Annotated in this window: 51 protein-coding genes and 1 riboswitch (1 of these 52 only partly in view); of the genes, 22 read left to right on the top strand and 29 right to left on the bottom strand. The window is 72.1% G+C overall.

What is annotated here, in order from left to right:
* Positions 1-379, bottom strand: partial view of a DeoR/GlpR family DNA-binding transcription regulator gene (locus FJ657_RS06200; RefSeq protein ID WP_141162843.1) — the start only. 443 nt of this gene lie to the left of the window's left edge; 379 of the gene's 822 nt are visible here — the first part of the coding sequence; the start codon lies at positions 377-379; the stop codon falls past the left edge of the window.
* An 83-nt stretch (positions 380-462) separates the two neighbouring features.
* On the opposite strand from FJ657_RS06200, the gene galT reads away from it, so the two are divergent.
* The 3 genes from galT (at position 463) to FJ657_RS06185 (ending at position 3649) form a co-directional block, all read left to right on the top strand.
* Entirely contained in the window at positions 463-1608 is a 1146-nt protein-coding gene (galT, locus tag FJ657_RS06195) for a galactose-1-phosphate uridylyltransferase (RefSeq protein WP_255447190.1), read from the top strand.
* 57 nt (positions 1609-1665) lie between these two features.
* Complete coding sequence (galK, locus tag FJ657_RS06190) at positions 1666-2826, top strand: galactokinase (RefSeq protein WP_141162842.1); 1161 nt, start codon at positions 1666-1668, stop codon at positions 2824-2826.
* An 88-nt stretch (positions 2827-2914) separates the two neighbouring features.
* A complete protein-coding gene (locus FJ657_RS06185) occupies positions 2915-3649 on the top strand; it encodes a hypothetical protein (protein ID WP_141162841.1) in 735 nt (244 codons plus the stop codon).
* A gap of 103 nt (positions 3650-3752) precedes the next feature.
* On the opposite strand, the gene FJ657_RS06180 is transcribed toward FJ657_RS06185, so the two are convergent.
* Positions 3753-4640 carry a bifunctional methylenetetrahydrofolate dehydrogenase/methenyltetrahydrofolate cyclohydrolase gene (locus FJ657_RS06180; RefSeq protein WP_141162840.1) on the bottom strand — a complete coding sequence of 296 codons (888 nt, stop codon included), beginning with the start codon at positions 4638-4640 and terminating at the stop codon, positions 3753-3755.
* Positions 4641-4644: 4 nt separating this feature from the next.
* Positions 4645-5931 carry a serine hydroxymethyltransferase gene (gene glyA / locus FJ657_RS06175; RefSeq protein ID WP_141162839.1) on the bottom strand — a complete coding sequence of 429 codons (1287 nt, stop codon included), beginning with the start codon at positions 5929-5931 and terminating at the stop codon, positions 4645-4647.
* A gap of 27 nt (positions 5932-5958) precedes the next feature.
* Positions 5959-6065: riboswitch (ZMP/ZTP riboswitch) on the bottom strand.
* Between the two features lie 175 nt (positions 6066-6240).
* Here glyA and FJ657_RS06170 point away from each other — a divergent pair.
* From FJ657_RS06170 to FJ657_RS06160, 4 genes are all read left to right on the top strand, one after another.
* Positions 6241-6819 carry a hypothetical protein gene (locus FJ657_RS06170; protein WP_141162838.1) on the top strand — a complete coding sequence of 193 codons (579 nt, stop codon included), beginning with the start codon at positions 6241-6243 and terminating at the stop codon, positions 6817-6819.
* A gap of 1 nt (position 6820) precedes the next feature.
* Complete coding sequence (locus tag FJ657_RS17340; RefSeq protein WP_255447189.1) at positions 6821-6949, top strand: hypothetical protein; 129 nt, start codon at positions 6821-6823, stop codon at positions 6947-6949.
* Between the two features lie 129 nt (positions 6950-7078).
* The gene (locus FJ657_RS06165) at positions 7079-8683 is read left to right on the top strand and encodes a helix-turn-helix domain-containing protein (RefSeq protein WP_439653933.1); all 1605 of its coding nucleotides are present in this window, start codon (positions 7079-7081) and stop codon (positions 8681-8683) included.
* Positions 8684-8793: 110 nt separating this feature from the next.
* The gene (locus FJ657_RS06160) at positions 8794-12603 is read left to right on the top strand and encodes a GH92 family glycosyl hydrolase (RefSeq protein ID WP_141162837.1); all 3810 of its coding nucleotides are present in this window, start codon (positions 8794-8796) and stop codon (positions 12601-12603) included.
* 143 nt (positions 12604-12746) lie between these two features.
* On the opposite strand, the gene FJ657_RS06155 is transcribed toward FJ657_RS06160, so the two are convergent.
* Both FJ657_RS06155 and ligA read right to left on the bottom strand, forming a co-directional pair.
* The gene (locus FJ657_RS06155) at positions 12747-14141 is read right to left on the bottom strand and encodes an alpha/beta hydrolase (RefSeq protein ID WP_141162836.1); all 1395 of its coding nucleotides are present in this window, start codon (positions 14139-14141) and stop codon (positions 12747-12749) included.
* Positions 14142-14450: 309 nt separating this feature from the next.
* Positions 14451-16871, bottom strand: coding sequence for an NAD-dependent DNA ligase LigA (gene ligA / locus FJ657_RS06150; protein ID WP_255447296.1), 2421 nt, complete (start codon positions 16869-16871; stop codon positions 14451-14453).
* A 123-nt stretch (positions 16872-16994) separates the two neighbouring features.
* Here ligA and FJ657_RS17335 point away from each other — a divergent pair, with 123 nt between their 5' ends.
* The 5 genes from FJ657_RS17335 (at position 16995) to FJ657_RS06130 (ending at position 19779) form a co-directional block, all read left to right on the top strand.
* The gene (locus FJ657_RS17335) at positions 16995-17480 is read left to right on the top strand and encodes an SDR family NAD(P)-dependent oxidoreductase (RefSeq protein ID WP_255447188.1); all 486 of its coding nucleotides are present in this window, start codon (positions 16995-16997) and stop codon (positions 17478-17480) included.
* A gap of 61 nt (positions 17481-17541) precedes the next feature.
* Positions 17542-17859, top strand: coding sequence for a Rossmann-fold NAD(P)-binding domain-containing protein (locus FJ657_RS17330; protein ID WP_255447187.1), 318 nt, complete (start codon positions 17542-17544; stop codon positions 17857-17859).
* Positions 17860-17982: 123 nt separating this feature from the next.
* Positions 17983-18528: an SRPBCC domain-containing protein gene (locus tag FJ657_RS06140; protein ID WP_141162834.1), complete on the top strand. Its 546-nt coding sequence runs from the start codon at positions 17983-17985 to the stop codon at positions 18526-18528.
* Positions 18525-18839 (top strand): ArsR/SmtB family transcription factor, encoded by a 315-nt coding sequence (locus FJ657_RS06135; RefSeq protein WP_141162833.1) that lies wholly within the window; start codon positions 18525-18527, stop codon positions 18837-18839. The genes FJ657_RS06140 and FJ657_RS06135 overlap by 4 nt, the downstream gene beginning before the upstream one ends.
* Positions 18840-18870: 31 nt before the next feature.
* On the top strand, positions 18871-19779 hold the full coding sequence (locus FJ657_RS06130; RefSeq protein WP_141162832.1) for a serine hydrolase domain-containing protein: 909 nt from the start codon (positions 18871-18873) through the stop codon (positions 19777-19779).
* 40 nt (positions 19780-19819) lie between these two features.
* On the opposite strand, the gene mnmA is transcribed toward FJ657_RS06130, so the two are convergent.
* Together mnmA and FJ657_RS06120 are read right to left on the bottom strand one after the other, a co-directional pair.
* Positions 19820-20983, bottom strand: coding sequence for a tRNA 2-thiouridine(34) synthase MnmA (gene mnmA, locus FJ657_RS06125; RefSeq protein ID WP_141162831.1), 1164 nt, complete (start codon positions 20981-20983; stop codon positions 19820-19822).
* Positions 20984-21023: 40 nt separating this feature from the next.
* Positions 21024-22265, bottom strand: coding sequence for a cysteine desulfurase family protein (locus tag FJ657_RS06120; protein WP_141162830.1), 1242 nt, complete (start codon positions 22263-22265; stop codon positions 21024-21026).
* 87 nt (positions 22266-22352) lie between these two features.
* Between FJ657_RS06120 and glgX the strand changes: the two genes are divergently transcribed.
* The 5 genes from glgX to FJ657_RS06095 are packed head-to-tail and all read left to right on the top strand — an operon-like array spanning position 22353 to position 26485.
* On the top strand, positions 22353-24416 hold the full coding sequence (gene glgX / locus FJ657_RS06115) for a glycogen debranching protein GlgX (protein WP_141162829.1): 2064 nt from the start codon (positions 22353-22355) through the stop codon (positions 24414-24416).
* A 59-nt stretch (positions 24417-24475) separates the two neighbouring features.
* Positions 24476-24754 carry a hypothetical protein gene (locus tag FJ657_RS06110; protein ID WP_141162828.1) on the top strand — a complete coding sequence of 93 codons (279 nt, stop codon included), beginning with the start codon at positions 24476-24478 and terminating at the stop codon, positions 24752-24754.
* 26 nt (positions 24755-24780) lie between these two features.
* On the top strand, positions 24781-25527 hold the full coding sequence (locus FJ657_RS06105) for a DUF2510 domain-containing protein (protein WP_141162827.1): 747 nt from the start codon (positions 24781-24783) through the stop codon (positions 25525-25527).
* On the top strand, positions 25524-25991 hold the full coding sequence (gene ybaK / locus FJ657_RS06100) for a Cys-tRNA(Pro) deacylase (RefSeq protein ID WP_141162826.1): 468 nt from the start codon (positions 25524-25526) through the stop codon (positions 25989-25991). Before FJ657_RS06105 ends, ybaK begins: the two co-directional genes overlap by 4 nt.
* A gap of 14 nt (positions 25992-26005) precedes the next feature.
* Positions 26006-26485, top strand: a complete 480-nt coding sequence (locus FJ657_RS06095; RefSeq protein ID WP_141162825.1) for a DUF2510 domain-containing protein — start codon at positions 26006-26008, stop codon at positions 26483-26485.
* A gap of 48 nt (positions 26486-26533) precedes the next feature.
* Here the strand turns inward: FJ657_RS06095 and glgP are convergent, their stop codons facing one another.
* From glgP to FJ657_RS06065, 6 genes are all read right to left on the bottom strand, one after another.
* Positions 26534-29107: an alpha-glucan family phosphorylase gene (gene glgP / locus FJ657_RS06090; protein WP_141162824.1), complete on the bottom strand. Its 2574-nt coding sequence runs from the start codon at positions 29105-29107 to the stop codon at positions 26534-26536.
* Between the two features lie 74 nt (positions 29108-29181).
* Positions 29182-29823, bottom strand: coding sequence for a signal peptidase I (locus tag FJ657_RS06085; protein ID WP_141162823.1), 642 nt, complete (start codon positions 29821-29823; stop codon positions 29182-29184).
* A complete protein-coding gene (locus FJ657_RS06080) occupies positions 29820-30746 on the bottom strand; it encodes a hypothetical protein (RefSeq protein ID WP_141162822.1) in 927 nt (308 codons plus the stop codon). The genes FJ657_RS06085 and FJ657_RS06080 overlap by 4 nt, the downstream gene beginning before the upstream one ends.
* Positions 30737-32131 (bottom strand): RICIN domain-containing protein, encoded by a 1395-nt coding sequence (locus FJ657_RS06075; RefSeq protein WP_141162821.1) that lies wholly within the window; start codon positions 32129-32131, stop codon positions 30737-30739. Before FJ657_RS06075 ends, FJ657_RS06080 begins: the two co-directional genes overlap by 10 nt.
* Positions 32131-32928 carry a M73 family metallopeptidase gene (locus FJ657_RS06070; protein ID WP_141162820.1) on the bottom strand — a complete coding sequence of 266 codons (798 nt, stop codon included), beginning with the start codon at positions 32926-32928 and terminating at the stop codon, positions 32131-32133. Before FJ657_RS06070 ends, FJ657_RS06075 begins: the two co-directional genes overlap by 1 nt.
* A gap of 160 nt (positions 32929-33088) precedes the next feature.
* The gene (locus FJ657_RS06065) at positions 33089-33691 is read right to left on the bottom strand and encodes an alternate-type signal peptide domain-containing protein (protein WP_141162819.1); all 603 of its coding nucleotides are present in this window, start codon (positions 33689-33691) and stop codon (positions 33089-33091) included.
* A gap of 653 nt (positions 33692-34344) precedes the next feature.
* Here FJ657_RS06065 and FJ657_RS06060 point away from each other — a divergent pair.
* Both FJ657_RS06060 and glgB read left to right on the top strand, forming a co-directional pair.
* The gene (locus tag FJ657_RS06060) at positions 34345-36291 is read left to right on the top strand and encodes an alpha-1,4-glucan--maltose-1-phosphate maltosyltransferase (protein ID WP_255447295.1); all 1947 of its coding nucleotides are present in this window, start codon (positions 34345-34347) and stop codon (positions 36289-36291) included.
* Positions 36291-38624, top strand: a complete 2334-nt coding sequence (gene glgB, locus FJ657_RS06055; protein ID WP_141162817.1) for a 1,4-alpha-glucan branching protein GlgB — start codon at positions 36291-36293, stop codon at positions 38622-38624. The genes FJ657_RS06060 and glgB overlap by 1 nt, the downstream gene beginning before the upstream one ends.
* 139 nt (positions 38625-38763) lie before the next feature.
* On the opposite strand, the gene FJ657_RS06050 is transcribed toward glgB, so the two are convergent.
* Together FJ657_RS06050 and FJ657_RS06045 are read right to left on the bottom strand one after the other, a co-directional pair.
* Positions 38764-39693 (bottom strand): co-chaperone YbbN, encoded by a 930-nt coding sequence (locus FJ657_RS06050; RefSeq protein ID WP_141162816.1) that lies wholly within the window; start codon positions 39691-39693, stop codon positions 38764-38766.
* Positions 39690-41462, bottom strand: coding sequence for a DUF8094 domain-containing protein (locus FJ657_RS06045; protein ID WP_141162815.1), 1773 nt, complete (start codon positions 41460-41462; stop codon positions 39690-39692). Before FJ657_RS06045 ends, FJ657_RS06050 begins: the two co-directional genes overlap by 4 nt.
* Before the next feature lie 331 nt (positions 41463-41793).
* On the opposite strand from FJ657_RS06045, the gene FJ657_RS06040 reads away from it, so the two are divergent.
* Together FJ657_RS06040 and FJ657_RS06035 are read left to right on the top strand one after the other, a co-directional pair.
* On the top strand, positions 41794-45000 hold the full coding sequence (locus FJ657_RS06040) for a coiled-coil domain-containing protein (protein ID WP_141162814.1): 3207 nt from the start codon (positions 41794-41796) through the stop codon (positions 44998-45000).
* Between the two features lie 104 nt (positions 45001-45104).
* Positions 45105-46148 carry an AI-2E family transporter gene (locus FJ657_RS06035; RefSeq protein ID WP_141162813.1) on the top strand — a complete coding sequence of 348 codons (1044 nt, stop codon included), beginning with the start codon at positions 45105-45107 and terminating at the stop codon, positions 46146-46148.
* Between the two features lie 22 nt (positions 46149-46170).
* Here the strand turns inward: FJ657_RS06035 and FJ657_RS06030 are convergent, their stop codons facing one another.
* From FJ657_RS06030 to rpsB, 13 genes are all read right to left on the bottom strand, one after another.
* Positions 46171-46476 carry a rhodanese-like domain-containing protein gene (locus tag FJ657_RS06030; protein ID WP_141162812.1) on the bottom strand — a complete coding sequence of 102 codons (306 nt, stop codon included), beginning with the start codon at positions 46474-46476 and terminating at the stop codon, positions 46171-46173.
* An 86-nt stretch (positions 46477-46562) separates the two neighbouring features.
* Positions 46563-47294, bottom strand: a complete 732-nt coding sequence (locus FJ657_RS06025) for an alpha/beta hydrolase (RefSeq protein WP_141162811.1) — start codon at positions 47292-47294, stop codon at positions 46563-46565.
* A complete protein-coding gene (locus tag FJ657_RS06020; protein WP_141162810.1) occupies positions 47291-47587 on the bottom strand; it encodes an Rv1322 family protein in 297 nt (98 codons plus the stop codon). The genes FJ657_RS06025 and FJ657_RS06020 overlap by 4 nt, the downstream gene beginning before the upstream one ends.
* A gap of 59 nt (positions 47588-47646) precedes the next feature.
* The gene (locus tag FJ657_RS06015) at positions 47647-48297 is read right to left on the bottom strand and encodes an aggregation-promoting factor C-terminal-like domain-containing protein (RefSeq protein WP_255447186.1); all 651 of its coding nucleotides are present in this window, start codon (positions 48295-48297) and stop codon (positions 47647-47649) included.
* A 73-nt stretch (positions 48298-48370) separates the two neighbouring features.
* Positions 48371-48916 (bottom strand): DivIVA domain-containing protein, encoded by a 546-nt coding sequence (locus FJ657_RS06010; protein ID WP_141162809.1) that lies wholly within the window; start codon positions 48914-48916, stop codon positions 48371-48373.
* A gap of 107 nt (positions 48917-49023) precedes the next feature.
* A complete protein-coding gene (locus FJ657_RS06005; RefSeq protein WP_255447185.1) occupies positions 49024-50025 on the bottom strand; it encodes a phosphatidate cytidylyltransferase in 1002 nt (333 codons plus the stop codon).
* A gap of 2 nt (positions 50026-50027) precedes the next feature.
* Entirely contained in the window at positions 50028-50582 is a 555-nt protein-coding gene (gene frr / locus FJ657_RS06000; protein ID WP_141162808.1) for a ribosome recycling factor, read from the bottom strand.
* Positions 50583-50628: 46 nt separating this feature from the next.
* Positions 50629-51027 (bottom strand): hypothetical protein, encoded by a 399-nt coding sequence (locus FJ657_RS05995; protein ID WP_141162807.1) that lies wholly within the window; start codon positions 51025-51027, stop codon positions 50629-50631.
* Between the two features lie 11 nt (positions 51028-51038).
* Positions 51039-51767, bottom strand: coding sequence for a UMP kinase (pyrH, locus tag FJ657_RS05990; RefSeq protein ID WP_141162806.1), 729 nt, complete (start codon positions 51765-51767; stop codon positions 51039-51041).
* Between the two features lie 128 nt (positions 51768-51895).
* Positions 51896-52600 carry a DUF6882 domain-containing protein gene (locus FJ657_RS05985; protein WP_141162805.1) on the bottom strand — a complete coding sequence of 235 codons (705 nt, stop codon included), beginning with the start codon at positions 52598-52600 and terminating at the stop codon, positions 51896-51898.
* Between the two features lie 39 nt (positions 52601-52639).
* A complete protein-coding gene (locus FJ657_RS05980; protein ID WP_141162804.1) occupies positions 52640-53449 on the bottom strand; it encodes a hypothetical protein in 810 nt (269 codons plus the stop codon).
* Positions 53450-53556: 107 nt separating this feature from the next.
* Positions 53557-54384: a translation elongation factor Ts gene (tsf, locus tag FJ657_RS05975; protein ID WP_141162803.1), complete on the bottom strand. Its 828-nt coding sequence runs from the start codon at positions 54382-54384 to the stop codon at positions 53557-53559.
* Between the two features lie 47 nt (positions 54385-54431).
* A complete protein-coding gene (gene rpsB / locus FJ657_RS05970; RefSeq protein ID WP_141162802.1) occupies positions 54432-55454 on the bottom strand; it encodes a 30S ribosomal protein S2 in 1023 nt (340 codons plus the stop codon).
* 378 nt (positions 55455-55832) lie between these two features.
* Here rpsB and FJ657_RS05965 point away from each other — a divergent pair, with 378 nt between their 5' ends.
* A complete protein-coding gene (locus FJ657_RS05965) occupies positions 55833-56381 on the top strand; it encodes a M23 family metallopeptidase (protein ID WP_141162801.1) in 549 nt (182 codons plus the stop codon).
* Positions 56382-56652: 271 nt separating this feature from the next.
* Here the strand turns inward: FJ657_RS05965 and FJ657_RS05960 are convergent, their stop codons facing one another.
* Positions 56653-57573 carry a tyrosine recombinase XerC gene (locus FJ657_RS05960; protein WP_141162800.1) on the bottom strand — a complete coding sequence of 307 codons (921 nt, stop codon included), beginning with the start codon at positions 57571-57573 and terminating at the stop codon, positions 56653-56655.
* Positions 57574-57671: the final 98 nt, after the last annotated feature.

Raw genomic sequence — 57671 nt, 5'->3', positions numbered from 1 at the left:
CGGTGCGCTCGACGAGCGCCTCGGCCACCGCGAGCGTCGTCGAGCCGACGTCGAGCAGCACGCTCGTGCCCGGGGCGACCAGGGCCGCGGCGCGACGCGCGATCGCGCGCTTCACGGCGCTCTGGCGCTCGCTCGAGAGCTCCATCGACGACTCCCGGTGCTCGGGTACCGGAGGCATCGCTCCCCCGTGCACGCGCCGCAGCAGCCCGTCCGCGGCGAGCGCCTCGAGGTCGCCGCGCAGCGTCACGGTGCTGACGCCGAGCTCGACGGCGGCGTCGGCGACGCGCACGAATCCGCGCTCGGCGACGAGGGCGGTGAGCTGCTCGCGCCGCGCCGCCACCGGGCGCGCGGCGGGGTCGATCCGATCGGAGGCGGCCATGATCGTCCTCTCGTCGCCGGTCGGAGTCCGACGCTTTCGATACCTGTCGAAAATGAAAGTCGTGCTTTCGATATCGTAATACGGTGACCGCTGCCGGTATCGCCATCCACCCCACGCGCCTCGCCGACGGCCGCGAGCTCATCTACTTCGACGACGCCGACACGACCCTCGGGTCCGAACGCCGCCTCGACACCCGCACGATCGATCCGCGCCCCGAGACGGCCACCATGCGCCTCGACGTGCTGACCGGCGAGTGGGTGTCGATCGCGGCGGCCCGGCAGAATCGTGTCGTCAACCCGAGTGCGGCGCTCGACCCGCTCGCGCCGCAGAGCGACGACAACCCCAGCGAGATCCCCGACCTCTACGACGTCGCCGTGTTCGAGAACCGCTCCCCCTCATTCGGACCCGCACTCGCCGGCGACTCGACCGACCCGGTCGATGCGCCGGTCGCCGCCGACGCGCCCGAGGGCCTCGCCGATCTGGCGACGCTCGACTACGGCCGCACCCGCACCTCGGTCGGCCGCTGCGAGGTCGTGTGCTTCAGCCCCGAGGCCGAGGGCTCGTTCGGAACCCAGACGCCGAGCCGCGCGCGCACGGTGATCGAGGCGTGGGCGCACCGCACCGCCGCGCTCTCGGCGCTGCCCGGCGTCGAGCAGGTGTTCCCCTTCGAGAACCGCGGCGCCGCGATCGGCGTGACGCTCCCCCATCCGCACGGGCAGATCTACTCCTACCCCTACATCACCCCGCGCACGCAGCGCCTGCTCGCCTCGCTCGAGCAGCTCGGACCGGACATGTTCGACCGCATCCTCGACAGCGAACGCGAGTCTTCCCGGGTGCTGCTGACGGGCGAGCACTGGACCGCCTTCGTGCCCTTCGCCGCCCGCTGGCCCCTCGAGGTCCACCTCCTGCCGCACCGGCACGTGCCCGACTTCGCCGCGACGAGCTCGGCCGAGCGTGACGAGCTCGCGCACGTCTACCTGCGCCTGCTGCGCGGCCTCGACGCGATCTACGGCGACCCGACGCCCTACATCGCCGCCTGGCACCAGGCGCCGGTGAATGTCGCTCGCGACTCCGCCCGCCTGCACCTGCAGCTGACCTCGCCGCGACGCGGCCGCGACAAGCTCAAGTACACGGCGGGATCGGAAGCCGCTATGGGAGCCTGGATCGGCGACATCCGCCCCGAGGCCGCCGCCGAGACCATCCGCGCGGCGATCCCCGCCGGCGTCTGACCGCCTCTCCCGCCTCATCCCTGCTTCACGCACCCGTTCGAAACGCGAGACCACCGCATGACCGACATCCGCGACGACGTCGCCGACGCCTTCTTCGCCTTCACGGGCCGCGAGCCCGACGGCATCTGGTCGGCGCCGGGCCGCGTGAACCTGATCGGCGAGCACACCGACTACAACGAGGGCTTCGTCTTCCCCTTCGCGATCGACCGCCGCACCGTGATCGCTCTCGGCGTGCGCGACGACCGCAAGCTGCGCATCGCCTCCGCCTTCAGCGAAGAGCTCGCCGAGCACGACCTCGACGACCTCGCTCCGGACGCGCTCAGCGGCTGGTCGGCCTACCCGCTCGGCGTCGCCTGGGCGCTCGGCGAGTTCGGCGCCGACCTCGCGGCCGTGCCCGGCGTCGACATCTTCATCGAGTCGGATGTGCCGGTCGGCGCGGGCCTCTCGTCGTCGGCGGCGATCGAGTCGGCCGTCGCCGTCGCCCTCAACGACGTGTGGCAGCTCGGCCTCGACCTCGAGACGCTCGCGAAGGTCGGCCAGAAGGCCGAGAACGACGCCGTCGGCGCCCCGACCGGGATCATGGACCAGTCGGCGTCCCTGCTGGGCCAGACCGACTCCGGCGTGTTCCTCGACTGCCGCAGTCTCGACGCCGAGGTCATCCGGCTGGGCTTCGCCGAGGCGGGCCTCGCGATCGTCGTCATCGACACCCACGTCGAGCACGAGCACGCCTCCGGCGGCTACCGCGAGCGCCGCGCCTCGTGCGAGAAGGGCGCCCGCGAGCTGGGGGTCGGCTCGCTGCGGGAGCTCGACGAGGATGATCTCCCCCGCGCCCAGCAGACCCTCGACGACGAGACCTTCCGCCGGGTGCGGCACATCGTCACCGAGAACCAGCGCGTTCTCGACACCGTGCGCACCCTGCGCGAGGCGGGACCGCGCGCGATCGGCGACCTGCTCGACGCCTCGCACCGATCCATGCGCGACGACTTCGAGATCTCGGTGCCCGAGCTCGACCTCGCCGTCGAGGTCGCCCAGTCGAACGGCGCGGTGGGCGCGCGGATGACGGGCGGCGGCTTCGGCGGATCCGCCATCGCGCTCGTGCCGCTCGAGTCGGTCTCGCTGCTGCAGGTCGCGATCGACGGAGCCTTCGCCGAGCACGCGTTCACGGCGCCGACGACCTTCGTCGTGCGCCCGTCGATCGGAGCTCAGCGAGACCGCTGAGATCCATTCCGCCCACGGAATGCAGTCGATATCCGACCGTGATCGGAGCCTCTCGCGTCGATCATTCCGGCCGCGCGACGATGTCCACATGACGATCTCTCGGCCGGTGCTGATCACCGGTGCCGCCCTCTCTCTCCTCCTGCTCGCAGGCTGCGCCGCGAGCCCGTCCGCGGCCCCGTCCGACAGCGCGAAGACCAGCCGCAGCGCCTCCGCGAGCGGGAGCGCTTCGCCGAGCGCCGATCCGAACGAGCTCTTCCGCATCACCGCGGTGCTCGTGACGCCGGACGGCGCACACGTCGAATTCACCGAGACCGCCACGTCACCGACCACGGCGACCGCCGCCGACACGAAGCTCCTCGCGACTGCCGAGTGCGGCGACCAGCTCGCGGCGACCGCGGACCCCGTCTACGTGCACATCACCGCGACCTCTCGCGTGGTCTCCGGAACGGCGCCGGATCCCCATCGCGATGCCGTCGCTCTGCACGGAGGCCAGACCACCGGCGCCGCAACGCTCTCCCCGACGGCCTTCGGCGGATCGTGGACCCACGGTCAGGCGTACTGCGCCGACGGCTCGATCGCGATGCCGGGCACGGCGACCGGAGTCACGGTATACCCCGGCGCCGCGCAGCCGACCGATGCGGGCGGATGGGCCTCGGGCAGCTGGGGGTTCGTGGGGGCTCGCGACGCCGAGAGCGACGACGTGGTCATGTACACGGTGGCGTCGTGCACGGTCGACCTCGGCCCGGCCGCTCCCGCCGACCTGGGACCGACGTGGACGACGCCCGACACGCAGGATGGCTGCACGTTCGGCGCGTCGGTCTGACGGAGATGATAGCGCCGAGCGCGGGGTTCCGTTCCCGCGGCGGGGCGACGACACCCCGCGCTGGGAACGGAACCCCGCGCTCGACGGTTCTCGGCTTCGGCGGCTAGGCCAGACCGGCGGCGCGCTCGGCGGCCAGCACCACGTTCTGCATCAGCATGGCGCGGGTCATCGGACCCACGCCGCCCGGGTTCGGCGAGAGCCAGCCGGCGACCTCGGCGACGCCCGGGTCGATGTCGCCCGCGAGCTTCGCCTTGCCCGACTCGGTGACGCCGACGCGGGTGACGCCGACATCCAGCACGGCGGCGCCCGGCTTGATCCAGTCGGCCTTCACGAGGTGAGGCTGACCGACGGCGGCGACCACGACATCCGCGCGACGCACCTCGGCGGCCAGGTCGGCCGTGCGCGAGTGCGTGAGCGTGACGGTCGCGTCGATGCCCTTGCGGGTCAGCAGCAGCCCGAGCGGGCGGCCGACGGTCAGACCGCGGCCGATCACGACGACGTGCTTGCCCGAGAGCGGCACGTCGTAACGGCGCAGCAGCTCGACGACGCCGGCCGGCGTGCAGGGCAGCGGGGTCGAGAGCTCGCCCTCGACGCCGAGCACCAGCTCGCCCAGGTTCGCCGGGTGCAGCCCGTCGACATCCTTGGCCGGGTCGACCGCGGTGATCGCCGCGTGCTCGTCCATGCCCTTCGGCAGCGGCAGCTGCACCAGATAGCCGGTCACGGCGGGGTCGGCGTTGAGGCGCTGGATCTCGGCGTGCACCCCGGCCTCGGTCGCGTCGGCGGGCAGGTCGACGCGGATCGACTCCACGCCGATCTCGGCCGAGTCGCGGTGCTTGCCGCTGACGTAGCTGACCGATGCGCCGTCCGCGCCGACGAGCAGGGTGCCGAGACCCGGCACGACTCCCCGCTCGCGCAGCACGTCGACACGCTGCTTCAGCTCGGCCTTGATCGCCGCGGCGGTGGCGACGCCATCCAGACGGATCGCGGTCATGCGCTCAGCTCCAGGTGGTGGGCGAGCTGAGGCCCGGGTAGAGCGGGAACTTCCCCGCCAGCTCCGTCACACGCGCGCGCAGGGCCGGGATGTCGGCATCCTGCTGCAGAGCCAGGGCGATGATGTCGGCCACCTCGGTGAATTCGGCGTCGCCGAAGCCGCGGGTCGCGAGCGCCGGAGTGCCGATGCGCACACCCGAGGTCACCATCGGCGGGCGCGGGTCGTTCGGCACCGAGTTCTTGTTCACGGTTATGCCGACCTCGTGCAGACGGTTCTCGGCCTCCTGGCCCGAGAACTCCGAGGTGCGCAGGTCGACGAGCACGAGGTGCACGTCGGTGCCGCCGGTGAGCACGTCGACGCCGGCCGCCTTCGCGTCGGGCTGGGTGAGGCGCTCGGCGAGGATCGCGGCGCCGCGCACGGTGCGCTCCTGGCGTTCCTTGAACTCGGGCTCCGCCGCGAGCTTGAACGCGGTCGCCTTCGCGGCGATCACGTGCATGAGCGGGCCGCCCTGCTGTCCGGGGAAGACGTTCGAGTTCATCTTCTTCGCGATGTCGGCGTCGTTGGTCAGGATGAAGCCCGAGCGGGGACCGCCGATGGTCTTGTGCACGGTCGACGACACGATGTGCGCGTGCGGCACCGGCGACGGGTGCAGGCCGGCGGCGACGAGGCCGGCGAAGTGGGCCATGTCGACCCAGAGCTTCGCGCCGACCTCGTCGGCGATCGCCCGGAACGCCGCGAAGTCGAGCTGACGGCTGTACGCCGACCAGCCCGCGATGATGACCTGCGGCTTCACCTCGAGCGCGCGCTGGCGCACCACATCCATGTCGATGCGCTCGGTCTCGGGGTCGAGGCCGTAGGCGTGCGCCTCGTAGAGCTTGCCCGAGAAGTTGAGCTTCATGCCGTGAGTCAGGTGGCCGCCGTGGGCCAGCTCGAGACCGAGGATGCGGTCGCCGGGCTGGGCGATCGCCGACAGCACCGCGACGTTGGCCGAGGCGCCCGAGTGGGGCTGCACGTTGGCGAACTCGGCGCCGAACAGCGCCTTGGCGCGGTCGATGGCGAGCTGCTCGACGATGTCGACGAACTCGCATCCGCCGTAGTAGCGGCGGCCGGGGTAGCCCTCGGCGTACTTGTTGGTCAGGACCGAGCCCTGCGCCTCGAGCACCGCGCGGGGAACGAAGTTCTCGCTCGCGATCATCTCGAGGGTGGTGCGCTGGCGGTCGAGCTCCAGCTCGAGCGCGCGGGCGACCTCGGGGTCGACGTCGGACAGGGGGGCGTTGAACGTGTCGGACACGGGGCTCCTCAACTGAAACGGGGTGTCGGTCACGGCCCAGGCGTACGGCCGTCCTGCTCGCCTGAGCGGCAGATCCCTTGAGTCAGTCGCTCCCTGATGGTGAGCCCATCCGAACGCCAGTCGCGACGCCGCGAGTCTACCGCCAGCGCCCGACTCCTCAACCCAGCGCGGGCCGCCCGGGGACGACTGGACCGCCCTTTCCGGACCGCCCCGATGGGACCGGCGGATGAGCGGGGATCAGCCGAGCGGATGACGCCGTTCAGACCCCGCGCCGACGTGCCCGCGCGGGGCGACGTCTGTGATGGACCCATGACCCCGCAGAGCCCTCGCCCGTCCCGCACCGATCGCCGCGCCGGCGCCCGCGGCAGCATCCGCCGCCGCGCCGCCCTCGTGACCGGTGCCGCCGCGCTGGCCGCCGCATCCCTGCTGCTGACCGGCTGCTCGGCCGTCATGGACAGCGTGCACAAGGTGCACAGCGAGTCCTTCGACGATCACGCCGAGGCGGAGAAGGGATGGGTCGGGGTGCAGCTGCCCGAGTGGATCCCCGCGAAGGCGACCGACATCCGCAACGTCGCCACGGACGACGAGACGAACGCCGTGATCGCGGCGAAGGGCGGCGACCTGCCGTCGTGGTGCCTCGAGATGCCGCGTCAGGGTCTGCCCTTCGACACGCGCTTCGGCAAGGTCGGGCTGCCCGACCGCGTGCACCGCTGCGGCGATTACGAGGTCGTCGATCAGGACGGCGAGTGGATCGGCTGGTACAGCGCCCGCGAGCCGGGCACCAAGCCCTCCGCCGGCGCCGTCTCGGTGAGCCAGCTGTCGGGCTCGCCGTCGCCGAGCAGCTCCGCCGGCGGATCCTTCGACGCCGGGTCCGGAGAGGACGACTGACATGACCCGCTTCCTCGCGCAGCTGCGCCGCGCCGATCTGCAGAACTCGCCCGAGGCGATGCTCGTGCCGCTGGCGCTCGGCATCGTCGTGATCGTCGCGACCGCCGTCGCGCATGCGATCGGAGGGTGAGTCTCTCACCGCCCGGTCCGTTCGCCGACCCCGGCGCGAATCTCATATCTGAGACAAGAATCTGAGTGCAGGCCCGGAGATCGCGCGGATGAGCCGGTCGATATCTCACATGCGAGTTACGATCGCGCTGTGACCGACACCACCACGCTCACCCCGTCCGACTCCCCCGCCCTTGATCCCACCCCCACCGGGTCGATCGCCGTCACCCCGTCCGCGCCCCTGCGCGAAGTCGGCGCCCTCATCCGCGGCGCACGCCAGGGTCGGGGCCTCACCCAGGCGCAGCTCGCCGAGCGCGTCGGCACCAGCCAGAGCGCCGTCAACCGCATCGAGCAAGGCGGCCAGAACCTCAGCCTCGAGCTGCTCGCCCGCATCAGCAACGCCCTCGACCAGCAGCTCGTCTCGATCGGCGGCGCCCCGCAGCGCTCGCACCTGCGCGTGCAGGGCGGCCGCAAGCTCAGCGGGTCGATCGCCGTCAATTCGAGCAAGAACGGCGCCGTCGCCCTGCTCTGCGCCTCGCTGCTCAACCGCGGCGTCACCCGCCTGCACAAGGTCGCGCGCATCGTCGAGGTCGACCGCATCATCGACGTGCTGCGCAGCCTCGGCGCGAGCGTCACCTGGAGCGCCGACGGCGAGACCCTCGAGATCATCACCCCCGCCGAGCTGCGCCTCGACGCGATCGACGCCGACGCCGCCCGCCGCACTCGCAGCGTGCTCATGTTCCTCGGGCCGCTGTCGGGCCGCTTCGACAGCTTCCGCCTGCCCTACGCCGGCGGCTGCGACCTCGGCACCCGCACGGTCGAACCGCACCTCATCGCGCTGCGCCCCTTCGGCGTCGGCGTGGATGCGCAGGCCGGCTGGTACGACGTGAAGGTCGCCCGCGACGGCCGCACGACCCGCTCGATCGTGCTCACCGAGCGCGGCGACACGGTCACCGAGAACGCGATCCTCGCCGCCGCCGCGCACGAGGGCGAGACCGTCATCCGCAACGCGAGCCCCAACTACATGGTGCAGGACCTCTGCTTCTACCTCGAGCTGCTCGGCATCCGCATCGAGGGGATCGGCACGACGACCCTGCGCATCACCGGCCAGAGCGAGATCCGCGCGGATGTCGACTACTGGCCGAGCGAGGATCCGGTGGAGGCGATGAGCCTGCTCACGGCCGGCATCGTCACCGACTCGACCCTCACCGTCACGCACGCGCCGATCGAGTTCCTCGAGATCGAGCTCGCCACGCTCGCCGAGATGGGTCTCGTCTTCGACGTGAGCGACGAGTACCCGGCCGCGAACGGCCGCACCCGCCTGGTCGACATCACCGTGCATCCCTCGCAGCTGCGCGCGCCGATCGACAAGATCCACGCGATGCCGTTCCCGGGCCTCAACATCGACAACCTGCCGTTCTTCGTGATCATCGCCGCGATGGCCGAAGGCACGACGCTCGTGCACGACTGGGTCTACGAGGGGCGCGCGATCCACCTGCTCGACCTCACCCGCCTGGGTGCGAGCGTGACGCTGCGCGACCCGCACCGTCTCGACGTCAGCGGTCCGGCGCACCTCTCCGGCGCCGAGGTCAGCTGCCCGCCGGCGCTGCGCCCCGCGGTCGTGATCCTGCTCGCGATGCTCGCGGCGAAGGGGGAGAGCGTGCTGCGCAACGTCGACATCATCGCCCGCGGCTACGAGGGGCTGCAGGAGCGCCTCGTGTCGCTCGGCGCCTCGATCGAGACGTTCCGCGACTGAGGCGGGCCGGTCCGTCCCTTCCATCGGGGGACGGACCGTGTCCCCCTTTCGGGGGTGACAGCGCTGTCAATCTGTGATCTGATGACGGGATCCTCAACTAGCCACCTTCGATGGAGCAGGTCGTGCAGGCATCCACCCCGTCATCCCCCACCACCCGCGTCGCGCGCACCGCGCTGGCCGGCGGCGTCGCGCTCGCACTGGCCGCTGCCGGCGTGCTCGTCGGCACCGCCCCCGCGTCGGCCGCGACGCCGCTGACCACCGACCCGGCCGCGACCGTCGACCCGTTCATCGGTTCGGCGAACGCGGGCAACACCTTCCCCGGCGCGGTCGCCCCCTTCGGCATGCTCGCCTGGAGCCCCGACCAGAGCACCAAGCGCAGCGACGGCACGATGCGCACGCCGAGCCCGAGCGGTTACGAGTACGGGGCGAACACCGTGCGCGGCTTCTCGCTCACCCACGTGAGCGGCGCCGGCTGCGCCGGGCTCAGCGGCGACATCCCCTTCCTGCCGATCACCCAGCAGGTGACGACCTCGCCGTCGGCCGCCGACGCCGCCGGCACCCCGATGACGACGACGTTCTCGCACGCTCGCGAGAGCGCGTCGCCCGGCAGCTACAGCGTCGACCTCGACAACGGCGTCGGCGTGAAGCTCGCCGCCACCACGCGCACCGGCTCGGGCACCTTCAACTACCCGAAAGGCTCCCCCGCGACGATGCTCGTGCGCACCTCCGACTCGCTCGTCGGGTCGAGCGACGCCGACATCCAGATCGACGCGAAGCACCGCCGCATCACCGGCTCGGTCACGAGCGGCAACTTCTGCGGCGGCTTCACCGGCGACGGCATCCTGCAGAAGAGCTACTACACGGTGCACTTCGTGGCCGAGTTCGACACCGACTTCACCACGACCGGCACCTGGCAGGATGCGGCGCTCACCCCCGGCGCGACGAGCGCGGAGGGCGGCACCACCTACCCTGGCGGCTACCCGCCGGCCGGCAAGGGCTCCGGCGGCTACGTCAGCTTCGACACCGCGAAGAGCCGCACGGTGAACATGCGCGTCGGCATCAGCTACGTCGACCTCGCGGGCGCGAAGAAGAACCTCGCAACCGAGAACCCGGTCGGCACCACGCGCGCCCAGGTCGCGAAGCAGACCAAGACCGCCTGGAACACCGAGCTGAACCGCATCCGCACCGGCGGCGGCACCGCGGCCGAGCGCACGACCTTCTATACGGCGCTCTACCACTCGCTGCTGCACCCCTCGATCGCGAACGACGTGACCGGCCGGTACACGGGCATGGACCTGGCGACGCACAAGCTGACCAAGGGCCAGCAGGCGCAGTACCAGACCTTCTCGGGCTGGGACGTCTACCGCTCGCAGGTGCAGCTCGTCACGCTGCTCGACGCGAAGCGCGGCAGCGACGTCGCCCAGTCGCTGAAGAACCAGGCCGACCAGAACGGCGGCGTCTGGGATCGCTGGACCCACAACTCCGGCACGACCCACGTCATGGTCGGCGACCCCTCGGCCGCCGCGCTCGCCGGCATCGTCGCCTTCGGCGGCACCGACTTCGACCTCAAGGGCTCTTACGCTTCGCTCGCGCAGGCCGCCCGAGTTCCCACGAAGGACGACCTCTCGCGCGCCGGCTGGAACATCGCCGTCGTCGGTCAGCGCCCCTCGCTCGACCAGTTCCTCAAGTACGGCTATTACCCCGAGGGCTGCAACGCCTGGGGATGCCCGAACGAGACCCTCGAGATGGGCGCCGCCGACGCCGGTCTCGCGCAGCTCGCCCAGCACCTGGGTCTGACGAAGGACTACACCGAGTTCACGACGCGCTCGCAGTCGTGGCAGAACCAGTTCAACCCGCAGGCGACCGACCACGGCGGCTACATCCAGGGCCGCAACGCCGACGGATCGTGGAAGTCGGGCTTCGACCCGGCCTCCTCCGACGGCTTCGTCGAGGGCACCGCGGCGCAGTACACGTGGATGGTGCAGCACGACCCGGCCGGTCTGTTCGCCGCGATGGGCGGCAACGAGGCCGCCGCGCAGCGCCTCGACGGCTTCTTCCGCGAGGTCGGCGACGAGAACGACAACGGCGTCCCGAACGAGTGGACGCTCGCGGGCGGCTCGTGGGACACCAACCTGCACGCCAACGTCGACAACGAGCCCTCGATCGGCACCCCGTGGCTCTACGACTACGCGGGCCAGCCGTGGAAGACGCAGCAGACCGTGCGCGAGACCATCCGCCAGCTCTGGATCGACACCAAGGACGGCCAGCCGAACGGCCCCGACGGCATCCCCGGCAACGACGACCTCGGTCAGATGTCGTCGTGGCTCGTCTTCGCCGCGATGGGCATCTACCCGCAGAACCCCTCGCGGGCGGAGCTCGCGACGGCCACGCCGCTGTTCCCGGAGATCGTGCTGCACCGCGCGAACGGTCCGGTGCTGCACCTCTCCTCCCCCGGCGCGGGTCTCGACAAGCCCTACATTCAGACGATGAAGGTCGACGGCAAGAAGACCTCGAAGGTCTACCTGGATGCGGCGGCGATCACCCGCGACACCCAGGTCGACTACACGCTGTCGGCCACACCGAACACAACGCGCGGCACCGCCGCCGCCGACGCCCCGCCGTCGGTGCGCGACGGCGAGCGCTCGCACCTCGCCTCGATCGTGCCCTCGAACCTGTCGGCGGCGCCGGGCGGCACGACCGATCCGGTGAAGGTGCACGTGCAGCGCATCGACCAGTCCGATTCCTCGCCCGTGACCTGGGGCATCGCCGGCGCCGAGGGCATCAGCGCGAGCCCCGCATCCGGCACCATCGCCCTCGACGTCACGGGGGCCGGGGATGCCGCGGTCACGCTGCGCGCCGCCGCCGACACCGCGGTCGGCGACCACACGGTCACCGTCACGGTGAAGGCCGGCACGCAGACGCTCGCGACGCAGAAGGTGACCGTCACGGTCGCCGCGCAGGTCAGCGACCTCGCCGGCAGCGGCTTCGAGACGGGGCAGCCGCAGGCGCCCGCCAGCCAGGTCGTGGCGAACGACGGCGTCGGCGGCTACTGCTGCGGTCTGACCGGACCGGAGAGCAAGGTGCAGACCGGCGACCCGCACACCGGCATCGCGTCGGTCGTCTACTCGGGCCGCGGCACGAAGGAGGGCGCGACCGCGTCGAACCTGCTGCTCGACCTGTCGGCCTCGAAGACGGCCGTGCAGAAGGGCGACACCCTCTCCTACTGGGTGCGTCCCCAGCAGGACGGCGGGCCGTTCAGCGACTACGTGCAGGATGCGAGCGCCGACGTGGCGGTCGACGTGCGCTTCACCGACGGCACGCTGCTCAGCGCCGAGGCCCCGACCGCATCCAATGGCGCGGCCCTGACCGCGGCCGCCCAGGGGAAGGCGCTCAAGGTCGACACCTGGAACCGCGTCACCGCCGAGCTGCCCGACTCCGTCGTCGGCAAGACGGTGGATGCGCTGCTGCTGTCGTTCGCACCGCACAGCCACGGCGGCGACGCCGACAAGGTCGGCTACCTGCGCGGCTGGGTCGACGACGTCGCCCTGCAGCGCCCGGTGCCGCCGGTCACGGCGACTCCGTCGACGGGTCTCGCGGCCACGGCCGGCGCGGTGTTCGAGGGCGTGCTCGCGACCGTCGCCCACGGTGACGCCACCGCGGCCTCGTCGTACACGGCGACGATCGACTGGGGCGATGGGTCGAAGCCGGTCGCCGGAACGGTCGCTCCGCTCGGTGTCGGCTCGGATGGCGCGCCGACCTACGGCGTCTCGGGATCGCACACCTTCGCGAAGCCCGGCGTCGCGACCGCGACGATCACGGTCGAGGATGCGGACGGCGTGCGCACGACCGCCTCCGTGCCGATCAGCGTGAGCGCCCCGGCGGCCGCGCGCGCGACCACGCGAGCGGGAACGCAGGGCTAGCCGCCCCTGAGCCGCTGATCATCGGCCGCGGGCCGACGTGCCGCCCCAGCCGCACGTCGGACCGCGGCCGATCCGCGTCAGCCGCCCGGCGCCGTCGGGCCGCGATCGCGTTCGGGACGGGCGAGCGGAGTCACGCTCGCGCGTCAGCCGATGACGCGGGCGCCCTCGCCGATGCCGACGAGCGCGAGGTTGCGCAGGGATTCGCCGCCGACAGTGAAGTAGTCGTTGTGACTGACGGCCGCGGTGAGGTCGGCTCCGGTGAGCGGGTCGCGCGCGCCGTCGACGCCGAGTTGCGTCGCGCCGAACGACGCCTGCCGCGGCTGGTTGCCGAACACGCCCGCATCGCCGATCGGATCCCACGGCGCCGCGCCGACCCAGACGCCGTCGCGCACGGCGAGGTCGCGCACGGTCGCGACGGGGCCGCCGGGCGAGCCGACCATCGCCAGCGAGTCGACCGTCACGTCGTCTTCGCTGAGCGACAGCATCGCGGCGGTCGTGCCGTAGCTGTGCGCGAGCACCGAGACGTAGGGGTGGTCGTCGCGCGCCGCCGCGAGGCCGCGCAACGAGGCCGTGAGCGCCTTCTGCCCGGCACGCGCGTTGTCCATGGCGGCGACGTTGACGAGCGTCGGCGTCTCGTAGCCGATCCACGACACGACCGCGCTCGTCTCGTCGCCGCGGCCGAGCCGCTCCAGCCACTCCGTCTGCTGCGCCTGCATATCGGCGGCGGTCGTGGTCCACGGCACGATGCGCGCATCCACGCCGTAGAACATTCCGGGAACCAGGAAGCTGACGTCGTCGGCGGTCTGCAGGTCGCCCACCACGATGACGGCCGTGCCGTCGCCGCTCGGATCGAGCGACACGAGCTGCCGCTTCTCTCCGTCGGCGGTCGGCGTGAGCGCCTCGCGCACCTGCTCGAGCATGTGCAGGCGCGTCGTCAGCTCGGCGGCCTTCGCACGCCCCACTCCGTTCTGCAGGCGGGTGCGGATGTCGCCGGTCACCTCGTCGAGGTAGCGCTTGTTCGCCGTGCTGCGCTGCGTGTACGGCACCCCCTCGAGCCCGCCCACGAGCTGCGGCGCCTCGGCGAGGAGCGAGCGGTGCGCGTCGCTGCTCGAATCGCGCCACCATGCGGCGACGGCGGTGGCGGGCGGCGGCGAGCTGAGCAGGCGGGGCACGAGCTTGGGGTTGTCGCCGAGCACGGTGGCGAGGTCGTCGCGGCCGAGCAGCGAGAGCTGGGCGAGCAGGGTCGTGCCGCGCAGGGTGGGGATGCGCTCGAGGGCATCCTGCGCGAGCTTCTGCGCCGGCTGCGGGCCGATGAAGGGCGCCGGCGCGAGACCGGCGGGCAGCGCAGCCGGGTCGACGGCGGCGGCCGGTGCGATCCCGGCTCGACCGCCGGAGGCGAAGCCGGCATCCGCGACGAGCGCACGGTCGAGGGGCGCGACGGCGACGATCGCCGTCGGGTTCACCGGCACGCCGACGGCCTCGACGACGGCTCCCAGCGTCGTCGAGGTGACGAGTACCGCTGTGACGTCGAACAGCACGGCAGGGGTGTCCCCTCGGGTAAGCACCGCCGGGGATCGGTCCCAGTCACCCCGGTGGCGAGGCTCTCAGGATACGCATCTGTTTGCCCCCATCAGGGGGGAGTTCACGAAAAAGTAACGCGCGAGAGGCATTGAAACGCAAAATGACCCCCGTCCGGGGGTCGACGACGCAAGGATCGTGACACGGACGGGGGCCAACACCACGGCGCGTCGCACTTTCGAACTCGTTAACGGACGTGAAGCACCGTCACGTCGACGCCGCGTGCGATCGCCGATCGGCCGGCCCCGAGCACGCGAGCGGCCGGCTGCTCAGTCGTCGGCGTCGGCGTCCGCGCCGAGCTCGGCGTCCGAGCTCTCCCCCGTGTCGTCCCCCGCGACCGGGTCGCCGATCGCGGCGGGTCCGCCCTCGACGAGCAGCGCGAACTGCGCGGCGTCGATGATGCGCACGCCGAGGTCTTCGGCCTTCTGCAGTTTCGAGCCGGCGCCGGGTCCGGCGGCCACGTAGTCCGTCTTCTTGCTGACGCTGGATGCGGCCTTGCCGCCGGCCTGGATGATCGCCTCCTGCGCGCCCTCGCGAGTGAAGCCCTCGAGCGATCCGGTCGCGACGACCGTGAGGCCGGCGAGCGGCCCGCCCTCCGCGGCCGCGGCACCCGGGCCGGGGTGTCCGGGCGTCGCCCACTGCACGCCGTCGGCGGCCCAGGTCTCGACGATCTCGCGGTGCCAGTCGACCTCGAACCAGTCGAGCAGGGCGTCCGCGATGATGCCGCCGACGCCGTCCACCGCCGCGAGCTCCTCGCGCGATGCCGCGCGGATCGCGTCGAGCGAGCCGAAGTACTGCGCGAGCGCGCGCGCCGCGACGGGCCCGACGTGCCGGATGCTGAGACTCACCAGCAGCCGCCAGAGGTCTTTCGTCTTCGCCTTCTCGAGCTCGGCGAGCAGCGTGTTCGCCGCCTCCGAGGGGTGGATGACGCGGAAGTCCTTCTTGAGTCCGGCCTTGCGACGCTCGGCCGCATCCATCCCCTCCGCCTCGGGCGGGTATTCGAGACTCACCTTCTGGAAGGGCGTGCGGGTGCGCAGGGTGCCGTCGTCCTCGGTCTTCTGCAGCCCGGTCTCCGCGTCGCGCACGACGACCTGGATGCCGATGATGTCGTCGATCGTGAGCCCGAACAGCCGGGCTTCGGTCACGAGCGGCGGGGTCTCGGGAACGTCCGGCTGGGTGAGCGCGGCGGCGCCGACCTCGCCGAGCCCTTCGATGTCGAGCGCGCCGCGCGAGCCGATGTGCTCGACCCGGCCGCGCACCTGCGCCGGGCAGGCCTCCGCGTTGGGGCAGCGCAGGTCGACGTCGCCCTCCTTGGCGGGCGCGAGCTTCGTGCCGCACTCCGGGCAGTTCTCGGGCATGACGAACTCGCGCTCGCTGCCGTCGCGCAGCTCGGCCACGGGCCCGAGCACCTCGGGGATCACGTCGCCGGCCTTGCGCAGCACGACGGTGTCGCCGATCAGCACGCGCTTGACCTTCACGACGTCCTGGTTGTGCAGGGTCGCCTGGCGCACCTCGCTGCCGGCGACGCGCACCTTCTGCATGACGGCGTACGGCGTCGCGCGCCCGGTGCGGCCGACGCTGACGACGATGTCGAGCAGCTTGGTGTTGACCTCCTCGGGCGGGTACTTGTAGGCGATCGCCCAGCGCGGCGCGCGGCTGGTGGCGCCGAGCTCCTCGTGCAGGGCGAGCTCGTCGACCTTCACGACGACGCCGTCGATCTCGTGCTCGACGCTGTGCCGGTTCTCGCCGAAGCGGCGGATGTAGGCGGCGGCGCCCGCGGCATCCGCCGTCACCTCGAAGTAGGGGCTCGTCGGCAGCCCCCAGCCCTTCAGCAGCGTGTACACCTCGGACTGCGCGGCGACGGGCGGGTTCGGCCAGGCGCCGATGCCGTGCACGTAGAGCGAGAGCTCGTGGATGCGGGCGAGCCCGGCCTCGAGCTCCATGCCGTCCTTCTTGTCGAGCTGCTGGCGCAGGCCGCCGCTCGCGGCGTTGCGCGGGTTGGCGAGCGCCGGGAAGCGGCGGGCGGCGGCGAGCGTCGCCTTCTCCTCGTCGAAGGCGGAGCCCTGCTTCGCGCGGGCCTCGTCGACGACCCGATCGCGCAGGCTCGCCAGCAGGACGTTGAGGCGCTCGAAGGCCTCGACGGCGAGGAAGATCTCGCCGCGCACCTCGACGAGCTCGGGATGCCCCTCCCCCTCGAGCCGCTGCGGGATGCCGGGGATGCGCAGCACGGTCGGCGTCACATCCTCGCCGGTCACGCCGTCGCCGCGGGTGGCCGCGCTGACCAGGCGACCCCGCTCGTAGCGGAGGTTGATCGCGAGGCCGTCGATCTTGAGCTCGCAGAGGAAGTCGACGCGACGGCCGGCGTCGCGCTCGACCTTGGCGGCCCAGTCGAGGAACTCCTCTTCGCTGAAGACGTTGTCGAGGCTCAGCATGCGCTCGGCGTGCACGACCGGGTCGAAGAGCGACGAGACGCGCCCGCCGACGGTCTGCGTGGGGCTGTCCTGGCTCTGCAGCTCGGGGAAGAGCCGCTCGAGCTCTTCGAGGCGGTGGATCAGGCGGTCGTACTCCTCGTCGCTCGCCTCGGGGGTGTCGCGCTGGTAGTACGCCTCGCGCAGCTCGACGATGCGGTTCGTCAGCTCGTCGGCCTCGCGCTTGGCGGCGCTGAGATCCGCCCGCGTCGCCGCGGGCACCTGCTCGGGAGAAGAGTCGTTCGCGCTGCGTCCTCGTGCCACGAGGTCAGCCTACGGCGGGGGTACGACACCCGAAGGGCGAGCGCGCGGGACCGATCACGCCGCGAGTGACAGCATGAGCGCATGACCGACGCCGACGCCCTCGCGAACCCCCGCACCGTCCTCATCACCGGCACCTCCAGCGGGATCGGACTGCACACCGCGATCGGCGCGGCCCGAACCGGATGGCGCGTGGTCGCCACGCTCCGCGACGCCAACCGCGACCGGGCGCTGCGCACCGCGGCCGACGAGGCCGGGGTCGAGCTCGACGTCCGTGCCCTCGACGTGACGCATCCGACCGCCGCGCAGGAGCTCGTCGATCGCGTCGTCGCCGATCACGGATCGCTGGATGCCGTGGTCAACAACGCGGGAACCGGCAAGGTCGGCACGACCGAGACACTGCCGATCTCGGAGTTCCAGGACGCACTCGAGACGAACTTCCTCAGCGTCGTGCGGGTCACGCAGGCGGCGCTGCCGCACCTGCGCGCGGCTCGCGGCCGCGTGCTCACCGTCACGAGCGTCGGCGGCGTCGTCGGACAGCCCTTCGACGACGCCTACTGCGCGGCGTAGTTTCGCGACCGAGGGCTTCCTCGAGAGCCTGCAGCCGGTCTCCGCGACGCTGGGCGTCGGCGTGGCCGTGATCGAGCCGGCCGCGGTGGGCAGCGCCTTCGTGGCCAACGCGGGAGTCGACCGGGATGCGCTGCTCGCCGACGCCGACGCCGGCGCCTACGCCCCGGCGCTCTCGGCCTACCTGGAGCGCACCGCGGGAGCCTTCGCCGCAGCGCAGTCGCCCGAAGATGCGGCTCAGGTGATCGTGGGCTCCCTGGATGCCGAGCAGCTGCCGTTCCGCATCCAGACCAGCGAGGCCGCCCGGCGCTTCGTCGCGACCAAGCTGGCCGACATCGACGGCTCGACCGTCACCGGCTTCACGCGCACCTGGGTGAGCTGAGTCGGCGAACGCGCTCAGGCGCCGGCACATATGTGCAACCCGAGGGTTGCATTAAGCACCGGGAACGCGCATCCTTCTCTTGCAATCAATCGGTTGCAGTTCGGAATCCGAAGGAGCAGGATCATGAGCATGACCGTCAACGAGCCCGCCGCGATCGACCACGACGCCTTCGCGGTGCGGCGCAGCATCCGCATCGACGCGAGCCCTGAGCGGGTGTGGGCCGCCGTGACCGAGCCCGAGCACATCAGCCGCTGGTTCAGCGAGAGCACCGAGCTCGACCGGCTCGAGACCGGCGGCTCCGGGCGTCTCATCTGGACGGACTACGGCGCATTCCCCTTCGAGATCGTCGAGGTCGATGCGCCGCACACGATCGCCTACCGCTGGAGCAATGAGCCCGCCCTGCTCGACACCGCGCGCCCCGACCCGGTGCGCTCGACGGTGTTCCGGTTCACGATCGAGTCCGACGGCGAGGGACCCGAGGCGGGCACCGTGCTGACCGTCGTCGAGACCGGCTTCGCGGCGCTGAGCGATCCCGCCGCGGCGCTGGAAAGCAACCGGGGCGGATGGACGCACGAGCTCGACGAGCTGGTCGCCTACCTCGAGGGTGCCGAGCGCCTCGAGCGCGCCGAGCCCGCCGGCGACGACGCCGCCACCGCGGAGCGCGCATGACCGAGCAGCTCGTGGCCGTCTTCGCCGCGCTCGGCGACGACACCCGCTGGAGCATCCTGCTCGCGCTCGGCGAGGGCGACGCCTCAGCGTCCGCGCTCGCCGAGCGGCTGCCGGTGACCCGGCAGGCGATCGCGAAGCACCTCGCCGTGCTGGAGCAGGTCGGCGTGGTGGACTCACATCGCGTCGGCCGCGAGCTGCGCTGGAGCGTGCTCGGCTCCCGGCTCGGCGACACGGCGCGCGAGCTCGACCGCATCGGCGCCGAGTGGGATCGCCGCCTGGCCGCGATCAAGCGGATCGCCGAGGGCCTGTAGCCGTGTCGGCGGCGTCGGCGAGACTGGCCGCATGAGCGCAGCCGAGAGGGTCCGCGACCGCTTCGTGACCGCCGTCGATGCCGACCGGCTCGGCGCCTACGGCGTGCACATCCTGCTCGGCGCCGACGACGCGGCCGGGCACCGGTGGCGCAGCGACGACCGGGTCAATCTGTACTCGGTGTCGAAGGGCGTGAGCGCCCTCGCCGCGGGCATCGCCGTCGATGAGGGACTGCTGACGCTCGACACCCGCGTGCCGGAGCTGCTGGGAGGCCTCGAGCTCGGCGTCGGCGTCGAGGGCGTCACGCTGCGCCACCTGCTGACGATGTCGAGCGGCATCGACTTCGAGTGGTTCGGCGACCAGCCGGTGCCCGGCGCCGACCTGGCGCAGGCCATGCTCGGCCGACCGAGTCGCGGCCCCGGCTCCGTCTTCCAGTACTCGGACGCCAGCACCTACGTCGCGATGCGGATGCTCGGGGCGGTCGTCGGCGACGTGCGCGACTGGCTGCTCCCCCGTCTGTTCGACCCTCTCGGGATCGACAACCCGCAGTGGCACCGCTGCCCGCTCGGCGGGATCGTCGCCGGGTCCGGGCTCGAACTGCGCACCGAGGAGCTCGCAAGCATCGGCCGGGTGCTGCGCGACGGCGGGCTGTGGCGCGACGGCGGCAGCGAGCGGCGCATCGTGTCGGATTCGTGGATCGACGGGATGCACTCAGGCTGGGTCGAGACCGGGGCCCCGGCGCCGTTCGCGCGCTACGCGATCGCGGGGTGGGACGAGCGCGGCTCGACCTGGCGCCTCGACGGACGCTACGGGCAGTACGTCGTCGTCGACGCCGAGCGGGATGCGGTGGTCACGATCACCGCCCACGAGGAGACGGACGACCACCGGCTCGTCGACGCCGCGCTCGGGGCGCTCGACGCGGAGCTCGGCGCACCGGTCTGACCCGCCTGACCGGGAATGCGGCCGTCGGAGCGGATCGGGCTCAGACGGGAACCGGCAGCGCCGCCGGAAGCGGCGCCGCGCTCACCGTGCGGTCGATCGTGACCTGACCGAGCACGCGGGTGCCGACGTAGACGACGGCGCTCTGCCCGGGCGCGACGCCGTCGAGCGCCGCCTCGGGGCGGATGACCAGCTCGCGCGCACCGGCCGCAGCGGCCGAGCCGGCGTCGACACCCGCATCCACGACCCGCGCCATCGCCGGCACCGGCTCGCCGTGAGCGCGCACCTGCACCTGGCAGGCGAAGCCGGCCTCGGCATCCACCGGCGGCTGTCCGGCCCAGCTGAAGCGGGCGCCCGCCAGCTCGGCGACCGCGAGGGCCTCCTTCGGCCCCACGACGACCTGGTTCGACGACGGACGCACCTCCAGCACGAAACGCGGCCGACCGTCGGGGGCGGGAACGCCGAGGTTGAGGCCCTTGCGCTGACCCACCGTGAAAGCATGAGCGCCCGCGTGCGTGCCCACCTTCGCGCCCGACTGGTCGAGGATCTCGCCCGGCTCGGCGCCCATCTTGTCGGCCAGCCAGCCGCGGGTGTCGCCGTCGGGGATGAAGCAGATGTCGTAGCTGTCGGGCTTCGCCGCGACCGTGAGTCCGCGGGCGGCGGCCTCGGCGCGCACCTCGTCCTTCGAGGGGGTCGCGCCGAGCGGGAACACGGCGTGGTCCAGCTGCGCGGCGGTCAGCACCCCGAGCACGTAGCTCTGGTCTTTCGCCCAGGCGGCCGCGCGGTGCAGCTCGCGGTGGCCCGCGGCATCCTCGCGGATCTCGGCGTAGTGCCCCGTCGCGACGGCGTCGAAGCCGAGGGCGAGCGCCTTCTCGAGCACGGCGGCGAATTTGATGCGCTCGTTGCAGCGCAGGCACGGATTCGGGGTGCGGCCCGCGGCGTACTCGCTGATGAAATCGTCGACCACGTCGTCGGCGAAGCGCTCGCTGAAATCCCAGACGTAGAAGGGGATGCCGAGCAGGTTCGCCGCGCGGCGCGCGTCGAGCGCATCCTCGACCGTGCAGCAGCCGCGGCTGCCGGTGCGCAGGGTGCCGCGGTTGCGGCTGAGGGCGAGGTGCACGCCGACCACGTCGTGACCGGCCTCGACGAGGCGCGCGGCCGCCACGGCGCTGTCGACGCCGCCGCTCATCGCCGCGAGGATCCTCATGACTCCAGGGTAAGCGCGACCCGCCCGGACCGCTGGCCGCTCAGCGGCCGAGCGAGGGGATGCGCCGCGCCAGGCCGGCGGAGCGGGCGCGATCGACGACGCCCGGCAGCACCGCGAGCAGCGCGTCGATCTCGTCGGCGGTCGTGTCGGGGCCGAGCGTGAAGCGCAGCGCGCCGCGGGCGGTCGCGGGGTCGACGCCCATGCCGAGCAGCACGTGCGAGGGCTCCGGCACTCCGGCCTGGCAGGCGGATCCGGTCGAGACGGAGAAGCCCTCGAGGTCGAGCAGCATCAGCAGCGAGTCGCCCTCGCAGCCGTCGAAGGTGAAGTGGGCGTTGCCGGGCAGGCGGACGACGGATGCCGAGCCGGGTGCGGTCCCCGTCGGCGCCGGCCCGCGCAGCACCGCCCTGGGCACGTTGGCGAGCACGCCGGCGATCAGACGGTCGCGCAGTGCGGCGAGGCGCGCGGCGTGCTCCGCAAGCTGCTCCGCGGCGAGCGCCGCCGCCGTTCCGAAGCCGGCCGCGCCGGCGGCGTCCTGCGTGCCGGAGCGTCCGCGCTGCTGGCCGCCGCCGTGCAGCAGCGCCTCGACATCCCAGCCGCGCGCGAGCACGAGCGCGCCGACGCCGACCGGCCCGCCGATCTTGTGCGCCGAGACGCTGATCGCGGCGGCGCCGGTGCGGTGCGCATCCACCTCGACCTGGCCGTAGGCGGCGATCGCATCGAGGTGCACCGGAACGCCGACCGCGGTCGCGAGCGCGACGATCTCGTCGACCGGCTGCAGGGCGCCCACCTCGTTGTTGGCCCACAGCGCGGTCACGAGCGCGACGTCGCCGCCGTCGCCGAGGGCGCGGGCGAGGTCGTCGAGGCGGACGCGCCCGGTCGCGTCGAGCTCGACCCAGCAGAGCTCGGCGCCCTCGTGCCGCTCGAGCCACTCGACCGAGTCGATCGTCGCGTGGTGCTCGCCGCGCGGCACGACGATGCGCGGGCGGGGCAACGCTGCCGCAGCGCCAGCGCCAGCGCCTCCCCCGGCGTTCCGCGCCCAGAACAGCCCCTTGATGCCGAGATTGACCGCCTCGGTGCCCCCCGAGGTGAACACGATCTCCATCGGATCCGCGCCGAGCGAGGCCGCGACCCGCTCGCGTCCCTCCTCGAGCACCTCGCGCGCGCGCTGCCCGTCGGCGTGGATCGACGAGGGGTTGCCGACGGTGCGCAGCGCCGCCGCGTAGGCGTCGAGAACCGCCGGCCGCAGCGGCGAGGTCGCGGCGTGGTCGAGGTAGACCGTCATGCCGTCCTCCGTACTGGGGCCCCGCGCACCCGTTCTGGGGCCGCGCTGTGACACGGGCGTAACGTGCGCCGCTTTATCGTAGATCGCATGCCCTCCCCCGATCTGCTCCGCGATCTCGGCGTGCGCAGCGGGCCCGACGGCGGCACTCTGCGCGTGTGGAGCGCCAACGCCACCGCGATGGATCTGCTGCTCTTCGACGAGCGCGACCCGGCGTGGACGACCGCGACGATCCGGATGACACGCGACGCCGACGGCGACGGCGGCGACGTCTGGAGCGCGACGAGCCCCGAACTGCGCCCCGGCGCCCGCTACGGTCTGCGCGTGCGCGGGCCGAAGGGGCAGCGCTTCTCGCCCGACACCGTGCTGATCGATCCCTACGCGCGCGGCCTCGCCCGCACCGGCACGGGCGAATGGCGCGGCTACGTGCAGGACGACGCCTTCGACTGGGGCGGTGTCGCCAAGCCGCGCGTGCCGCTCGACCACACGGTCATCTACGAGGCGCACGTGAAGGGCCTCACGAAGCTCAACCCCGACATCCCCGAGCAGCTGCGCGGCACCTACGCCGGCCTCGCGCATCCCTCGACAATCGACTACCTCAAGGATCTCGGCGTCACGACGGTCGAGCTGCTGCCGGTGCAGCAGTTCGTGAGCGAGCAGCGGCTCACGAAGATGGGCCTCGCGAACTACTGGGGCTACAACACCCTCAACTTCTTCACCCCGCACGCGGCGTACGCCTCGCGCGAGGCGCAGCATGGCGGCACCGGCGCGGTGCTGCGCGAGTTCAAGGGCATGGTGCGGCTGCTGCACGAGGCCGGACTCGAAGTCGTGCTGGATGTCGTCTACAACCACACGGCCGAGGAGGGCCCGCGCGGTCCGGTGACGAGTCTGCGGGGGATCGACGACCGCAGCTACTACCGCCAGACCGCCGACGGCGATTACATCGACACGACCGGATGCGGCAACACGGTCGACTACTCGAAGCCGGCCGCCCAGCGGCTCGTGCTCGACTCGCTGCGCTACTGGAGCGAGGAGGTGCAGGTCGACGGCTTCCGCTTCGACCTGATGGCCACGCTCGGGCGCGACGAGAACGCCGAGTTCCAGCGCGAGCACCCGCTGCTGCGCGCAATCCTCGACGATCCGGCCCTGCGCGACCAGAAGATGATCGCCGAGCCGTGGGATGTCGGCATGGGCGGCTGGCAGGTCGGCAACTTCCCCGACGGCTACTCCGAGTGGAACGACGGCTACCGCGACCGCATCCGCACCTTCTGGCTCACCGACGTCGCGCACGCCCGCGCGCACGGCACCGCCCAGCACGGCATCGGCTCGCTGGCCGGCCGCATCGCCGGCTCGAACCACGTCTTCTCGTCGCAGCGCGGGCCCCTCGCCTCGATCGACTTCGTGACCGCCCACGACGGCTTCACGGCCGCCGACGTCGTCGCCTTCGACACGAAGCACAACCTCGGCAACGGCGAGGAGAACCGCGACGGCTCGAGCGACAACCACTCCTACAACCACGGCGTCGAGGGTCCGACGCGCGACCGCACGGTGCTCGCCGCCCGGCGCAAGGCGATCCGCAATCTGCTCGGAACCCTGCTGCTCAGCGCCGGGGTGCCGATGATCACGGCCGGCGACGAGTGGGGCCGCAGCCAGAACGGCAACAACAACGCCTACTGTCACGACGGCCCGCTCACCTGGATGCACTGGGAGCGCGACGACTGGCAGGAGGAGCTGCTGCAGGTGACGCGCACGCTCACCCGCTTGCGGCGCGAGAACCCGGCGCTGCGCCCCGTGCGCTTCGGCCGCTTCGGCGAGACCGTGCCGAGCGCGACGCAGATGGACTGGTACAACACCGCCGGCGAGGCGATGTCGCGCGAGAACTGGGATGACCCGAGCCAGCGCACCCTGCAGTACCTCGCGGCGTCGACGCCCGAGTTCGAGGAGTTCAACCGCATCCTGCTGATCGTGCACGGCGTCGAGGCGCCGGTGGAGGTGACGCTGCCGGCGCACGAGGGCGTCGGCGGCTACACGCTGCTCTGGGATTCGTCGCACGACGACATCTCGGGCCTCGCCGCCGACCACGTGCCGGGCGAGCAGCTCACGGTCGGACCGACCTCGATGCTGCTGCTGCGCGCGCATCCGCCGACCGTCTGAGCTCGTCGCCTCGGCCGCGGGGAGCGGACCTGTGTGCACTCGCTTGTAGGCTCGGCGGCATGTCCGCGCGCGAGCTGCCCGACTCGAACGGCACCGCCGTCGCGGGCTTCGTGCTCGCGCTGGTGAGCATCGCGGTCTGGGTCATCGCGCCCGTCGCGCTCATCATCGCCCTGCGCGGCCTGCGCCGCGCGAACCTGCTCGTCGCCGCGGGACGTGCGGCGATCGCGCGCCGGAGCCTCGCCCTGACCGGCGTCGCGCTCGCCGGGTGCCTCAGCGGGCTGCTCGTGCTGGTTCTGCTCGCGGCGGGTCTGACGGCGGCGCTGAGCGCGAGTCGCTGACGCCGCGCCGGCTCTAGTCTGTGCTCATGCCCGACAGCTCCGATTCGCCAGGCTGGTACCCGGATCCCGAGCGCCGGGGCGGCCAGCGCTGGTGGAACGGCGCGGGCTGGTCGGATGCGCGGCGCGATGCACCGGCACCCGGTTCGTCGGCGGCGTTCCGGCCGACCACGGCGCCTCCGGCGATCCCGAGCTCGTCGGCCGGCCCGCCGACGCTGGGCGCCGCGCCATCGGGCACTCCCGGCACTCCTGCGGGATACCCGCCGACGACCGCCGCGAGCGGGGCGCCGGGCTGGACCTCGGGCGGCGCCGTCACCGGCTACGGGGCCTACGGCGCCCCGCCGACTCCGCCGACGGCGCCCGCCCCCGGTGTCAACCTCGTTCTCACGCCCGCCGGCGGCGCGCCGAGCCCGGTCAACCCCTACGAGCCGAATCCATACGCCGCGGCTCCCTCCCCGACGGGTGGCGCCCCCGGCTCGCCCGGGGCCCCGGTTCAGTACTACGGCGCCGCGAACGCCCGCCGCCGCACCAACGGCTACGCGATCGCCGGCTTCGTCGTCAGCGTGCTCGGGCTCTCGAGCGGATTCGGCGGCGTCATCGGCGTCGCCCTCTCGATCGCCGCACTGCGGCGGGCGAACCGGATGATCCGCGAGAACGCGCCGGCCGGCGCCTACCGCGGCCTCGCGATCGCGGGCATCGCCATCGGCTCGATCGGCGTCGTGATCGCGATCGGCACCCTCGTCGCCCGGATCGTCGTCGCGGTGGACGGCGGATGAGCACCCCGGCGATCCGCGCGCTCACCGCGGCCGGCATCCCCTTCACCGAGCGGGCCTACGAGCACGACCCGCGTGTGGCGTCGTTCGGACTCGAAGCCGCCGAGGCGCTCGGGGTCGAGCCCGATCGCGTGTTCAAGACCCTGGTCGCGGAAGTCGACGGACGCCTCGTGGTGGGCATCGTGCCGGTCACCACGAAGCTCGACCTCAAGGCGCTGGCCGCGGCGGTCGGCGGCCGCAAGGCGGCGATGGCCGACCCGGAGCTGGCCCAGAAGCGCACCGGCTACGTCGTCGGCGGCATCTCGCCGATCGGCCAGAAGAACCGCCACGACACCGTGCTCGACGAGAGCGCCGAGCTGTGGGAGAGCGTGTTCGTCAGCGGCGGCCGCCGTGGCCTCGACCTCGAGCTCGCTCCCGCCGATCTGCTCTCCGTCACCGGCGGCGCCGTCGCCGACATCGCCCGTTGATCGCCCGCTGCACGATGCCGACCTCCTCCGACTGCCCCGGCTGGTACGCCGACCCCGAGCGCGCCGGCGTGCAGCGCTGGTGGAACGGCGTCTCCTGGTCGGAGTCGCGGCGCGGCATGTCGGGTGCGCCGAGCCGCTCGGTCGATGCGCCGCAGCGGGCGTGGGCGCCCGCCACCGGCTCGGCGACCGGATCCGCGACCGGCTCCGCACCCGGCTCCGCGGAGCGTTCGAGCGGCAACCCGCCCGCGATGATCGGCCTGATCCTCGGCGTCTTCGGGCTCGCGCTGCTGCCGTTCGCGATCGCGGGACTCGTGCTGTCGATCATCGGGCTGCGCCGGGCGAATCGGATGATCGCCGCCGGCGCCCCCTACCCCTCGCGGCCCGCCGCGATCGCAGGCCTCGTCATGTCGCTGCTGGCGATCGTGGGCACGCTGCTGCTCGTCGGACTCATCCTCGCGCTGGCGATCGCCGGCGTCGACGCATCGGACTCCTGAGCACGCCCGGGCTCCCGAACCAGGCCGGATCCCCGAACCCGCTCGAGCTCAGGCGATCGCGACGAGACCCAGCTCCGCCGGCGAGGCGAGCAGAGCGTGCCGCGGCACGACCCGCACGGTGTAGCCGAACGAGCCCGCGCGCGTGAAGCGCACCGTGCCGGTGTACGTCGCCGGAGCGCCGAGCTCGTGCGCGACGAACTCGAGCGGAACCCGCTCGACGTCGCCGAGCTGATCTCCCTCGCGCGCCCGACCGTGCACGAGCTCGACCGCGACGTCGTCGGCGGTCAGCTCACCCAGCTCGACGAAGGCGCGCACCTGCAGCTCCTCGCCGACCTGCGGCGTCGCATCCACTCCGCCCGACTCGACGTGGGCGACGTGCACCTGCGGCCACGCCTCGGCGACGCGGGCCGTCCAGGCCGCGAGCTCGCGCGCCGGACGGTAGCGGGTGTCGGCGATCGTGCGCTCGGCGCGCGCGGCCGGCAGGTAGAGCCCCTCGACGTACTGCCGCAGCATGCGGTCGGCCGACAGCTCGGGCGACAGGGTCGCGAGCGTGTGGCGGATGTCGGAGACCCACTTCTGCGGAACCCCCGCGCCGTCGCGCTCGTAGAACCGCGGCGCGATCTGGTGCTCGATGAGGTCGTACATCGCCGCGGCCTCGAGGGCGTCGCGCTCGGCCGCATCCCCCGCGCTGTCGGCGGACGGGATCGCCCAGCCGTTGCGGTCGTCGTAGTACTCGTTCCACCAGCCGTCGAGGATCGACAGGTTGAGCGAGCCGTTGAGCGCCGCCTTCATGCCCGAGGTGCCGCAGGCCTCGAGGGGGCGCAGCGGGTTGTTCAGCCAGATGTCGGTGCCCGGGTAGAGCTTCTGCGCCATCGCGATGTCGTAGTTCGGCAGGAACACGATCCGCTCGCGCACGTCGGCCTCGCGGCTGAAGTCGACGAGGCGCTGGATGAGGCGCTTGCCCTCGTCGTCGGCCGGATGCGACTTGCCGGCGATCACGAGCTGCACGGGACGCTCGGGGTGGGTCAGCAGCGCCCGTAGCCGCTCCGGATCGTGGAGCATGAGCGTGAGGCGCTTGTAGGTGGGCACGCGGCGGGCGAAGCCGATCGTCAGCACGTCGGGGTCGAGCAGCGAGCGATGCCAGACCGGGCGGCCGATGCCGGGGTTCTCCTCGTCCCAGGCGGCGCCGACCCGCGCCCGCGCGTCGTCGACGAGCTGCTCGCGCAGGTCGCGGCGCAGGCCCCAGATCGCGGCGTCGCCGAGGCGCTGCTCGTCGCTCCAGTCGACGCGGGTGCTGTCGTCGTCGCCGAAGGTCTCGGCGGCGAGAGCGCGCACGCGCTGGTCGGTCCAGGTGGGGGCGTGCACGCCGTTCGTGACCGAGCCGATCGGCACGTCATCCGCGTCGAACCCCGGCCAGAGCGCGCCGAACATGCCGCGCGACACCTCGCCGTGCAGCTTCGAGACGCCGTTGGCGCGCTGCGCGAGGCGCAGACCCATGACGGCCATGTTGAAGGTCTCGGCGACGCCGCCGTCGTAGTCCTCGGCGCCGAGCGCGAGCACGTCGGCGACGTCGACGCCGGGCAGCAGGTCGGTCGCGAAGTAGCGCGCGACGAGCCCCGCCTCGAAGCGGTCGATGCCGGCCGGAACCGGGGTGTGCGTCGTGAACACCGTTCCCGCGCGCACCGCACGCAGCGCCTCGGGGAAGGCGAGGCCCTGCGACACGAGGTCGTTGATGCGGTCGAGCCCCTGGAATCCGGCGTGACCCTCGTTGGTGTGGAACACCTCGGCCGGGGCGCGGCCGGTGAGCCCGGTGAAGAGCTTGACCGCGCGCGAGCCGCCGATGCCGAGCAGCAGCTCCTGCAGCAGGCGGTGCTCTCCTCCCCCGCCGTAGAGCCGGTCGGTCACCCCGCGCAGGCTCTCGTCGTTGTCGGGGATGTCGGTGTCGAGCAGCAGCAGAGGAACCCGGCCGACGTCGAGCTTCCAGATCCGCGCCACCAGGGCGCGCCCCTCGGGCAGGGCCAGGGTGACCTGCGCGGCCGAGCCGTCGGGGTTGCGCAGCACGCGCATCGGCAGCCCGTCGGGGTCGAGCACCGGGTACGACTCCTGCTGCCAGCCGTCGCGCGAGATCGACTGGCGGAAGTAGCCGGCGCGGTAGAACAGCCCGACGCCGACGATCGGCACGCCCAGGTCGGAGGCGCTCTTGAGGTGGTCGCCGGCGAGGATGCCGAGCCCGCCCGAGTACTGCGGCAGGGCCGCGGCGATGCCGAACTCGGGCGAGAAGTAGGCGATCGTGTCGGGCGTGGGGCCCTCGAGCGACTGGTACCAGCGCGGCTCGCTCAGGTAGCGGCGCAGGTCGTCGCGCAGCGCCTCGGCGCGGGCGATGAACTCGCTGTCGGCGGCCAGCTCGTCGAGCCGTTCGGGCACGACCTCGCCGAGCAGCGCGATGGGGTCGCGGCCCTGGCTGTCGCGGTGCTGCCGGTCCCAGAGGTGCGGCGCGATGTCGCGGAACAGCCGCTGCGTGGGCTCGTGCCACGACCACCGCAGGTTGGCGGCGAGCTCGTCGAGAGCGGAGAGCTGAGCGGGGAGGACGGCGCGGACGGTGAATCGACGGATGGCCTTCACCCGCGACAGCCTAGGGGCTGGTGGTCACGGGCTTCCGCCGCGCGGGCGGCCGATGCGGGTCTGGCCGGTGCGGGTCAGGCCTGCTCGGCGGCGGCCCGGCGGCGACGACGACGGTCGAGGACCGAGCCCACGAACATCCACCCGGCGTAGCCGAAGAGCACGACGGCGGCGATCGGGATGATGACGGCGCGGGTGCCGCCGTTGATGACGTTGTTGACCCAGCCGATCAGCGGCACGGCGTACCAGAGCTCGCCGCGCACCTGCACCTCGCGCACCGGAGCCGCGTCGGCGATGTCGTTGTTGTCGCCCTTGGTCGTGAAGACGCGCTCGCCGGCGTCGTTAGTGCCCACGGCGATGACGCGGTGGGTGACGACCTCGGGCTCGCCCGAGTGCAGCTGGTAGGTGATGATGTCGCCCTTCGCGATGTTCGCGGCGGCGACCGGCTTGATCACGACGAGCGTGCCCGGCGGGTAGTTCGGCTCCATCGACGAGGTGAGCACCGTGTACGGCGTCGAGCCGGTCGCGGCGGGGATCGCGACGACGAGCAGGGCGACGATCGCGACGAACAGCAGCAGCGCGGCGCTGATGGTCACGCCGACGTAGTGCAGCGGTCCGCGGCGCTTCTCGGGCTTGTCGGCGACGATGCCGGTGCGACCGGGCGCTGCGGCGAGGTCGCCGAGACCGGCGGATGCGGTGGTGCTGGCGATGGCGCTCATGACGCTGCTCCGTTCTCGGGGGTTCCCGAGGTCGTGGTGGTGGAAGAGGAGGTGGATGCGGCGACCGCGGGTCGCGGGGTGCGGCGGAGACGCTCGCGGCCGAGGACGGCGAGGCCGCCCGCGAGGGCGCCGCCGATCCAGAGCAGCACGATCCACCACTGGTCGAGGTCGGCGGAGTTCCAGGCCGCGGCGAGCAGTCCGTCGTCGCCCACGCTCGACCCGCCGGCGATCGGCGCACCCTCCGCGGGCGTCACGGCGCTGGGGGCTGCGGCGCCGCCCGTGACCGTCACATCGCGCGTTCCGGCCGAGCGGGAGCCGCCCGCCGTGGTCGTGCCGCCGGAGTAGAACCCGGGCACCTCGCCGCTGTCGGCGAGGCAGGCGTAGCGGTCGCCGCCCGCGAGGTTGACGCTCGAGAGGTTGACGAGCATCCGGAAGTCGGCGGAGGCGCCCTGCCCCTGCTGGCCCTGCAGGTCGCCGAGCGCGGCGGTCGCCGAGACGCGCAGCGTGCCGCCGCTCGGGATGACCTGGCCCTCGGTCAGCACGGCGCACGGCGCGGCCTCGGAGATCGCGACGCGGGTGCCGGCGTCGCCGGAGGTGCTGGCGGAGACGGTGAGCGCGTCGGCGAGGTCGGCGTCGGTGCTGTGCACGTCCGCGATCGACACGCGCAGATAGGCGGGCGCGCCGGAGGCGTTGCGCACCCAGAAGTCGCGCGCCTGCGAGCCGCCGGGGATCATCGCGGCCGAGGGGTCGAACAGCGGCGCCGTGAGCGTGCGGGCGAAGTAGGTGCCGTCGGCGCTGAGCTCGATGCCCGAGCTGTCGGCGTGCGCGGGAGACGCGACGGCCACGGCGCCCCCCGCCGCCGCGGCCGTCGCGAGCAGGGAGGCGAGGATGCGGGTCCTGCGCTGCGCGCGCATCACGAGCACCCCGAGAACGTGCGGGTGGTCCAGAAGAGGAAGGTGGACGTCTGCATCGTGACGCCGCCCGACCACACGGTCGCTCCGGTCGCATCGGTGATCAGGATGTTGTTGAGGCCGTTGTACAGCGCCGCGCTGGTGTCGATGCTGATCGATCCCGCACCGCTCCCCGCGGTCGAGGTCGCCAGCACGGTGCCGTTGCGCGAGGCCTGCAGGGTGAAGGGCCCGTAGCCGTTCGCCGCCGTCCAGCTCCAGGTCGCCGTCTGCGCCGTGTTCGTTCCGGCCGGAGTGCAGGTGACGGGGAAGCTGATCGGGGTCAGACCGCTGACGGAGAAGGCCTGGTTGTCCGCCCCGGAGCACTTCTGCTGCGTCATCGTCGTGTTGGCGGACGTCGCCTCCAGGCACAGGCCGGAGGCCTTGCTGACGAACTGCACCCGTCCGGACGGAAGGGTCTGCGCCTGCCAGATCTGACCGATGCTGCCGTTGTCGGTGGTCACCGAGACCGGACCGCCGACCGTGAGCGAGGAACCCTGGTCGACGCGCAGCGCGGGCGCGTTGCGCGGAGTGATCTCGTAGTAGCCGGCGCCGGTCGCATCGGGCGTGAACCGCCACTGCTGGTTCGAGGCGCCATGGCAGTCGAACCAGTTGATGACGCTCGTGCCGCTCGCGGTTCCGCTGCCGCTCACGTCGAGGCAGTAGCTGTTCGACTGCACGACGACCTTCATCCAGCGGGTGGTGTCGAGGGTCGCGGCCGGGTAGACGCGCTGGCTCGAGACCGACGACTGCAGAGCCGTCGCCGCGGTGGTGAATCCGCCGACCTTGAGCGTCGCGACGACGCTGGGCGTCATCGAGCGACCGCCGGCCGCGGTCGCGATCGTGGCGCGCGGCACCCGGCTGACGAGGCAGTAGGTGCCGGTCTCGTTCTTGGCGAGCGCGCCGGTCTGCGCGGTCAGCCCCGCCCAGGTGCCGTTGGTGACGTCGGTCGACGGCACCGTCGTGCTGCACGGCGCCGCCGCCGTCGACTTCCAGACCGAGAGCGAGGTCGCCCCGGGGAGGGTGCTGTCCCCGGTCGCAGTGAACACGAGATCGAGGTTCATCGTCTGGCTGCTGGCGGTGACGGTGGTGTTCGTCACCTGCACCGTGCTGCTGACGACGAGGTCGGTGCTGCCGACCGTGGGGATCTTGTCGTTGCTGAAGCCGATCGCGCCGAAGTTGCTCGCCGTCACGACGAGCGTGGCCGACTTCGCCGTGCCCGTGACGCCGGCGCTGGTGGTCCAGTACGCGTAGGCGCCGGTGCCCGAGACGAGGAGCGCGGTCACGATGGCGGCGACGAGCCCGAGGCGCAGCGGGCGCCCGCCGTGGGCGCGGGCGGCGCGAGCGAGTGCGGCGCGCATCAGCTGCCCTGCTTCGCGTCGAAGGTGAGCTTGACGTTGCCGGTCGCGCTCTGCTGCGTGGCGCTGCCGGGCAGGGTGATGAGCACGCACACGGTGCCTGTGAACCCGGCCGGCAGCGTCGCCGACGGCGTGGGAGTGGTGCCGAGCACGGCGTCGTTGATCGTCGGGCAGGTCGTGCTCGAGCCGACGCCGCCGTTGATGCGCACCTCGAAAGGAGCCGACGTGACGTCGAGCTTCGCGGTGACGACCGCGGCGGCGTTGCCGGTGTTCTTGACGCGGATGAGCTGGCTGACCGAGTCGCCCGGCAGGAGGTTCATCGGCGAGACGGGGAGCGCGGAGATCGGGGTGTCGTTCGTGTCGCGGATGCTCAGCGAGAAGGTGCCGGCCGACACGGTCGAGGCGGGACGCGCCTCGGCCTGGGAGTTGACGAAGGCGAAGGTGCCGGCGGCGCCGGTGGAGACGACCACGACGGCGATGCCGAGGGCTGCGGCGGAGGCGAGCATCCCGCGGATGGAGGTGCGGCCCGCGGCGCGGAGGCCGACGGCGACGGCGCGGCCGCCCAGCGCGGTGACGGGCGCGAGCGCGCGCTCTCGGCTGACATCGCGGAGTCGGCCGAGACCGACCGGTCGCGCGATCGCGGAGTCGACGCGGATCGGAGCCGCGGCCGCGCGACGACGCGACACGACTCCGATCACGAGTCCGACGCCCAGCAGCATCCCGGCCAGCGCGATGGCGCGGCGGCGCGAGCGCGACACGGTGGTCGTGCTGCGGCGCAGGGTGCGCGCGATGCGGCTCATGGCTGCCCCGTTCGGGTCGGGTTGCTGCAGGCGGGAACCGACCGGTTCGGGTCCGGTCGGTGGAGGCCGACCGGATTCGGGCCGGTCGGCGGCGGGCCTGTCGAGAGACCCGGGATGGTGCCGCGGGGCCGGATGGTCGGGCATCCGGCCCCGCGAGGTGTTACTGGACCTGCTGGAGGTTGACGACCGTCGAGCCGAAGCTCACGGCGCCGGTCTTCGCGAGGTTGTCGGCGGCGACGGTGCTGCCGCTGGTGGTGCCGTCGAAGGGCCAGGTGATGGTCGCGGTCACCGAGATGGTGGTGTCGCCGGCCGAGTCGACCTTGTAGGTGTTGGTCGAGCCGGTGACGAGCGAGACCTTCGGGCTGGCGCCGATGGTGAAGGCGCTGGTCTGGGCGAGGCGCTGCTTGAGGGCGAAGTTCGGGTTCGTGGTGTCCTGCGTGCCGGAGGCCGTGATGGCGGAGTCGGCGAGCGCGAGGGTGAACTTGAGGTTCGAGCCCGAGGCGGTGATCTTCACGTCCTGCTTGTAGGTGATCACGTCGCCGGGAACGGCGACGTAGTTCGCGGGGATCGCGGCGCCGTTGACCTGCCAGCCGGTGGCGGCCGGGCTGGTGACCTTGACGGCCGTCAGGGTGCCCGCGTTGATGGTCTGGCCCGCGTTGTCGAGCGAGGCGGTGCCGGTCCAGTAGGCGAGCGAGCCCGCGCCGCCCATGAGGAGGACGATGCCGGCGGCGCCGGCGATGGCGCCCTTGGTGAGCTTGTTCATGGTGTGTCCTTCCGTGGCGGATTCGGGCCGCCGACGAGCACGCGGGCACGACGACGAGCGACGGTTCGGGCCGTCGTCGAGGTCGGGCGCCTCGTGAGATTCGGGTGTGGAGAGATTCGGGTCTTCGAGTTCAGAGGCAGTGCGTCGTCCGGTCCCCCCGGTGCGGCGCGCGGATCATTGCCTCCGTGAAACAAACAGTAGACAGTCCCCTCTAATGCGGACAAGCGTGCGGCTGTCCCCAGTAGAGGGGCGGGGTATGAACGGATGGGGTACAAACTCACACGACGCGTTCTCATCAGCATTTTCCATGAAAATGACGAGTTCTCGCACGAAATCGGTTGCCGAATCGGGGTACAACACAACCGGGGGCATCCGGGCTGACCCGCAATTCGGGGTACGAAACGATGTACCCCAGCCGCCGAGATCGTCCCCCATCGCGTCGCCTCCTGGCTGTGGTCTGAGACCCCCGCGACAGCGACGGATGCGCGCGCTACGGTCGGGATGTGGCGACCACCCCGCGAAACCAGCGCCCCTCGACCGCGACGCCGAGCTCCGCCCCGGCGCCTGACCCCGCACCGCCGGAAAGCGCCCCGGCTGCTCCCGCATCCGCCGAGCCGCTGCCCGAGCGTCCGGCCCGCATCGGCCGCATCCCGATCCGCGACCTCTCCCCCGCTCAGCCGGAGGGCCGCTGGGATGCGAAGGCCTTCGCCGGCGAGGTCGTCCCCTTCGCGGCCACGGTCTTCCGCGAAGGGCACGGGCTGCTCGGCGTCGAGCTCGTGCTCACCGCCCCCGACGGCGCGGTGACGACACGGCGCATGGCGATGGGCGCCGCCGGCAGCGACCGCTGGAGCACCGAGGCGCAGCTCGACCAGCTCGGCGACTGGAGCTGGATCGTCCGCGCCTACAGCGACGACTGGGCCACGTGGCTGCACACCGCCGACATCAAGGTCGAGGTCGACCAGGATGTGGACCTCGTCTTCGCGATGGGCGCCCAGCTGCTCGAGGGCCGCAAGGGCAAGGTCTGCACGGAGGCGCGCGCCGCCTTCCTCGACACCTCCTCCCCGGGCGAGGCCCGGCTCAAGGTCGCGCACGACCCGCGGCTCGCCCGCGAGATCGGCGCCGCCCCGGTCGCCTCGCTGACGACCGAGAGCGCGCCCCTCACCCTGCGCGTCGAGCGCGAGCGCGCCGGCGTCGGCAGCTGGTACGAGTTCTTCCCGCGCTCCGAGGGGGCGAAGCAGCGCAAAGACGGCTCGTGGCAGAGCGGCACCTTCCGCACGGCGGCCCGGCGTCTGCCGGCGATCGCGGCGATGGGCTTCGACGTGCTGTACCTGCCGCCCATCCACCCGATCGGCCGCGTCTTCCGCAAGGGACCGAACAACTCGACGGTCGCCGGCCCGCACGACCCGGGCAGCCCCTGGGCCATCGGCGCCGCCGAGGGCGGCCACGACGCCGTGCACCCCGACCTCGGCACGCTCGCCGACTTCCGCTGGTTCCTCGGCCAGGCGAAGAAGAACGGGCTCGAGCTCGCGATCGACCTCGCCCTGCAAGCCGCTCCCGACCACCCGTGGGTCGAGGCGCATCCGGAGTGGTTCACGACCCGACCCGACGGCTCGATCGCCTACGCCGAGAACCCGCCGAAGAAGTACCAGGACATCTACCCGGTCAACTTCGACAACGATCCGGAGGGCATCCGCGCCGAGGTGCTGCGCATCGTCGAGCACTGGATCGCGCAGGGCGTCACGACCTTCCGCGTCGACAACCCGCACACGAAGCCGCTCGACTTCTGGGAGTGGCTGCTCGGCGTGATCTACGAACGCCACCCCGACGTCGTCTTCCTCGCCGAGGCCTTCACCCGCCCGGCGATGATGCGCTCGCTCGCCGGGGCCGGGTTCCAGCAGAGCTACAGCTACTTCACCTGGCGCAACACGAAGGAGGAGCTCGAGGAGTTCCTCACCTCGGTCTCGACCGAGACGAGCGCCTGGATGCGGCCCAACTTCTTCGTCAACACCCCCGACATCCTCACCGAGTACCTGCAGTTCGGCGGGCCGGCGGCGTACAAGATCCGCGCCGCGCTGGCCGCGACGGGCGGGCCGCTCTGGGGCGTCTACTCCGGCTACGAGCTGTTCGAGGATGTCGCGCGCCCCGGCAGCGAAGAGAACATCGACAACGAGAAGTACGAGTACAAGCCGCGCGACTGGGCCGCCGCCGAGCGCGAGGATCGCACCCTCGCGCCCTACCTGACGCTGCTCAACCAGGCGCGCCGCGAGCACCCGGCGCTGCGGCAGCTGCGCAACCTGCGCGTGCACTGGTCGAGCGACGACGCGCTGCTCGTCTACAGCAAGACGATCGAGTCCGAGTTCGTGCGCTCCGGGCGCCGCGACGGCGTCATCGTCGTCGCGAACGTCGACCCGCATTCGGTGCGCGAGGGCATGGTCTACCTCGACCTCACGGCCCTGGGGCTCGACGAGGAAGCCGAGTTCGGGGTGCGCGACCTGATCACCGGCCAGCGCTGGACCTGGGGCGCCGAGAACTACGTGCGACTGGATGCGTTCACCGAACCCGTCCACATCCTCGCGATCGAGTACCCGAGAGGGGTCTGATGACCGAGCACGACGAGAAACCGACCGTTCCGAGCGCCGCCGGGGGCCACGCCGCACCCGATCCGGTCTCGGCTCCGCCGACCGCTCGGGGCGCGCTGCCCGAGCTGCACCCCGACCACATCCTGTCGCTCGTGGAGGGCCGGCACCCCCGCCCGCACGACGCCCTCGGGGCGCACCGGGTCGAGGGCGGATGGGTCATCCGCGTGATCCGTCCCCTCGCCCAGGCCGTGACGGTCGTCCGCGCCGACGGCAGCGAGGTCCCCCTCAATCACGTGCAGGACGGGCTCTGGCACGGCTTCGCCCTCGGCGAGGGCCAGGCCTACGAGGTGCGCGCCGACTACGCCGACGGCCCCTCGTGGACGAGCGGCGACCCCTACCGCTTCGTGCCGAGCGTCGGCGAGATCGACCTGTACCTCTTCGGCGAGGGCCGCAGCGAGCAGCTCTGGCACTGGCTCGGCGCCCATCACCGCCCGCACGAGGACGTCGACGGCACCTCGTTCTCGGTCTGGGCGCCGCACGCGCAGGCCGTGCGCGTCGTCGGCGACTTCAACCGCTGGGTCGGCGCCGGCCATGCGCTGCGCCGGCTGAGCGACCAGGGCGTCTGGGAGATCTTCGTGCCCGGTCTCGGCGCCGGGGACAACTACAAGTTCGAGATCCTCACGCCCGACGGCCAGTGGGTCACCCGGGCGGACCCGATGGCGCGCTACACCGAGGTGCCCCCGTCGACCGCGTCGAAGATCGGCGACACGCTCTACGCCTGGAACGACGACGCGTGGATGCGCACCCGGGCCGCGACCGACCCGCACCAGGGCGCGATGAGCGTCTACGAGGTGCACCTCGGCTCGTGGCGGCCCGGACTCGACTACCGCGCCGCGGCCGTGGAGCTCGTCGAGTACGTGCGCGAGACCGGCTTCACGCACGTCGAGTTCCTGCCGCTGGCGGAGCATCCCTTCGGCGGATCCTGGGGCTACCAGGTCACCGGCTACTACGCCCCGACGTCGCGCTTCGGGCATCCCGACGACCTCAAGCACCTCATCGACGCCCTGCACCAGGCCGGCATCGGCGTCATCATGGACTGGGTGCCCGGCCACTTCCCGAAGGACGAGTGGGCGCTCGCGAACTTCGATGGACGAGCCGTCTACGAGCACCCCGATCCCCGGCTCGGCGAGCACATGGACTGGGGCACGCTGATCTTCAACTACGGCGACTCGCAGGTGCGCAACTTCCTCGTCGCCAACGCGCTCTACTGGCTCGAGGAGTTCCACGTCGACGGGCTGCGGGTGGATGCCGTCGCGAGCATGCTCTACCTCGACTACTCCCGCGAGGCCGGCCAGTGGCTGCCGAACCGTCACGGCGGCCGCGAGAACCTCGAGGCGATCAGCTTCCTGCAGGAGGTCAACGCGACCGCCTACAAGCGCAACCCCGGCATCGTGATGATCGCCGAGGAGTCGACGTCGTTCCCCGGCGTGACGCGCCCCAGCGACCAGGGCGGGCTCGGCTTCGGCCTGAAGTGGAACATGGGGTGGATGAACGACACGCTGTCGTACATCGGCGAGAACCCGATGTGGCGTTCGCACCACCACGGCGAGATCACGTTCAGCTTCGTCTACGCCTTCAGCGAGAACTTCCTGCTGCCGATCAGCCACGACGAGGTCGTGCACGGCAAGGGATCGCTGCTGGGGCGGATGCCGGGCGACCAGTGGCAGAAGCTCGCGAACGTGCGCGCCTACCTGGCGTTCATGTGGTCGCATCCCGGCAAGCAGCTGCTCTTCATGGGCTCGGAGTTCGGCCAGCCGAGCGAGTGGAGCGAGCAGCGCGGGCTCGACTGGTGGATCCTCGACCAGCCCGTGCACCAGGGTCTGCTGAAGCTCGTCGGGCAGCTGAACCGGGTCTACACCGAGACCCCGGCGCTGTGGGAGCAGGACTCCTCCCCCGATGGCCTCGACTGGATCACGTCGTCACCCGAGGCCAACGTGCTCGGCTTCCTGCGCACGGCGCGCGACGGCTCGCAGCTCGCCTGCCTGGTGAACTTCGGCGGCAACCCGGCGGGCTCGTACCGGATCGGGCTGCCGCGAGCGGGGCGCTGGGTCGAGGTGCTCAACACGGATGCCGAGGAGTTCGGCGGGTCGGGCGTGGGCAACTTCGGGTCCGTCACCGCGGTCGCCGAGCCGTGGGACGGAAAGCCGGCGTCGGCCGAGCTGACGATCCCGCCGCTCGCCGGCCTGTGGCTGCGTTTCGAGCCCGAGGAGGCCGAGGGCGTGGCGGCGCAGGTCGAGGATGCGGCGCAGGTCGAGGACGCGGCGACCGCGAGCCCGCAGTTCCGGGTCGCCTGAGGGCCCGCGACGACTCACGAGTCGGAGACGACGGAGGCCGGCATCCCGAGGGGTGCCGGCCTCCGTCGTGTGCGGGAGCACCGCGCGTCAGCGGCCGACTCGGCTCACTGCGCTGGCGCTCGCCGCAGTGCAGCAGCGATCAGTACAGCAGCGAGGTGAGTCGCGCGCGGGCGCGCCCGACTCGGGCGTCGTCGGGGCCGGCGATCTCGAAGTACTCGAGCAGTCGGGCGCGGATGCGATCGCGGCCGTCCTGGTCCTGGTCGAGGAAGAGGTCGAGCAGCCGGTCGGCGGCGTCGTCGAGGTGACCGCCGCTGACGTCGAGGTCGGCGACGGCGAGCTGGGCGTCGAGATCGGCGGGCGCGTCGGCGGCGGCGCTGCGCAGCTGCTGCGCATCCGCCCCCTGCAGCCGCGCGAGCAGCGAGACCTGCGCGAGGCCGGCGACCGCCTGGGCGTCGCGCGGGTTCTGCGCGATGGCCTTCTCGTAGGCGGCGATCGCCCGGGCGTAGTCGCCCTCGCCGATCGCGTCGTAGGCCTCCTGGTGCAGCGGCGGCAGCGGCTCCTCGACCGGCTCGCCAGGCTCCGCGCCCTCGTCGCCCTCTCCCGCCTCGAGGCGCCCGGTGACGCCCGCCTGCACCGCGGCCTGCAGCACCTGGTCGAGCACCTGGCGCGCATCCGCATCGCTGACCGCGCCGACGTAGAGGCCGAGCGGGCGGCCGGCGACGAGCGCGCCGACCGTCGGCACCTGCTGCGCCTGGAAGGCCTGGGCGATGCCGGGGCTGCGATTGCCGTCGACCACGGCCAGGGCGAGGCGCCCGCCGTAGCTGCGCACCAGCGCGGGCAGCGCCGGCTCGAGTCCCGAGGCCACGATCTCGATGATCACCGGCACGGTGCTCGACAGCTGCAGCACCTGCTCGAAGGCGGTGTCGTCGGTCTCGAACACGATCTGCGAGCCGTCGGCGGCCGCGGCGGCCTTCGCGGCGCCCTCCGGGTCGGCGGCGCGGTTCACCAGCGAGCTCAGGTCGACGGCGCCGCGGAGGTTCGCTCCGGCGGCGAGACGGGGATCGGTCATGGCAGCTCCTTCGCGTCAGACAGCACCTGCGAGAAGCCGAGGAGCTTGATCTTCGCCTGGGGGTCGGTATCGGAGGCGAGCGGCACGTAGAAGAGCAGCTGCACGTCGTAGGTCGACTGGATGCCCTTCGTGGTCTGCGAGATGCCCGACAGCAGCTTGACCCGGCCGTCGGGGTTGATCGCGGCGCCCTGCTCGGCGGGCTTGACCGTCTCGATGTCGTTGAGGTCGACCGTGACGATCGCGCCGGAGTCGTTCGTGCCGAACACGATCGTCTCGCCGGGGCCCTGCGCGTGCGTGAAGTCGATCGTGGCCGACGCCGGCAGGCTCGCCTTGCGCTGCGCCTTGTAGCTCGCGCCGAGCGCGGTGCGCAGCGCGTCGCCGTCGGCGTCGAAGAAGTCGTAGTCGGGGGCGGCCGTGTCCTGCAGCAGGATGCCCGCGTAGGCGTCGACCAGCTTGCTCGGCTCGATCTTGAGGTACTTCACGTCGGGTTTGACGCGCGAGGCGCCGAGGTCGGCGGGCGCGAGGTCGGGCACCTTGGCCTTCGCCTCGAGCGGGATGACGTACTCGGCCTTGTACTGGCTGCGCGCCGACTCCTGCACGAGCATGAGCGACATCGGCGCGACGGTCGGCTGCTTCGGATCGACGACGACCGCGAATACGGTGCGCGGCCAGGAGGCGTTCTGCTGCGGCAGGTCGACCTCGACGCTCGCCGCCGGGATCGACGGCTCCGCGGTCTGGTTGGCGTCGGCCTTGCGGATCTTGTAGCTCGCCGTGCGGGTCGTGAGCGCCGGGCCGGTGAGGCGGTCGGAGGCGAGGTCGGCGTCGAGCGCGGCGTCGGCGCGACCGACCGAGGTGCTCACCCGCGCGACGATCTTGTCGAGCTGCGCGGGCAGGACGGCGACCGGCTTCGTCGCGGCGGCGCCCGAGGCGGAGGCGCTCGGCGACGGCGACGCGGCCGATCCGCCGCCGGCGCCCGTGAGCCCGTTGAGCGTCGTGCAGCCGGTCAGCGCCAGGGCGCCGACGAGCAGCGCGGGGATCACGACGAATCCGCGGCGACGACCGCCGCGCGGTGCGCTGGGGCCGGCGGGCAGCGCTCGCGACGAGCGGGCGGTGATGGCCTTGGGCCGCGGCGCGCGCGGGAGCTTCGGCTGCTTGCGTCGCGGACCGCGGCGACGCCGTGCGTGCACGAGCGCCCAGATGAACGCGAGCAGGCCCGCGATGAGCAGCGCGATGCCGATGAGGATCAGCAGACCCGAGTACGGCGCGGAGTTGTCGAGGGGCCAGCGGATGCTGACGTCGGCGGGCGCCGCCGCATCCTTCGCGCCGGTGACGATGACCGAGTAGTCGCTCGACAGCTTGAGCGGCCATGCCACGCTCGACTCGCCGCGCTTCTCATCGAGCCACAGGTCGCTGCCCACCGCCGAGGGGATCGCATCGGAGTCGGAGCCGTCGACGGTCTTGCCGGTCAGCGCGCCCTTCTCCGCGTTGTAGGAGACGGTGTTGTACGAGCTGTCACCGACCCAGGCCATGACGTCGGCGGTGCGGCCGTAGGCGAGGTTGACCTCGCCGGAGCCGCCCACGGTCAGCTGCTGGGCGCCGCCCACCGAGCTCAGCGTCTTTCCGCTGATGATGGTGATCGGCGCGTCAGAGCGCACCTCGGCTTTCACGGTCAGCTGGTCGGGACCGGCGAGCACGGTGCGCTGCGCGATCCCATAGCCAGCCGACGCGAGCGCGCACACGAACAGCACGATCGCGAGGACGAATCTCACGGATGAACTCCTCTCGTGCTGCAGGGCGGCTCGTGGCCCGCCCCACTCCCGACGGGTTCACCGGCGGTCCGGTGGAGGGAGTTCCGCGCGCTGGGCGCAGCGGAGCAGCAGACAAAGACAACCCAGGATACCGGTCGCTCCGCTCTCAGCCCAAGATCGGGCTGACAGTGACGTGAGAGTCGCCTCTATACGCCCGTCGGCATCGCACGACGCCGCGCCGCGCCGGTCGCCGGGGACGCGAGGAGAACCCAGCTGCGCCGCCTCACTAGACTTTCACGGTCCGATCGACTTTCGGCCCGCCCGACAGCGGCCGACGACAGGAGAGCTGACAGTGGCGGCAGACGACACCGGATTCGGCACCGAGCTGCGCGGATACCGCAAAGACGAGGTCGACAAGGCCGTCGGGACTCTCCGACGCGACCTGATCAAGGCGAACACCGACAAGACGGAGTCCGCGAAGGAGGTCAAGCGCCTCCAGGCGGTCGTCGAAGATCTGCAGGCCGAGATCGACGAGGTCGGCAGCCCCACCTACAGCGGCCTCGGCACGAAGCTCGAATCGACCCTGCGCACGGCCGAGGAGCAGGCGACCCGCCTGATCAGCCAGGCCGACATCGACGCCGAGAAGCTGCGCTCGAGCGTCGGCGCCGAGGTGCAGAAGCTGCGCGACGACAGCGCCGCCCTCGCCGCACGCACCGTCAGCGAGGCCGAGCAGCGGGCGACGCGCCTGCTCGACGACGCCCAAGAGGAGGCCGAGCAGCTGCGCACCTCGGCCCGCGTCGCGGCCGAGTCGGCCACCCAGGACGCGATCCGCGAGGCCGCCTCGATCCGCGGCGCCGTCGCCACCGAGTCGGCGGATGCGCGCGCCGCCGCCAAGCGCGAGGCCGCCGCCCTGCGCGCCGAGGCCGAGCGCGAGATCGCCGAGCTGCGCGTCGTCGCCCAGCGCGAGACCTCCGAGGCGCGCGACGCCGCCGCGGCGCTCGCCCGCGACACCGAGCGCGAGCGCGCCGCCTTCACGGCGGAGAGCGAGCAGTCCCGCGCCGCCCTCGCTCACGAGATCGAGCAGGGTCGCACCGACCACGAGCGCACGCTCGCCGACGACCGCGCGGCGCTCGACAACGAGTCGACGGCCAAGTGGGCCGCCCTCGAGGCAGAGACCGCGAAGCAGCGCGCCGCGCTCGAGCAGGAGATGACGACGGCCCGCGCCGCGCTCGGCAGCGACACCGCCGCGGCTCGCGAGGCCCTCGAGGTCGAGCAGCGCACCGCCCGCGCCGACCTCGCCGAAGAGCTGCGCGCGGCGCGCGCCGAGGTCGCCGACGAGCTGGCGCAGGTGCGCGAGGCCTTCGACTCCGAGCTCGGCCAGCGCCGTGCCGAGCTCGAGGGCGAGCTCGCCCGGGCTCGCGCCGACCACGACGCGGCGATCGCGAGCGAGCGCGCCGCGCACGACTCGCACCTCGGATCCACCCGGGCTCAGCTCGACACCGATGTGGCCCGCCGCACCGCGGAGGTCGAGACGCTCGAGAAGGAGACCCGCGCCACCCTGGATGCCGAGATCGCCGAGCGTCGTTCGGCCATCGACGCCGAGGTCGCCGAGAAGACCGCCGCGATCGAGGCGCGCGTCGCGCAGGACACGGCCGAGACCGACGCCTACGTCGCCCGCGAGCGAGCGGGGATCGACGATCACGTGACCCGCGCCCGCGCCGAGCTCGAGACTGAGCTCACGACGCGGCGCGCGGCCCTCGAGAACGAGATCTCGGCCCGCTCGGCCGAGCTCGCGAACCAGCTCGAGATCACCCGCATCCAGCTCGAGAACGAGGTCGTCACGACCCGCGCCGCCCTCGAAGCCGATGTCACGAGCACCCGCGCCGAGCTCGAGAACGAGGTCAGCACGACGAAGGCGGCGCTCGCGACCGAGGTGTCGACGACGCAGGCGAGCCTCGCGACCGAGGTGGACACGGCCCGCGCGGCGCTGGCGGACGAGCTCTCGACGGCGCGTCGCGAGCTGGCCGACGAGGTCGAGCGCACGCGCAGCGAGCTCGCGAGCGAGGTGCAGGCCGCGCGCACCGAGCTCGAGACCGAGCTGAGCGACGCCCGCACCGCGCAGGAGACCGAGCTCAAGCAGGCCCGCACCGAGCACGACAACCACCTCGCCACGACGACCTCGGCGCACGACAAGCACCTCGCCGAGACGCAGGCGAAGCACGACCGGCACATCGCCGAGACGACGGCAGCGCACGAGAAGCTCCTCGCCGAGACCCGGGCCGCGCACGACGAGCACGTCACCACGACCGGCGCCGAGCTCGACGCCCGTGTCGCACAGGTCACCGCGCAGCTCGAGAAAGACGACACCGAGGGCCGCGCCGCCCTCGATCGCGAGGTCACGGAGACGCGTGCCGCTCTCGAGCAGGAAGTCGGGGAGGCCCGCGCCGCGCTCGAGAAGGAGCTCACCAGCGGTCGCGCCAAGCTCAAGGGCGACGACACCCGCACCCGCCGCAAGCTCGAGGCCGACGTCGCGAACGGCCGCGCCGAGCTCGAAGCCGAGCAGGAGCGCGTCCGCGCCGCCCTCGAGGCCGAGACCGCCGAGACCCGCGCCGCGATCGAGACCGAGGTCGCCGACGCCCGCGCCGCCCTCACGGCCGACGTCGACCGCGAGCGCGCCACCCTCGAGGCCGAGGCGACGCAGGCCCGCGCCACTCTCGACGCCGAGCTGGCGCACGCCCGCACGGAGCTCGAGCGCGAGCTCGCCTCGCAGCGCACGACGGCCGAGTCGGAGATCGCCACCGCACGCGAGAAGCACGACGCCGCGATCGCGAGCGAGCGCGCCGCGTACGACGCCGAAGCCGCCGCCGCCCGCGAGACCCTCGAGGCCGAGGTCGCCGGGCGGCGGGCCGAGCTCGAGGCCGAGATCGCCGCGGGCCGCGCCGAGATCGACCACGATCTCGCCGACGTGCGCGCGAAGCTCGAGTCGGACATCGCCAAGGAGCGCGCCGACCTCGACCGCGACACCGCCCGCCAGCGCGAGCTGCTCGCCGCCGAGGGCACGACCACCCGCGCGCAGCTCGAGCACGAGTCCGACGAGCAGCGCGCGCTGCTCGCCCGCGAGGCCGAGCAGGCGCGCGCGGATCTCGAGGTCGAGCTGACCGCCCGCCGCGACGAGGCCGAGAAGGAGTACCAGACGGCCCACCAGACCGCCGCGGCGGCGACGAAGACCTACCTCGACGAGGCGAACGCGCAGATGGCCGAGGCCGCCGAGCGCGCGACCGCCGCCCGCGCCGACGCCGAGAAGGTCACCGCCGACTCGACCCGCGAGGCGAAGAAGCGACTCGACGAGTCGCGCGCGACGGCATCCGAGATCCTCGCGAACGCCGAGAAGCGCAGCGCCGCGATCGTCGCCGAGGCCGAGGCGCGCTCGGCCGAGCTGCTCGCCGACGCCGAGGAGCGTCTGGAGAAGATCCGCATCGAGCGCGACGCGGTCGCCGGCTACTTCGAGAACCTGCGCGGGATGCTCGGTCAGGCTGAGAGGATCGGAAGCGCGGACTGAAGCTGAACCCCCGCCGAAAGCCGGGGCTCTCGCATCGGCCGCGCTGACAAGCTCGACCCGCTGAACGCCACGGCGACCCGCTCGCCTGCCCAGAAGGAGTGCCCATGAAGATCCAGAACGCCTTCCGCTTCGGGCTCTTCGGCGGGCTGGGGGTGCTGCTCGCGCTGCTGATCGGCTCGTCGATCTCGTCGCTCGCGACGATCATCACCTACATCGGCGCCGCGCTCTTCCTCGCGCTCGGCATCGACCCGGCCGTCTCGTTCCTCGAGCGGCGCAAGCTGCCGCGCTGGCTCGCGATCCTCATCGTGCTGGTCGTGATCCTCGGCATCTTCGCGGGGCTCGTGTTCGCGATCGTGCCGGTCGTCAGCGACCAGATCGGCACGCTGATCGACCAGATCCCGTCGATCGTCAAGGCCTTCGAGAACAACGAGATCCAGAAGTGGTTCGAGTCGACCCTCCCGTGGCTCGACTACAACGACACGCTCAACACGGTTCAGAACGAGCTCACCAAGAACCTCGGCGGCATCACCGGCGCCGCGTTCAGCACCATCTTCACGATCGCGAACGGCGCCTTCGGCGGCCTGATCGTGCTGATCCTCACGCTGTACTTCGTCGCCTCGCTGGCCAGCATCAAGCGCGGCCTCTACCAGCTCGTGCCGGCCACGAAGCGCGAGCGCTTCATCGACATCTCCGAGCAGATCACCGCCTCGGTCGGCCGCTACGTCGTCGGCCAGGTCGCGCTGGGGCTCTGCAACGGCATCCTCAGCTTCATCTTCCTGACGTTCATCGTCGGCGCGAAGTACTCGGCGCTGCTCGCCTTCATCGCCTTCCTGTTCTCGCTGATCCCGCTCGTCGGAACGATCTCGGGCTCGGTCGTCATCACGCTCGCCGTGTGGCTGTTCAACGGCTCGCCCTCCGTCATCGCGGTCGCGATCTACTACGTGATCTACATGCAGGTGGAGGCCTACGTGCTGAGCCCGAACATCATGAACCGCGCCGTCAAGGTGCCGGGCGCGGTCGTCGTTATCGCGGCGCTCGCGGGCGGCTCGCTGCTCGGCATCCTCGGAGCGCTCATCGCGATCCCGGTGGCGGCGTCGGCGCTGCTCATCGTGAAGCAGGTCATCATCCCCCGCCAGAACGAGCTCTAGCGAGGGTCTCCACCCCAGGTCGTCAGGCGGTGGCGCCCGACTCGGTCGGCAGACCCGCGGCGACCCACGCGTCGGTGCCGCCCTCGACGTTGACGACGTCGTAGCCCTGCTGCTCGAGGTACGCGGCGACGCGGCCGCTGCGTCCACCCGACTTGCAGATGAGGTGGATGGTGCCCTCGGGCAGCTCGTCGAGGCGCTCGGGCACCGACTGCATCGGGATCGGGATCACGCCGACCGCGTGCACGGCGGCGTACTCGTCCGGCTCGCGCACGTCGACGACGCTCGGGGCGTCGAGCTCGGACAGCTGCTGCACGGTGATGCTGCGCACGGGGGTTCTCCTCTTCGATGATGTCGCCGGCGGCTCGCCGGTCGACGGTTCGGGCGCGGGCGGGCCGACCGGCCGCGCTCGGCGGGTCAGGTCGCGGGCGGCGGCCACTCGGTCGGCAACGGCAGCGCCGCCGGGTTGACGCGCTGCACGATCTCGCTCAGCACGCGAGACGTCTGCTTCTCGCCCACCCACAGGTGCTTGGCCGCCTCGACGGCGACGAGCTCGAGGTTCGGCACGATCGCGAAGCGCTCGGCCGCCTCGGCCGGCTTCAGGAAGTCGTCGTGCTCGGGCACGAGAGCGACGAGCGGATGCGGGAAGTCGCGCCAGCGGGCCAGCTCGGCGTCGCTCGTGCGGTGCAGCGGCGGCGACAGCAGGATCGCGCCGGCGATGTCGGCATCCCGCCCGTGCTTGAGCAGCACCTCGGTGCCGAACGACCAGCCGACGAGCCACGGCGTCGGCAGGCCGCGCTCGGCGACGAACCGCAGGGCCGCGCCGAGGTCGTGCCGTTCATCGACGCCCTCGCCGAAGGACCCCTGCGACGTGCCCCGGGGTGAGCTGACGCCGCGGAAGTTGAAGCGCAGCACCACCAGGTCGGCGAGCGCCGGCAGCCGTCCCGACGACTTGCGCACGATGTGCGAGTCCATGAAGCCGCCGGCGGTGGGCAGCGGGTGCAGGAAGAGCAGCGTGCCGACCGGCTGGGCGGCCTGCGGCAGGGCGAGCTCGCCGACGAGCTCGAGGCCGTCGTCGGTGCGCAGCACGACGTCCTCACGGCGGGCCGGCAGATCGACGCTGCCGCGGATCTCGATCGGGTCGGTCATGCGCGGATCCTCCAGCAGCGGCTGTGCCAGTGACGGCGGGCAGCCAGATCGTCGGCCTCGCCCATGATGCCGTCGGCGCGCCAGGCGACCACGTGCGGGATGCCCTCGGCGATCTCGCCACCGCATCCGGGGCAGGTGTAGACCTTCACAGCGGCGCCGGCGGACTGCGGCTGCACGTTCCATTCGCCATCGCGTTTCGCCTCGACGCGGCGCATGCCGCCGAGCACGCGGTTCATGTCGAGCGGCTCGCTCTCCTCCGCGCGACGCTGGCGCGGACGGTTCGAGCGGGGCATGCGATGGAGTCTACGCAGGCGGACTCGGACGATGCCCGGCGTCGGTCTGCGGGAGGAGGTCAGTACCAGCCGGACGACTGGCTCTTGGCCCAGGCGCCGCACGGGGTGCCGTAGCGACCCGTGATGTAGCCCAGGCCCCAGGTGATCTGCGTCGCAGGGTTGGTCTGCCAGTCGGGACCGGCGCTCGCCATCTTCGAACCGGGGAGCGCCTGCGGGATGCCGTAGGCGCCGCTGCCCGAGTTGTGGGCGTAGACGTTCCAGTGCGATTCCTTGTTCCACAGCGAGACCAGGCAGTCGTACTCGCCCTCGCCCCAGCCGCGGGCCACGACCATGTCGTGGGCGATCGCCTTCGCGCTGCCCGGGTCGGGGGTGCCGGCGGCGGGAGCGGCGCGGCCGCCCTTCGGCGCCGCCGGGGCGACGGGCTGCGGCTTGATGACCTGGTAGCCGTCGCGCTGGGTCGCGGATCCGCCCGCGGCGCCGGCCTGATAGGTCTGCAGGCGGCCGTCGTGCCCCGGGGCGACCGTGGCCGAGGCGTAGGCGCCGCTGTAGGGGTCGACGATCGAGACGAGCACGAAGGCGAGCGTCGCGAGACCCGCGAAGAGCGGCAGGGAGTGGCGGCGGCGGATGTGCCGCGGGATGGCCACCGAGGTGCCGAAGCGGGGTCGGGTAGCGAGCGCGCCGGGCGCAGGGGTACTCCGGGAACTGCTCACGATCCATCGACCTTACCCGAGGGGGCCCCGATGCGCCCACCCCGGTTCAGGGGTTCGCCAGGTTGAGGCGGGCTCAGCGCACCGCGAGGATCACGTCGACCATCGCATCCAGCACGACGTCGACCTGGGTCTCGTCGTAGCCGCCGCGGCGCGGACGGAACGCGATCTCGCGGATCTCGTCGGCCGTGACGGGCTCCCCACCCTGCAGGTACGCGGCCACCCGGTCGACGAAGGCATCGACGTCGACGGCCGAGTAGCCGACCGTGAAAAGGCTCACGCGGCGGAAGCGGTGGTGCCGCGGCCGCACGAGGCGGTCGAGGATCTCCTGCGCGCGATCGCGGGCCGAGACCAGGTGATCCTCGCCGTCGGCGGCGAGGGCCTTCTGCTTCTCGCGGCCGGCGAAGGCGTCTTCGAGGCGGGCGAGCGCCGCATCCACGTGCTCGGTGGCGTAGCCGCCCTTGCGCAGGGTGAACCCGGTGGTGCGGATGTCGTCGGCGCTCAGCTCGCGCGAGCCCGGCTCGCCGAGGTAGGAGCTGCGCGCGTCACCGAGGAACTGCTCCACCTCGTCGACGTCGTAGCCGAGACGCGACCGGCGGGCATGCGGGAAGGTCGAGCTCACCCGCACAGTCTAGAGCGGAGCCGGGACGCAGCCTGGGAGCGTGCGATCGCCGATCACCGACGGGTGAGCTGAGAGCCGGCCCGACAGCGCTTCGGCCGGTCGGGGCGTCAGCCGGTCAGCCCCAGCTGCGTCACGACCAGGAAGGCGCCGTAGGCGATCGCCGCCGACGGGAGGATCGAGTCCAGTCGGTCGAGGAACCCGCCGTGGCCGGGCAGCCAGCTCGAGATGTCCTTGATGCCGAGGTCGCGCTTGATCAACGACTCGACCAGGTCCCCCCCTGTGCCGGTCAGCAGCAGGAGGATGCCGAGCGGGATGCCCACCCAGAACGGCACGCCGAGCATGAGCCAGGCGAGCAGCATCGCCGCGACGACCGAGAACAGGGCCGCGCCGGCGAAGCCCTCCCAGGTCTTCTTCGGACTGATCTTCGGCGCCATGAGGTGCTTGCCCCACAGCACGCCGAACAGGTACGCGCCGATGTCGGCGCCGACGACCACGATGATCGAGGTCAGCGTCCAGAACTCGCCGTGCTCCTCGTGCGTCAGCACCACCAGGAACCCGGCGAGGAAGGTGATGTAGAGCTGGATGAAGGCGCCCGCCACCAGATCCTGGATGACCGAGCGCGCCGGGGCACTCCCCCGCCCGGTCGCGACCTCGGCGAGCCGATAGAGGCTGACCAGCGCGATCGCCGCGAGCGTCGCGACCCACAGCCCCTCGACGCCGAAGAAGAACGCGACCGGCATGACGGCCACGCCGACCACGATCGAGGCGACCCGGGGCACGTCTCGCCCCGCGTGGCGAAGCCCCGTGCCGAGCTCGAAGATCGCGAAGGCGACCAGCACCGCGCCGAAGACGATGAACATCCACTTGAGGATGATCAGGCTGACGATCAGCAGACCGCCGAGCAGGATGCCGACCCCGATGGCGAACGGCAGGTTGCGTCCGGCGCGCGCCTCGATGCGGGCGTTGGCCTCTTCGAACTGCGCGCGCGTCGCGCGCACCTGCGCCTCGAACTCGGCCACGTTCGCTCGCGCCTTCGCCTCGAACTCGGCGCGCGAGTGGCGCCGCGGCTCAGCGGAGTCGTCGCGCGCGGAGTGGTCGTCGTCAGACACGCTCAGACCTCGAGCAGTTCGGCTTCCTTGCGCTTCAGGGCCTCGTCGATCGCGTCGATGTGGGTCTTCGTGATCGCCTCCAGCTCCTTCTCCGCGCGAGCCACCTCGTCATCGCCGACCTCGGTCTTCAGGGCGTCGAGGTCGTCCTTCGTCTTGCGGCGCAGGTTGCGCACGACGACCTTCGCGTCCTCGGCCTTGGCCCTCGCCAGCTTCACGTACTCCTTGCGGCGCTCCTCGGTGAGCTCCGGCATGGTGACGCGGATGATGTTGCCGTCGTTCGACGGGGCGGCTCCGAGGTTCGGGAAGGCGACGATGGCCTTCTCGATGTCCTTGAGCGCGGTCTTGTCGTAGGGCGTGATGATGATCGTGCGCGCCTCGGGGTTCTGCAGGCTCGCGAGCTGCTGCAGCGGGGTCGGGGTGCCGTAGTACTCCACGTTGATGCGCTCGAACAGCGCCGGGTTCGCGCGGCCGGTCCGCACCGTCGAGAAGTCGTCCTTGGCGACCTCGACGGCCTTGAGCATCTTGTCCTTGGCCTCGGCCAGTACGTCGCTGATCACGGGAGCACTCCTTCGCAGATTCCGTCGGTCAAGCCTAGTGGTCGTGTCATGAGAGCACTCCGGTCTGCGCCGCCCACCAGACCGCGCCGACCGTGCCGGTCACGAGCGACACGGCGAGGGAGATGAGCGCCACGCGCCAGGCGCGACGGCGGCGCACGGCGTTGATGAGCACGAGCAGCGATCCCACGGCCCAGCTCAGCGCCGGACCCACCACGGTGAGCGCGATCGCGACCAAGAGCGTCGGCGACTGCGCATCGGCCGTGCCGCTCGTCAGCGCCGCCTCGACGAGCGCCAGGGCGATCGCGATGCCGACGCCGGCCGCGCCGATGACGACGAGCAGGATCGAGAGCGCGACATCGCCGTGCAGCAGGGGGCCGCGCTCGCGGCGCTCCTTCTCGGGATCATGCGTGGCCTTGAACGGGAAGACCTCGTCGCGGCGCGCCACGGTGAGGCGGCTCAGGCCGTGACGAGCGTGCCGAGACGCTCGCCGCGCACCGCCGCCGTGACGTTGCCGGCCGGCTCCATGCCGAAGACGTGCATCGGCATCCGGTTGTCCATGCAGAGGCTGAAGGCGGTGGAGTCGACGACCTTGAGCCCCTGCTGCAGGGCCTCCTGGTAGCTGATCGCGTCGATCTTGGTCGCGGTCGGGTCGACGCGCGGGTCGGCCGTGTAGACGCCGTCGACGCCGTTCTTCGCCACGAGCACCTCGTCGGCGCCGATCTCGAGCGCGCGCTGCGCCGAGACGGTGTCGGTCGAGAAGTAGGGCAGTCCCGCGCCGGCGCCGAAGATCACGACGCGGCCCTTCTCGAGATGACGCTCGGCGCGCAGCGGGATGTAGGGCTCGGCGACCTGGGTCATCTGAATCGCCGACTGCACGCGCGTCGCGGCGCCGGCCTGCTCGAGGAAGTCCTGCAGCGCGAGGGCGTTCATGACGGTGCCGAGCATGCCCATGTAGTCGGCGCGCCCGCGGTCCATGCCGCGCTGGCTCAGCTCGGCTCCGCGGAAGAAGTTGCCGCCGCCGACGACCACCGCGACCTCGACCCGCTGCGACTCGTCGGGGTCGGTCGTGGCCGCCGCGATCTCCTTCGCGATGGCCGAGACCACATCCGGATTGACACCGAGGGAACCACCGCCGAACGCCTCTCCGGAGAGCTTGAGCAGCACGCGGCGTCGGCGATCGGTCATCGCGGGGGTCCTTCCGTCAGGGGTCGGTCCAGGCTACCGGACCGTGTCCGTGCGCTCGGCCCGCGACGGCGCCGACCCGCGAGGGCGCCAGGTCCCGACGGCCCCGGTCCGCAGCGCCCCTCGCCCGCTCAGGCCCGCCCTGGCAGCGCCGTGCCGTTGAGCGCCGCGACGCGGCCGAGCTGGTCGAACTCGACCGCGATCACGCCGTCGGGCAGGCTCAGGCGCACGCCGTCGAAGGGGATGCCGCGCAGGGTCGCATAGCTCGCGACCGCGCGCCGGTGATCGGTCACGGTGGTGGAGCTCAGCCCCTCGCCGATCACGCGCAGCACGCGCGGCGCCGACGGCAGATCGAACGTCAGCCCCTCCAGCAGCATCCACACCCGCGTGCCGCCCTCGACGCGCCCGCTGTAGCCGAACCAGATCCCGCTCGCGACGCGCGCCGCGATCGAGAGGTCCCAGCCGAGCTGATAGCCGGGCTCCGGCTCTCCCGCCGGGGCCGGGTCGTCGAACGCGACCTCGCCCGCGACGAGCTCGGGGATGCGGAAGCGATCGCCCAGCTGACGGGCGGCCGACGCCGCAGCCACGATCTCGGGTGCGTAGCCGGAGGGGTTCGCCCAGCCCCACAGCCAGCTGCGCGGCCCCGGCGCGGCCGAGCCGAGCAGCTGCAGCGGCAGGGTGGCCGACGTCGGACCGGTGAAGCGGAACTGCCGCGTCGCGAGATCGACATCCCAGTGCTCGTGATCGCCGAAGCGGTCGACGATCTGCAGCTGCGCCTCGTGCGCGAGGAACACGCCGTCGGCGATCAGAGCGGAGAGACCAGCGGAGCGCGTCATGGCGCCACCCTAGAACGCGCAGACGGACGCGGGCGGGGATCAGCCGTTCGGGCCGGCAGCGCCGTCGTAGTGGAACGTCGTGCCGTCGGAGCGCTTGATCGTGATGTTCACCCCGAACGGCTCCCCAGCCAGGAACTTGCGCTCGAGCTCGGTGAGCTCGGCATCCCACGCCGCCACCTTCGCGTCGAGCACCGCCGGGTCGTCGTCGGTCGTCGTGCCGCGCAGCATGAAGTTCGTGGCGGCCTTCTTGTCGGTGAGCAGGTAGATGAACGCCGAAGCGTAGTCGTCGCCGGTCGTCGTCGCCGGGACCCACTGGTGGATGCTGCCGTCGCGACGCGCCTGCAGGTAGGTGTCGCGCAGCTGGGTCACGCGGGTCACATACGCCGTGAACGCCGGGCGGTCGACGAGGTCGTAGGCGCCGCTGCTCGGCGACGTCGGCGCCGCCGAGGGGTAGACGGGACGAGCGGTCTCGCCCCGGATGACGCCGACGATGACCACCGCGACGAGCACCACGCCGGCGATGACCACGAGACCGACCGAGCCGAGCACGATCGCCAGCACTCCGCCGGTGGAGAGACCACGACGACGCGGCGCCGAGGCGGGGTAGTAGCCGGGCGCGGGGGCCGGCGACCAGGGCTGCGGGCCGGCCGGACGCTGTGGGTGCTGCTGCTGCGGATAGGGCTGCTGTTGCTGCGGAGCGCCCGGGGAGGACTGGGGGCCGGGCGCGTACGGGTTCTGCGGCGACGGGCTTCCGTAGGGGTTCTGCTCCGGGCTCCCGTACGGATTCTGCGGAGGATTCCGTACGGGCTTCTCGGACGGATACCCGAAGCCGGACTGAGGGTCGCTCACCCTGCCAGGCTAACGCGGACTCGTCGCCGTGCCGCTGCCGCCGCAGCTGCCACCGCAATGCAGAAGGCCCGGATGCCGAAGCATCCGGGCCTTCTGACGAGGCTGGATCAGGCGCCGACCTTGAAACGGGCGAAGCCGTTGATGGTCAGACCCGCATCCTCAGCGACCTTCTTCACCGCCAGCTTGTTGTCGCGGGCGTAGTCCTGCTCGAGCAGGGCGACCTGCTTGAAGTAGGCGCCGAGACGACCCTCGACGATCTTCGGAAGGGCGGCCTCCGGCTTGCCCTCCTCGCGGCTGATCTGCTCGACGATGCGACGCTCGTTGGCGACGTCGGCCTCCGGCACCTCGTCCTTGGAGAGGTAGGTCGGAGCGGCGAACGAGATGTGCTGGGCGATGCTGCGCGCGGTCTCCGCGTCGTCACCCGTGTAGGAGACGACGACGCCGATCTGCGGCGGCAGGTCCTTCGAGGTGCGGTGCAGGTAGACGGCGAACTTGTCACCGGCGATGCGAGCGACCTGACGGAGCTCGATCTTCTCGCCGATGGTCGCGGCCTGCTCCTCGATGAGGCTGCCGACGGTGCCGCCGTCCGCGGGCACCGCGAGAGCGGCATCCACGGTCTCGGCGCCCGAGTCGGCCAGCGCGGCGACGACCTTCTCGGCCAGCGCGACGAACTTGTCGTTCTTGGCGACGAAGTCGGTCTCGCAGGCGAGCTCGATCAGGGTGACGGCGGTCGCGCTCTCGACGACGGCGATGAGGCCCTCGCTGGTGGAGCGGTCGGCGCGCTTGGCGTTGCCCTTCGCACCCTTGAGGCGGAGGATCTCCACCGCCTTCTCGATGTCGCCCTCGGCCTCGACCAGGGCGTTCTTGGTGTCGACCATGCCGGTGCCGAGGCGCTCGCGCAGGATCTTGACGTCTTCCAGGCTGAAGTTGGCCATGGACTATTCCTTACTCAGTCGTGATGAACAGGCGGAGAACGCCCGGACTACTTCTTCGCGGCCGGCTTCTTCTCGGCCTCGGTCGCCTCGGCCTCGATGCGGGCCTCGGCGGCCTCGTCCGACTCCGGGGCGTGCTCGGCGACGACGGTCTCGTCGGCCTGAGCGGCGAGGTCGGCCGACGCCTCGGCGTCGGCGTCGTTCTCCTCGGTCGGGGTCTCGGCTTCGACGACCTCGGCGACCTTCTCGGCGGCGTCGGCGCCCTGGTCGACGGCCTCGATCTTCTCGGCGGTCGACGCGGGGGTCTCGCTGGCGGCGAGCAGCTCCTGCTCCCACTCGGCGAGCGGCTCGACGGCCGAGACGTTGCCCTCGGCCGCGGGGGCCTGGTGGCGCTGCACGAGGCCCTCGGCGGCGGCGTCGGCGATGATGCGGGTGAGCAGGCCCACCGAGCGGATCGCGTCGTCGTTGCCCGGGATCGGGTACTGCAGCTCGTCGGGGTCGGCGTTCGTGTCGAGGATGCCGATCACGGGGATGCCGAGCTTCGTTGCCTCGTCGATGGCGAGGTGCTCGCGCTTCGAGTCGACGACCCAGATCGCGCTGGGGGTCTTGGTGAGGTTGCGGATACCACCGAGCGTCTTGTGGAGCTTGTCCAGCTCGCGCTTCTTGATCAGGAGCTCCTTCTTGGTGAAGCCCTTGGTGGTGTCGTCGAAGTCGATCTCCTCGAGCTCCTTCATGCGCGCGAGGCGCTTGGAGACCGTCTGGAAGTTGGTGAGCAGACCGCCGAGCCAGCGCTGGTTGACGTAGGGCTGGCCCACGCGGGTCGCCTGCTCGGCGATGGACTCCTGCGCCTGCTTCTTGGTGCCGACGAAGAGCACGGTGCCGCCGTGGGCGACCGTCTCCTTGACGAAGTCGTAGGCCTTGTCGATGTAGCCGAGCGACTTCTGCAGGTCGATGATGTGGATGCCCGAGCGCTCGGTAAGGATGAAGCGCTTCACCTTCGGGTTCCAGCGGCGGGTCTGGTGTCCGAAGTGCACGCCGCTGTCGAGCAGCTGGCGGATGGTGACGACGGCCATGGCCGTTCTCCTTCTCTGGCGGGCACGGCCCAGGGCCGCGCTCGCGCGTTCTCAGTTGTCGACCGGGCCGACGGCCCGATCCCTGGCGCCCGGCGCGCATCCGCTTCCGACGGATCGGAGACTGATGGATGCGATGCCACGCCGCCGCTCGCGGCTCTGCTCGGACGGAGGCCGTCGAGAGGGAGCCGGTGCCGCAGCGCTCTGGGCGCGCGAAGTCACCCCGAAGTCGGGATGCAGGGGTCAGCATAGCACCGCGGCGACCGGGCGGCCGACGGCGGTCGGCGCCGTCCCTCCTCCCCAATCCCTGGTCAGGACGGGTTCTGCACCGATGCGCTCCACGACGCCGCGCGCGGAGCGCGGGCGACGCAGGCTGAGCGCATGAGCATCCTCTCGCGCGACCTCATCCCGGCGCTGGCCCGCGCAGGTCGGCGGACGTCGGGTGGCGGGGTCAGCGGGGCGGTCGGCGCGGGGGCCGGTCGGCTGATCCGCGTGCTGGCGGCTGTCGCCGTGACGGGCGCCTGGCTGTGGCCGGTCGCGGCGCCGCATCCCGTCGTCGAGCCGTTCCGTGCGCCGCCGACTCCGTATTCGGCCGGACACCGCGGCATCGACATCGGCGCGCCCGCCGGCTCGCCCGTGCTCGCGCCCGCCGACGGCGTGGTGCACTTCGCCGGGGTGGTCGTGGATCGCCCGCTCGTCTCGATCGACCACGGCGGCGGCGTGGTCAGCAGCCTCGAGCCGGTGGAGCCCGCCGTCGTCGCGGGCGACCGCGTCACGCGGGGTCAGGTGATCGGCACGCTGCAGCCGGGGCACTGCTCCTCCGACGCCTGTCTGCATCTGGGTGTGCGCGTCGACGGCGAGTACGTCTCGCCGCTGCTGTGGCTCGGCGGGGTGCCGCGCGCGGTGCTGCTGCCGATGGACGGGGGATGAAGCGCAGCCCGGGTGCCGGCGCCAGCGGATGCGATGAGTCGTCGTCGGCGGACTCGAGGACGAGACCGGTGAGGGCGGGTCGAGCGCGCTGAGTCCGGATCGAGACCGGCACGGGTGGGCGGAACCCGCGGAGTCCGGGCGGCGGGTCTGGGTCGCGGGTCGCGCGATGCGGGACGCGCGGCGATGCCGGTGGGGCGGCGTGGGCGGGCGGCGCGGGCGGCCGCCGCGAGACGATCTCGCGGGAGGACGCGCGCCGCGGGAGGTTCCGCGGTCAGGCGCGCGGGTGGGCCCGGGCGTAGACCTGGCGCAGCCGTTCGGCCGAGACGTGCGTGTAGATCTGGGTCGTGCCGAGACTCGCGTGCCCGAGCAGCTCCTGCACGGCGCGCAGGTCGGCGCCGCCGTCGAGCAGATGGGTGGCGGCGGTGTGACGCAGCGCGTGCGGGCCCGCCGGGCCGGAGCCGGGCATGTCGGCCAGCAGCCCGGACACGAGTTCGTAGACCGCGCGGACCCCGAGGCGACGACCGCGCGTTCCGAGGAAGACGGCGCGCTGGGCGTCGGCGTCGTCGCTCGCTGCGGCGAGGACACGCCGGCGACCGTCATCGATCCAGGTCCCCAGTGCGCGCAGGGCGGGGAGCCCGACCGGCACGACGCGCTCCTTCGATCCTTTGCCGAGCACGCGGACGGTGTGGCGTTCGAGATCGAGGTCGGTGAGGTCGAGTCCGGTCAGCTCGCCGACGCGCAGCGCGGAGGCGTACAGCAGTTCGACGACGGCGAGGTCGCGCTGGGCGCCGGGATCGCCGTCGGCGGCCCGTGAGGCCAGTCCGGTGAGCAGGCGATCCATCTGCTCGCGGCCGAGCACGCGGGGCAGGCGGCTGTCGCGGCGCGGTGACTTCAACCGGGCGCCGACGTCGGAGCTCATCGCCCCGGTGACGTGGAGCCAGCGGGTGAGGCCGCGCGCGGATGCGGCGCGGCGCGCGAGGGTCGACTTGGCGAGCCCTGCCTGCGTCGACGCCCAGAGCCAGTCGCGCAGCAGTTCGAGGTCGAGGTGCTCGATCTCATCGGCCGCGCGCTGCTCGGCGTGGGAGGCGAGTGCTCGCAGGTCGGCTCCGTATCCGGCGATCGTGTGCTCGCTGTAGGCGCGCTCGGCGGCGAGGTGCCGCAGGTAGGCGTCGATCGCCGCGTCGAGTCGCATGCGGACATGCTGACGCTCGGCGCTGCCGTCGCGCGAGTGCCTCGCCGCGCGAGGTGCAGCAGCCGGGTGCCGGCACGGCAGCCGGCGGCGAGCGGCGA

It is taken from the genome of Schumannella soli (assembly GCF_006517435.1).
GTDB lineage: Bacteria > Actinomycetota > Actinomycetes > Actinomycetales > Microbacteriaceae > Schumannella > Schumannella soli.
Note: the sequence above shows the minus strand (reverse complement) of the source record. Positions and strands in the feature narration are given on the sequence as shown.

Bases quoted from the DNA above. Each gene is read 5' to 3' on its own strand.
- galK (WP_141162842.1), top strand. From the start codon at position 1,666: ATGACCGACATCCGCGACGACGTCGCCGACGCCTTCTTCGCCTTCACG.
- FJ657_RS06185 (WP_141162841.1), top strand. From the start codon at position 2,915: ATGACGATCTCTCGGCCGGTGCTGATCACCGGTGCCGCCCTCTCTCTC.
- FJ657_RS06180 (WP_141162840.1), bottom strand. From the start codon at position 4,640: ATGACCGCGATCCGTCTGGATGGCGTCGCCACCGCCGCGGCGATCAAG.
- FJ657_RS06170 (WP_141162838.1), top strand. From the start codon at position 6,241: ATGACCCCGCAGAGCCCTCGCCCGTCCCGCACCGATCGCCGCGCCGGC.
- FJ657_RS17340 (WP_255447189.1), top strand. From the start codon at position 6,821: ATGACCCGCTTCCTCGCGCAGCTGCGCCGCGCCGATCTGCAGAACTCG.
- FJ657_RS06160 (WP_141162837.1), top strand. From the start codon at position 8,794: ATGGAGCAGGTCGTGCAGGCATCCACCCCGTCATCCCCCACCACCCGC.
- FJ657_RS17335 (WP_255447188.1), top strand. From the start codon at position 16,995: ATGACCGACGCCGACGCCCTCGCGAACCCCCGCACCGTCCTCATCACC.
- FJ657_RS06140 (WP_141162834.1), top strand. From the start codon at position 17,983: ATGAGCATGACCGTCAACGAGCCCGCCGCGATCGACCACGACGCCTTC.
- FJ657_RS06135 (WP_141162833.1), top strand. From the start codon at position 18,525: ATGACCGAGCAGCTCGTGGCCGTCTTCGCCGCGCTCGGCGACGACACC.
- FJ657_RS06130 (WP_141162832.1), top strand. From the start codon at position 18,871: ATGAGCGCAGCCGAGAGGGTCCGCGACCGCTTCGTGACCGCCGTCGAT.
- mnmA (WP_141162831.1), bottom strand. From the start codon at position 20,983: ATGAGGATCCTCGCGGCGATGAGCGGCGGCGTCGACAGCGCCGTGGCG.
- FJ657_RS06120 (WP_141162830.1), bottom strand. From the start codon at position 22,265: ATGACGGTCTACCTCGACCACGCCGCGACCTCGCCGCTGCGGCCGGCG.
- glgX (WP_141162829.1), top strand. From the start codon at position 22,353: ATGCCCTCCCCCGATCTGCTCCGCGATCTCGGCGTGCGCAGCGGGCCC.
- FJ657_RS06110 (WP_141162828.1), top strand. From the start codon at position 24,476: ATGTCCGCGCGCGAGCTGCCCGACTCGAACGGCACCGCCGTCGCGGGC.
- FJ657_RS06105 (WP_141162827.1), top strand. From the start codon at position 24,781: ATGCCCGACAGCTCCGATTCGCCAGGCTGGTACCCGGATCCCGAGCGC.
- ybaK (WP_141162826.1), top strand. From the start codon at position 25,524: ATGAGCACCCCGGCGATCCGCGCGCTCACCGCGGCCGGCATCCCCTTC.
- FJ657_RS06095 (WP_141162825.1), top strand. From the start codon at position 26,006: ATGCCGACCTCCTCCGACTGCCCCGGCTGGTACGCCGACCCCGAGCGC.
- FJ657_RS06085 (WP_141162823.1), bottom strand. From the start codon at position 29,823: ATGAGCGCCATCGCCAGCACCACCGCATCCGCCGGTCTCGGCGACCTC.
- FJ657_RS06075 (WP_141162821.1), bottom strand. From the start codon at position 32,131: ATGCGCGCCGCACTCGCTCGCGCCGCCCGCGCCCACGGCGGGCGCCCG.
- FJ657_RS06070 (WP_141162820.1), bottom strand. From the start codon at position 32,928: ATGAGCCGCATCGCGCGCACCCTGCGCCGCAGCACGACCACCGTGTCG.
- FJ657_RS06065 (WP_141162819.1), bottom strand. From the start codon at position 33,691: ATGAACAAGCTCACCAAGGGCGCCATCGCCGGCGCCGCCGGCATCGTC.
- glgB (WP_141162817.1), top strand. From the start codon at position 36,291: ATGACCGAGCACGACGAGAAACCGACCGTTCCGAGCGCCGCCGGGGGC.
- FJ657_RS06050 (WP_141162816.1), bottom strand. From the start codon at position 39,693: ATGACCGATCCCCGTCTCGCCGCCGGAGCGAACCTCCGCGGCGCCGTC.
- FJ657_RS06035 (WP_141162813.1), top strand. From the start codon at position 45,105: ATGAAGATCCAGAACGCCTTCCGCTTCGGGCTCTTCGGCGGGCTGGGG.
- FJ657_RS06025 (WP_141162811.1), bottom strand. From the start codon at position 47,294: ATGACCGACCCGATCGAGATCCGCGGCAGCGTCGATCTGCCGGCCCGC.
- FJ657_RS06020 (WP_141162810.1), bottom strand. From the start codon at position 47,587: ATGCCCCGCTCGAACCGTCCGCGCCAGCGTCGCGCGGAGGAGAGCGAG.
- pyrH (WP_141162806.1), bottom strand. From the start codon at position 51,767: ATGACCGATCGCCGACGCCGCGTGCTGCTCAAGCTCTCCGGAGAGGCG.
- FJ657_RS05985 (WP_141162805.1), bottom strand. From the start codon at position 52,600: ATGACGCGCTCCGCTGGTCTCTCCGCTCTGATCGCCGACGGCGTGTTC.
- tsf (WP_141162803.1), bottom strand. From the start codon at position 54,384: ATGGCCAACTTCAGCCTGGAAGACGTCAAGATCCTGCGCGAGCGCCTC.
- rpsB (WP_141162802.1), bottom strand. From the start codon at position 55,454: ATGGCCGTCGTCACCATCCGCCAGCTGCTCGACAGCGGCGTGCACTTC.
- FJ657_RS05965 (WP_141162801.1), top strand. From the start codon at position 55,833: ATGAGCATCCTCTCGCGCGACCTCATCCCGGCGCTGGCCCGCGCAGGT.
- FJ657_RS05960 (WP_141162800.1), bottom strand. From the start codon at position 57,573: ATGCGACTCGACGCGGCGATCGACGCCTACCTGCGGCACCTCGCCGCC.